A 57,671-nucleotide genomic window follows, 5' to 3' on the forward strand; every position below is an offset into this window, starting at 1 on the left:
AGCGGGTTGTTGCCCGCGGCCACAGCCACCGGGTCAGCGGCCATACCCGACACCGAACCCGCACCACTCGGCACGGCCTTGGCGTAGTCGGCACAACCCGGACCGACCAGGTCCGAGGCGGCAGCGGCGGCCTTCGCGGCCGTGGTGGTCATCGGGGCAGCGGTCGTGGTGGTCGCCGCGGACGAGCCTGCGGCGGTCTTGTCGCTGCTCCCGCAGGCCGCTGCCGTCAGCGCCAACGCGCCGATCGCGGCGATGACGACAGCGGTGCGAATCCTGTTCTGCATGACGGTTCGACTCCAGAGTGCTGGGAAGGATCAGTCGCGTGTGGACTGAGGGATGGCCTCGCTCAGTGCTTCGGGGGTGATTCGACCGGTCGGGTGGGGCGGATTGGCCCGCCACCCGATCGTGGCGCGTGGTCAGCCGAAGGTGAAGGAGAAGACCGATACTCCGCTGCCGACAGTGGCGGTGAGAGTGCCTGGCTGCACGGATGGTGTAGTGATGACCTCGTAGGAGCGGGGCGTGCCGGACACGGTGATGGCGCGGGGGCCGCTGGGCGTGTCGAGGGTGACGGTGCCGGTTCCGGCAAGCACGACGCGGACTTCTTTGGCGCGGTAGTTCAGTCGGACGCGTGCGTCGGTGCCGGTGGGGGTGGCGTTCTGGGTGTCGAGGGTCCAGGCGCCGTCGAGGGCGAAGGTGTTGTCGGGCTGCTGGGCGGGGAAGGCGAACGAGGTCTGGCCCGCGGTGTAGGGGCCTTCACCGGAGAAGTTGACCTGTTTGGTGGAGCCGAGGAAGGTCTCGCGGGTGATGTCGGCGGTGTCGGGTGTGGTGTCGGCGGTGTCGGTCGGCGCCGGCAGTGAGACGCCGGGGTCGTTGGCGCGCAACAGGTCTCGGATCATGCGCTCGGTGACGTCGTAGTCGCCCTCGCCGAACTTGATGTGCCGGACGGTGCCCGTGGCGTCGATGAGGTAGTGGGCGGGCCAGTAGCGGTTGCGGTAGTTGGTCCATGTGGACAGCGAGTTGTCCAGCGCCACGGGGTAGCGGATGCCGAACCCGGCGGTGGCGTCGATGACGTTGCGGGGTTCCTTCTCGAACGCGTACTCCGGGGAGTGCACGCCGATCACCCGCAGCCCGGCGGCGCGGTAGGCGTCGTCCCAGGCGGTCACGTGCGGGATCGAGCGTTGGCAGTTGATGCACGAGTACGCCCAGAAGTCGAGCAGCACGACCTTGCCCCGCAGATCGGTCAGGTTGACCGCCGCGCCCTCAGGTGTGTTGAGCCACTGCTGGATGCCGCGAATGTCCGGTGCCGTGCCGCAGCTCTGCAACTCGGTGGCGCCGACGGTGCACTTGGCCAGGTCCTTGTTCTGGTCGTTGGTCAGGCCGCCGAGGTCGAGCGCCTCACGGACGGGGGCGGACTCGTTCACCTGTTCCTGCAATCCGCCGGTGTAGTCCGGGATCGCCCGCTGCAACAACTGCGGGAGGTTGAACACCAACCCCACCGCCAACGCGATCATGACGATCCCGGCGGTGACCCGGATCCCCCGCTGGCGCTTGCGGAACGCGCGGACCCGCTCGGCGACCCGCCGCCCCGCCAGGGCGAACACCAACAACGGCAGCGCGGCACCGACGGCGAACGTCGCGGTGAGCACGACGGTGTCGATCCCGATCCGCCCGGTCGACCCGGCCACCGTGATCGCCGCCAGCACCGGACCCGCGCACGGCACGTACACCGCGCCCAACGCCAACCCCAGCGCGAACCCGCCCTTGGACGCGTCCGGGTTGCGCTGCGGGATCCAGCTGAACGGCTTCTCCAGCAGGTGCTCGAACCGCGGCACGATCAGTCCGACACCGATCAGCACCAACACCACCAGCCCGGCCCACCGCAACACGTCCTGCGGCAACCCCAGCACCGACAACAACAACGACCCGAACAGGGTGACGAGCGTGAAGCTCACCACCAGTCCCGCGATCACCAGATAGGGCCGCGCCTTCGACACCGGCCGCGCCGCCACCGCCACGCCACCACCGGACTCGCCTTCGGCCCTGGTGGACTGCGCGCCGGTGAAGAAGATCACCGGCAACACCGGCAGGATGCACGGCGAGATCCCGGTGACCAACCCCCCGACCAACCCGATCAACGCGAGCGTCAACACCGGCACCACCACCCTCACCCGGCCCGCGAACACGGACCACGACAGCGGATTCGCCACCCGACACCCGGTGGTTTGGTTGCCGCACAACGAGTTCACCCCAGGGCAAACGGCCGTCACGCCGACCAATCCGGACAGTGGCGAGGTGCGAATGCCCTATCGTCGCCGCACCGAAGCCTGTCCACGGTGTGTCATGTCGAGCCACCGGCCGAGCGCGCACCAACGGATGACGGCCTGCCGTTCCTGCACGGTGTCGATTCCGACTCGTTCGAGTGGTAGACGCGGACCGAGTTGGCATGTGAACAGAACTCAGGTCGAATGGCGGTGCCGGTGACAGATCGCCACGGTCGTGGTGTGGTTCGCCGAGGCGATGGAGGGTGCCCGGTGGATCCCATCGATGAACGCGGCCTGCGCGAGTTGTTGGTCGAGTCCGATGACCTGCAGTCCGACGCGATGCGCACGGCCACACGGGACCTCGACGACTACGTCGAGGCCGTGCTGGACACCCGGTCCGGGTCACGCGATCCGGGCGGGCAGTGGCCGGGCTGGGGCAAGGCCGGTGTGGTCGCCGGACTGGCAGGCGTGGGAACGCTGCTCGCGGCCTGGCCCGCGGCCGCCGACCCCGCCCAGGACGTCCAGGCGTTGCAGACCGCGGCGAGCCTGGAGAACCTGGCGGTCGCGACCTACAAGACCGCGCTGACGCTGCCGTTCATCGGTGGTGCGGACGCCAACGGTGTGGTGAAGGCGTTCGCCGAGAAGACGATGGCGCAGCACACCGAGCACGCGCAGGCGTTCAACGGCGCGGTGGCCAAGCTGGGCGGCAAGGCGCAGAACGACCCGAACGCCAAGTACGCGGCGGTCGTGAAGGAGACCGTGCCGACGATCAAGGGCGCCGGTGATGTCGTCGCCCTGGCGATCGCGCTGGAGGACGTGGCGGCGCAGACCTACACCAAGAACGTCAGCCAGGTCTCCACCGCCGAACTGCGGCAGCTCTTCGCCAGCGTCGCCGGGGTCGAGTCCCAGCACAAGGCCATCCTGCTCGCGGTCAAGGCCCTGCTCGACGGTGGCGCCCCGCAACTGATCGCCCTACCCCCGGATGCGGCGAAGCTCCCGGACGCCGCGGGCAGCGTCGGGTTCCCGGACGCGTTCTTCCCCACCGAGAAGGCATCGCCCGTCGAGGAAGGAGCGGTCAAGTGAGCACCGACAAGCGCCCCGAGATGCAGATCAGCGAACGCGAGCTGACCGCGATGACCCGCGACCTCGACGAGTTGCACGAGTCCACCTTCCCGGGTGTGCGCACGCTGCTCGACGAGTTCTCCGCCAACCTCGCGCACATCACCCGCGGCCTCCCGACCGGCCGCCGCGGCTTCCTGCTCGGCGTCGGCGGCGTCACCACGCTGGGCATGGCCGCGGCCTGCTCCAGCAACGACACCGGGTCATCCACCACCACCGCCGCACCCGCGAGCACCACCGCCGCAGCCACTTACGACGGCGACCTCAAGGTCGTCGCCCTGGCCGCGGCCCTGGAGAACCTCGCCGTCACCGCCTACACCGGCGCACTCGACGCAGCGGGCAAAGGCACCCTGGGTACCGTCCCACCCGCCATCGGCGTCTTCGTGCAAACCGCGATGAAGCAACACAAGGACCACGCGGCGGCCTGGAACGCGGTGCTGTCCAAGGCGGGCAAACCCACCATCAGCGACTCGCCGCTCACGATCACCGCCGACCAGGTCAAGGCCCTCGGCGCGGCCAAGTCCGTGCCCGACGTGGCGAAGCTGGCGCTGGACCTGGAGAACGCCGCCGCCCAGACCTACACCTTCGCCGCGGCCAACGTGACCGACACCGGCGGCATCATGACCGCCGCCACCATCCAACCGGTGGAAGCCATGCACGCCGCGATCCTCAACTTCGTCCTCGGCCAGTACCCCGTCCCGGACGCCTTCATCGGCATCGAGAAGGCCGTCAAGCCCGACGCACTCCTGCCGAAGTAGATGCGCGTTCCGTTCGTCGCCGTGGCTTTGGCGCTGGCGCTGACGGGGTGCGGCACCGACTCCACGCCCACCCCGTCAGCCCCCGCAGCCACCGGCGACGCCACCGTCGAGATCAAGGACTTCACCTTCGCCCCGCAGCAGCTCACCGTGACCGTCGGCGCCACGGTCACCTGGAAGTTCACCGACACCGCCAAGCACAACGTCAAGGCATCCGACAAGACGTTCGCCTCCACCGACCTCAGCGACGGCGCGACCTTCACCCACACCTTCGACAAACCGGGCGAGTTCCCCTACATCTGCTCGATCCACCAGTACATGACCGGCACCATCACGGTGCGGGCTTGAGGGTGAGCCAGGTGGCCAGGCCAGGCGGGATGACGAGCCAGCAGGACAGGAGCCGGTACACCAGGGTGATCGCCGCGGCGGTGGGGACGGTGACGCCGAGGAGGCCGAGACCGGCGATAAGGCTGACTTCGATCACGCCGATGCCACCGGGGCTCAGCGGGATCTGCCGGACCAACTGGATGCCGAGGTAGAGCAGGCCGAGTTCGACGAGGGACACGTCGACGTCGAAGGCCGCTGTGACGGTGATGAGGCAGAGCAGGTCGGCGGTCCAGTTCGCGGCGGCGTAGCCGAGTCCGGACAGCCAGGACCGGAGCGGGACCTCGCGCATACCCCGTAGTGCGGCCATGACCGCGGCGAGCGCGCGGTGCGTTCGTGTTGCGTCGGACTGGCTTTCGTCATCAGGTCGCCGGGCTGGCCTTTCGGTACGACTGCCGCGCACGGCCACACCGGCCGCTGTGCCGATGACCAGCAGCGCGGGCACTGTCGTGTACCAGGGTTGATCGAGCGTCCACCGGACCGCGAGCCCGCCGAGGTACATGCTCGCCAGGCCCAGCGCCGACACCACCCCGGACGCGACGGTGACGATGGCTGTGGTCGCCCGGCTCGCGCCGAACCGGCGGTACTGCTCGACGGCGAACAGCGCGGACACGACCGAACCCCCGGGCAGCGTCATCGACATCGCGGACCGGCTGTAGGTGATGGCCAGCATCGAACGGGTCGGCACGCGCACCCCGAACCCGGCGAGCAGCGCCTGCTGCTGCTTGGCGAACATCCACAGCGAGCCCACCTGCGCGCAGGCGGCCACCAGTACCAACGGGAGGTCGACCGCGGTGAACGCGTCCACCAGGCTCGACCACGACGGCAGGCTCCGCACGGCGAACCACCCCGCGACGACCAGGGCGAGGACCACGAGGACCGACCGCGCGGTGTGGAGAGTGCGCGGGGTGTCGCGGTCGTGGTGCCCCGGTCGGGCGGCGGGGATCGACAACACCCCGGGGACGCGGCTCGACGCGGAAGGCGGTACGAGGGCGGGCGTTGTCATGGCCGAACGATCGCCGGTCAGCCTGTGCGTGCCATGGATGATTCCTGTGCGTCTGCTGTGGGCGTGGCCCACTCCAGGTGTCGCCTGCCACTCGGACCACCGCCACGGACACTTCTCCGGGGAGGTGAAGGCGAATGTGCGGTGACGACTACCGCACAGGAGAGAAGTTGGCGAACTGTCGATCGCGCACGCGATCTGCACCCGTTCCGTTTCGAGATATCAGAACCAAGTTGGTTTGGCACCGATACGTTCGCACGCTTGCACGGCGATGGGGAACGACGTGAACAGCGGCTCAAGCGGTCCTTCGCTGTAGTGCTGACTGATACGTTCGGCCTCGCCCATCATCTTCTGCCGACGGTCACATGGGCACGCACCCGCAGAGATGCTCAGCAGTCAGGCGTTCGCCGGCCACTGATCGGGCTCGAGCAGGAGCACCAACTCTCCGGGCGGGCGGTTGGAGAACAGATTCGCGTGTTCGAACACCGTGACGACAAACGCGTCAGCAGTCTTGTACGCGCGATGCGTTAGTCGAGGTCGGTGAAGAACTGCCGGACGTCGTGGTTGGCGATCAGTCTGGCCAGGGCCAGGGGTGTCTGGCCTGCGGTGTTGGGCAGGGTCGGGTCTGCTCCGTTGGCGCGGAGCAGGGTGATCATGTCGCCGCGGCCTTGGGAGGTGAAGACGGCGGTGAACAGGGGGGTGTTGCCGTGGGTGTTCCGCGGGTCGACGGGGGCTCCGGCGCGGAGGAGGATCTCGGCCACGGCGAGGTTGCCGAACTGGGCGGCCAGGTGCAGTGGGGTGAATCCGTTGTGGTCCGCGCTCCCCGGGTCCGCGCCGGACTTGACCAGGGCCGCGGCCTCGGCGGCGGTTCCGGACATGGCGACGTGGTGCAGGCGGGTTCGGGTGGGGCCTGTGGTCATCGGGTCAGCTCGCTGGTGGGGAGTCGGGGTCGGGGCGGAGCAGGCAGAACTCGTTGCCCTCCGGGTCGCGGAGGACCCGCCAGCCATCGCCTGGGTAGATGTCGTCGGCCGGGGTCGCGCCCAGGAGGATGGCTCGTTCCGCGTCGCGACTGTAGTCGGTGGTGCGCAGGTCCAGGTGGAGGCGGTTCTTGGTGGACTTGGCCTCGGGGACGGGGGCGAAGTCCAGTTGTGGGCCGCCGGGGAGGGTGAGGGTGATGACGCCTTCCTCGTCGGGGGTGGAGAGGTCGCCGGTGAGGAGGGCTTGCCAGAAGGTGCTGAGGTGGGCTGGGTTCGCGCAGTCCACTGTGATCGCCGCTAGGTGCATGTCCACGGATCATGCCTGCGGAGGGGTTGGCCGGTGCCGCCACCCCCAGATGACGGCACCGGCCGGGTTCAGTGGGGCAGCCTGGGTAGCTCTACCGAGGACCACACCTGGTCGATGGCCTTGGCGAAGGCCACCACGTCGTCCTCGGTGTGCCGGGACGTCGGGGTGACGCGGAGGCGTTCGGTGCCCGCGGGGACCGTGGGGGCGTTCACCGGCTGGACGTAGATCTGGTGGTCGCGCAGCAGCCGGGCGCTGACCTCCTTGTTCTTGTGCGGGTCGCCGACCAGGACCGGGAGGATGTGGCTGTCCCGGGAGAGCACGGGGATGCGCAGCTCGGCGAGGGTCTCGCGGAGCTGGCGGCAGCGGGCGTGCAGGACGTCGCGCTGGTCGGCGTTGGCGCGCAGGTGCCGCACGCTGGCCAGGGCACCGGCGACGACCGGCGCGGGCGACGAGGTGCTGAACACGAACGGCACCGCGAACGACCGGACCGTGTCGACGATCTCCGCAGGTCCCACGAGGTAACCGCCCGCGCCGCCGTAGCCCTTACCGAAGCCGCCGTGGAATATCGTGATCCGGTCGGCCACACCGAGCTCCTCGGCGTAACCGGAGCCGGTAGCGCCGTAGCTTCCCGCGGCGTGTACCTCGTCCACATAGGTCAACGCGCCGAACTCCTCGGCCAGCGCGATGATCTCCTCGATCGGCGCGAAGTCGCCCTCCATCGAGTACAGGGACTCGAACACGATGATCTTCGGGGCCGCCGGGTCCGCGGCGGCCAGCAGCTCGCGCAGGTCCTCGGTGTCGTTGTGCCGGAAGATCCGCTTGGCCGCGCCCGAGCTCCGCACGCCGCGGATGATCGACGCGTGGTTCAGCTCGTCGGAGAAGTAGATCAACCCGGGCAGCCGGGCCCCGAGTGCGCTGAGCGCCGAGTCGTTGGCGTTGAACCCGGTGCTGAACAGCAGCGCCTTCGGCTTGCCGTAGAGGTCAGCGAGTTCGGCTTCTAGCTGCTGGTGGTAGATGCTGTTACCGGAGATGCTGCGCGCGCCGCCCGTGCCCAGGCCAACGCGCTCGGCAGCCTCGACTACCGCCGATAAGACAACCGGGTGGTGGCTCATCGACAGGTAGTCGTTGGAGCACCACACAACCAGGTCGCGTGGACCGTCCTCGCCGTGTGCGATGGCTCCCGGTGCGAGGTCCGCGCGCCGCTCCAGGTTCAGGTACTCGCGGTAGCGCCCCTGCGCCCGTACGACTTCCAGGTCGTCCGCGAGCTTGCCCAAGATGTCCATGACAGTCCTCCCCGCCTCACACCGCTTCCGACAACGAACTCCCGGCGGCCGCCGCCAACCGCAACGACGGCGTCACCCGGTAGCGGGTCGGGTGGATGACCGCGGCGATGTTGTCCAGCACCCGGCACAGCCACTCCGGCCCGACGGCGTCCCCCCACTCCAACAGGCCGCGCGGGTAGTTCACCCCGGTCCGCACGGCTACCTCGACATCGGCGGCGGCGCACACGCCCTCGGCGACGACCTCGACCGCCTGGTTGACCAGCATGCCGACGGTCCGCGCCACGACCAGCCCCGGCGAGTCGGCGAACACGCTGACCCGCTTGCTGAACGCGGCCACCAGCTCCCGCGCCTGCGCGAGCCCGGCCGTCCGCGCCCTGGGTCCGACGGCGATCACGGTGTGCTCGGTGGCGGCGAAGTCCAGGGCCAGGTCGAACACCACGACCGGCGCGTCCAGGTCCCGTTCCAGCACGGCCGCGGTACGACCATCGGTCAACGCCAGCACGACCCCGCTGGGGAGGGCCAAGAGTCCAGGTCCGTCCTCACGCGTGACGGTCCAGCCTGCGGCCTCCAACAATCCGACGACAGGTTCGGCCGGTCCGAGGTCACCGCGCACAGTCACCTGCCCTGGCGTGGATACCACCTCGGTACCGACAACAGGCTTGTCGTCGGGGTAGCGATAGAACCCTTGCCCGGTCTTACGGCCGAGCAACCCGGATTCGACTAGAGCCTGTTGCGCCGCCGAAGGGCTGTAGCGCGGGTCGAATCCCATGGCGTTCCAGATCTGCCGGGTGACCTCGAGGTTGACGTCCTGCCCGATCAGGTCCGTCAGCTCCAGCGGCCCCATCCGGAACCCACCGCCACCGGTGATCGCCGCGTCGACGACCCTCGGGTCGGCGTTGGTCTCGTCCACGATCCGCAGCGCCTCGCTGTAGAACGGGCGCGCGACACGGTTGACGATGAACCCGGGTGTCGGGCGGGACAAGACCGGTTGCCTGCCCCAAGAGCGCATGACGTCCAGGGCCGTGTCCGTGGTCGACGGAGCCGTCCGTGCGCTTGGCACTACCTCCACCAATGGCAGCAACGGCGCCGGGTTGAAGAAGTGCAGACCGAGGAAACGGCCAGGGTGGGTCAACCTGGCGGAGAGGGCGTTGACCGACAACGACGAGGTGTTGGTCGCCAGGATCGCGTCTTCCCGCAGCACCTGCTCCAGGGCGGCGAACACCTCGGTCTTGACGTCGAAGTCCTCGGCGATCGACTCGATCACCAGGTCGGCGTCGGCGAGCGCGGCCAGGTCGGTGGTCACCTCCAGTGCGGTGACGGCGTCCCGGTAGACCGACTCGGCCAGCTTCCCCTTCTGGACCAGGCGTTCCAGCCTGCCGCGGACGATGTCGCCCGAGCGGTCGAGCCGGTCGGCGGAGCGGTTGTGCCACAGCACCCGGTGTCCGGCGGCGAGCGCGAGTTGGGCGATCCCCTGCCCCATCGCGCCCGCGCCGAGCACCGCGACGGTGCCGGTCCGCGAGCCGGTGGCCCGCTCGGACAGGTCGACGAACTCCCCGGTGGTCGTCATGGTTCTCCGTGTTAGCTGAAACGGCGAAAAGAAGGGCACCTCGTCCATCTGAGCGAACGCAATCGTAAGGAGACCGGGAGTTGACCGTCAACTAGACTGGGCACGGATCTCACGAACGTTCATCACAGCGAACGTCCACGACAGCGAACGGAGGTGCGCCGATGCCCCCGTCGACCCTCGCGGACAAGATCGACCACCTGTTCAAGACCATCCGCCCCGGGGGCCGCGAGTACAGCTACGACGAGGTCGCCCGCGGGTGCGCCGAGGTCGCGGGCGGGACGTTCTCCAAGACCTACGTCTGGCAGTTGCGGACCGGCCAGCGGGACAACCCGACCAAGCGGCACCTGGAGGCGATCGCGGCCTTCTTCCAGGTCCCGGTCAGCTACTTCTTCGAGGACGAGACCACCGAGCGGGTCGACTCGCAGCTCGCGCTGGCCGCCGCCATGCGCGACGCCGACGTCCGCGACATCGCCCTGCGCGCCAGCCACCTCGACCCGGACGCGCGGCGCTCGATCGTGCGGATCATGCAAGAGGTCAGCAGGCTGCAGCGGGCGCGCTCGACCGACAGCGCTACCGCGCGGGATGACGCCGACGACGGCGAGTGAGAGATCCACCACGCTCCGGCGTCGGAGTTCACATCGTGGGCCAGGGTTGCGCCACCGCCTGCCGTCAGCCGAGATGGACGGGGAACGGCAGCGGGTGGGTCAAGGGGATCGGGGAAGGGACTGTTCATGCCCGTCGTGCTCTATCTGCTCGCCGTGGGGACGTTCGCCATCGGGACGGACGCCTTCATCTTCGCCGGGCTGTTGCCGGAGGTCAGCGCGGACCTGGGGATCACCGTGGAGACCGCGGGGCAGTTGGTGACCGTGTTCTCGTTCGCGTACGCGGTGCTGGCGCCGATCAGCGCGAGCATCACCTCGTCGTGGCCGCGCAAACGGATCATCACCCTCGCCCTGCTGACCTTCATCGCGGGCAACGTGGTGTCGGCGCTGTCCGGGTCGTTCGAGGTCATGGTGCTCGGCCGGATCATCGCGGCGGCCGGGGCGTCGTCGTTCACCCCGCACGCGGTGGCGATCGCCTCGGAGAACGCGCCGGAGGGCCGTCGCGGCACGGCGTTGTCCATCGTGGTGGGCGGGTTGACCGTGGCGACCGCGCTCGGTGTGCCGATCGGGACGTTCGTCGGGTCGAGCTTCGGCTGGCGGGCGACGTTGTGGCTGGTCGTGGGGTTGGGCACGTTCGCCTTGCTCGCACCGCTCCTGCTCGGGGCGGTCAAGGACCCGCCGCCGCACACTCTTCGCGAACGGCTCGCACCACTACGAAGCGGGATTGTGGCGCTGGTGCTGACCACCACGTTCCTGGCGTTGGTGTCAGAGCACCTCGTCTACACCTACATCAGCGCGGTCTTCGACGAGGCGACCGGCGGTAGCGGTAAGACGCTGTCGTTGCTGCTGCTCATCTTCGGTATCGGGGCCGTGATCGGCAACGCCATCGCAGGCCCCGCCGTCGACCGATGGGGCAACAAGTCCGTGCTGCTCATCGCCCTCGGGGTGATGGCCGCGGACCTGCTGCTGCTTCCGCTCACCACACACACGTTCCCGGTCGCCGTGGTCGCGGTGTTGGTGTGGGGCATCGCGTCGTGGATGTACCTGGTGCCGCAGCAGCATCGGCTGTTGGAGCTGTCCACCGCCTCTGGGCCGTTCACGGTGTCGCTCAACTCTTCGGCGCTGTACCTCGGTATCGCGGTCGGCGGCGGGCTGGGCGGGGCGACTCTCGCCTTCGTTGGCCCTGTCTGGCTTGGTGTGGTCGGTGGGATCATAGGTGTGTTCGCAGTGGCATCAGGGTGGTTGTCCTACCGCGTCGAGCGAACGCCTGACACCGTCTCAGCGTGAGCATGCTTGTCGTCAAGACGGTGGTCTTCTCGTCGTGCGCGGTGTTGTGCTTCACCGCCCTCGGTTACCGGGTGATCGCCTCTTGGCGCAACCGCCGCGACCCAGCCGTGGTAGCGCTCATCGTGGCGCTGCTGGCCGAAGGCATCGGCTGGGTCTTGGCGGTCCCCCAGATCGCTGCCGCGTTCGACGACAGCACCGGTGTGCCCAACCTCGCCGTGCTGCTGATGCACGTGCTCGCGGTCGGGTTGTTCACGCCGAGCATGCTGGTACTGCTCGTGTACTGGTCGCACCCTCCCGAGCAGGCATGGCCGCGCGCACGCCGACGCATCGCTTACGCGGTGGTGGTGTCCGCCGCTCTTATCGCCCTCTGGGTGTATGCCGCTGTCGAGCAGCACTCGGAGACCTACCTGCCGGAGAACTACACCCGCCCCGCGGTGGCCATCTACACACTGGTCTACGTCATCACGTTCGGCGCGGGTCTCATCGAGATCTTCCGGATGTGTGTGTCCTGCGCCCGCCGCACCGAGGAACCCTGGCTACGCCGAGGATTGCGTCTTACCGCACTCGGCGCGTTGTGCTACCTGAGCATGTGCGTCAACCGGGTCACGGGCATAGTGCTGGCCTATCTGGGACTCGACCCGTTGCGCTGGGAATGGCTTACCCCGGTCGGCTGCGGTAGCGCCATCTTGTTCATCGCTCTCGGACTGACGATCCCGTCGTGGGGGCCACGGCTCGCGGTGTGGGTGCGCTCCTACCGGACATACCGCACGCTCTACCCGCTATGGTTGGCAATCTACCAAGCCGTGCCGCACATCGCCTTGGAACCACCGCGTTCCGCCGCGCACGACCTCGTGCAGACGACCGAGTTGAGCCACCGGCTCTACCGCAGGGTCATCGAGATCCGCGACGGGTTGCTGGTACTGCGATCCCGGCTCACCAGCGACGTGCTCGCCCAAGCGGCGGCGACTGCGAGGACCGCGGGCCGGGACCCGGAGGCCGTGGTCGCCGCGAGCCAGATCCGCGCCGCGCTCGGCGCACCGGTCGGCGGCGAGGACCTCGTGTTCTTCAGCCCGCCCATCGACAGTCTGCCCAGTGAGATCGCCTGGTTGGTCCGCGTCAGCGAGTGCTTCGTCCGTTACCCTTGGCGAGGTGGACCGGCCGCGCCACCACCCCGGCCGACCGAACTCGCGGGAGATGCGACGTGGGAATCCCGGTCCTCGACTGGCTCCGCCTGAGGCGGTCCGGACCGGCGACGGTCAAGCGCCTGCGCCGCGAGTGCGCGGACCGCCTCGCCGCCTTCGACATCCCCGCCGACGGCGACATCCACCGCTTCTGCGCCCAGGTCGCCGCCCGGCTCGGCCGCGACATCGACCTGATCCCCATGGCACTGCGCAGCACCGACCCCACCGGCGTCTGGTTGTCCACCAGGGCCGGGGATTACATCGTATACGAGTCGCAAACCAGTACGCCGCACCAGGAACACATCATCGCCCACGAACTCGGCCACCTGCTGTGCGGCCACATCGGCGACAACCTCGACGGCACGGCCCTGGACCTGCTGTTCCCCGACATCGACCCCACGGTGCTGCTGGCGCGCCAGAACTACTCGGCCGTCGAGGAGCGCGAGGCGGAGGTGATGGCCGGGGTGATCCTGGCCCACCTGGCCCGCGCCCGCCGCACCACCAGGACCGCGCCCGAGGACATCGCCCGGGTGCACCGGTCGCTCGGTCAGGTCTACTCGACGCCCGAGTAGTCCGTTGTGGACACTCCAGTCGACGGCCTCGCGGACCGGGTGCCGATTGTAAGCACTGCTCTCGCGGCCACTCCGACAGACCGGACCACGCCGGCCCCCGCGAACCCGGACCAAGACCCACCCGCCGCGTGCCGACACCACTCGACAGTGATCACCGGGCCGGACGCCGCGCGCACCCTCCACCCCGGATGGTCGCGGGATGTCAACCCCTTACCGTCCCATGAGAACAGAGCGGGCCTACACCACTTTCTCGCGGGCGTATAGCCGCGAAGCGCACCAATGCGTTAACACCAGTCCGCGAATTCAATAGTGAACAGGTCTCGGCGCGCGCGGGCCATTGCGCGGACCGGGTGGCCCGACTGGCTCTTTTGGAGTAACCGACGCTAGCCCGGGGTCCTTCAATCTGGGATTGGTTTCACCAGACCGTCACCCGTTCGGCGGTTTGCGTGGTCCGACCGGTCGTCGCTAGCGTCTCGGAAAGGCAGAATGCTTATCAATCGGGGGCCTTTATGGGAGACCATTTATCCGGTCTCGTGGACAGTCGCGCCAAAGGCACCGCGCTGACGTTCAATGGGGCCGACGTGTCCTATCGGGAGCTGCGGGCACTGGTGGGCGACGCCGCCCGGGTGCTGGGGCGGCTGCCCGCGGGGCGGCCGGTCGGGTTGCGGGTGCGCAAGTCCCCCGAGTCGGTGGCGCTGGTGCTGGCCTGTTGGGCCGAACGCCGCCCGTTCCTGCTGCCGCCGCACGACCTCGGGGTCGACGCCAGTGCGGCGCTCTACCGGCAGGCGGGTTGTGGGCACGTGCTGCACGCCGACCTGACCACCGTGGACACCGGTGAGCCCGCCGACGAGGTGCCCGACCTCGACGGCGTCGGGCCGCTGCTGACCACCTCCGGGTCCACCGGACTGCCCAAGGTCGTGCCGCTGCCCGACGCCGGGATCGACCGGTTCACCGACTGGGCCGCCAGCGCGTTCGGCATCACCGCGGGCAGCGTGGTGTTCAGCTACGCGCCGCTGAACTTCGACCTGTGCCTGCTCGACATCTGGACCACGCTGCGCCACGGCGGCCACGTGCTGCTCGCCGACCAGGAACGCGCCCTCGACGCCCGCTACCTGCTGCGCGCCTTCACCCACGCCGAGGTCGACGTCGTCCAGGCGGTCCCGCTGTTCTACCGGCGGCTGCTGGAGGTCGCCGACCGCCCGTTCCCGGGCGTGCGGGAGGTCGTGCACACCGGCGACGCGATCCCGCCCGAACTGCTGGCCCGCCTGCCCGAGTTCTTCCCCAACGCCCGGCTGCGGAATGTGTACGGCTGCACCGAGACCAACGACAGCCTCATCCACGACTCGGACCCGACCAGCTCCGACCCGGTGCCGATCGGCAGACCCATCGACGGCGTCGAGGCCAGGGTGGACGGCGGCGAGTTGCTGGTGCGCACCCCGTTCCAGGCGGGCCGCTACCTCGACACCGCGATCACCGACCGGTGGGTCGAGGTCGACGGCGAGACCTGGCTGCGCACCGGTGACCTCGTGCGCCGCGACGCCGACGGCGTGTTCCACCTCGACGGCCGCGCCGACCACCAGGTCAAGGTGCGCGGCGTTCGGACCAACCTGCGCCAAGTGGAGCAAGCGCTCCAGTCGCACGGCGAGGTCGCCGACGTCGTGGTGCTCGCGGTGCCCGACGACGAGGCCGGGTACCGGCTGCACGCGGTGATCCGCGCCGTCGACGGCACCCGGCCCAACAGCCTCACCCTGCGCTCGCACTGCGCGCGGCTGCTGCCCCGCACCGCTGTCCCGTCCTCGGTGGAGCTCACCGCGGACGAGTTCCCCCGCACCTCCACCGGCAAGGTCGACCGCAAGAAGCTGCTGGCCGAACGGGTCTAGCACGGAAGGGATCTGGAGCGGATGTCCCGCATCGATGAGATCACCCGGTACGTCGTCGCCGAGTTCGCCCCCGACATCCGGGCCGACGAACTCGACGCCGACTACGACCTGCTGGACAACGGCGTGGTCGACAGCCTCGGCCTGCTGCGGCTGATCGGCTGGCTCGGCGAGCGCTACGACCTGCCCGTCGACGACATCGACCTCGCGCCGGAGCAGTTCCGGTCGGTGCGCGCCGTCGACGCCTTCGTTGAGTCCGCACTCGTGAAAGGGCCAGCGTCATGATCGTCCGCAACCGCTCCGATGTCGCCTGCGTCGACTGGGGCAACGGGTTGAGCTACCGGTTCCTGTTGAGACCGGACAACATGGGCTTCTCCGTCGCGCACACCACCGTGCGGGCGGGGACCAAGTCCCGGTTGCAGTACCGCCAGCACCTGGAAGCGTGCTACTGCATCGCCGGGTTCGGTGAGGTGCAGACCCCCGACGGGGCCATCCACCGGCTGGAGCCCGGGGTGCTCTACGCGCTCGACCAGAACGACGCGCACTTCCTCATCGCCGGTCCCGACCAGGACCTGGAACTGGTGTCGATCTTCTCCCCCGCGCTGCGCGGCGACGAGCGGCACAACCTCGACGTCGACGGCTTCTCCCACTACGAGTGCGCCCCGTGATCGGTTGGACCGACGAGCAGCGCACCTTGCGCGCCGCGGCGGCCGAGTTGGGCGCCGCGGTGGGCAAGGACCACCTGGAACGGGACGCCACCGGCGAGTTCTCCCGGGACGGGTGGGCGCTGGTGCGCGAGTCCGGTCTGCTCGGCCTGCCCTTCGGCACCGAGTACGGCGGGCTCGGCGCGGACCTGCTGACCACGATGTACGTGCTGGAGGGCCTCGGCGAGGCGTGCCGGGACGGTGGGTTCCCGTTCTCGGTGACCACGCACGTGGTCAGCACCGGGGTCCCGTTGCACCGCTTCGGTTCCGACGAGCTCAAGGCCAGGTACCTGCCGGGGGTGTGCTCCGGCTCGGCCATCGGCGCGCACGCGATCAGCGAGCCGGACGCGGGCTCGGACATGATGGCCATGCGCACCACCGCGGTCCTCGACGGCGACGACTACGTGCTCACCGGGTCGAAGTCGTTCGTCAGCAACGGTCCCATCGCCGACACCTACCTGGTGTACGCCCGCACCGGCAAGGCGGGCGCGCCGGACGCCATCACCACGTTCCTGGTGGAGCGCGACTCCCCCGGCCTGCACGTGGGGCAGCCGATGGGCAAGATGGGCCTCAAGACCTCGCCGTTGAGCGAGCTGTTCCTCGACGGCGTCCGGGTACCCGCCGCACGGGTGGTCGGCCGGGTGGGCGCCGGGTTCCTGGTGCTCGACCACGTGATGAAGTGGGAGATCCTGCTCTCCTTCGTGGTCAACCTGGGCGAGATGGAGCACCGGCTGCGCGAGAGCGTGCGCTACGCCAGGACCCGCAAGCAGTTCGGCGCGCCGATCGGGTCCAACCAGTCGGTGTCGAACAAGCTCGTCGACATGCGGATCGGGGTGGAGACCTCCCGCAAGTGGCTCTACGACACCGCCGAGAAGCTGGTGGCGCGCAAGAACGTCACCACGGACATCGCGATCACCAAGCTGGTGGTCAGCGAGGCCAACCTGGCCTCGGCGCTGGCCGCGGTGCAGGTGTTCGGCGGGTACGGGTACATGACCGAGTACGGGGTCGAGAAGGACGTGCGCAACGCCGTGGCCGGGACGATCTACTCGGGCACCACGGAGATCCAGCGCCAGCGCGTCGCCGCGATGATGGGACTGGGATGAGTTCACACGAGACGGTCGACCTGAAAGCACTGACGGCCGAGACCGAGTTCCTCGACTACAACTCCGACACCGTGCGGGAGTTCGTCGCCAAGGCGCTGCCCGGCGAGGGGGAAGCGGGCGAGGGGCTCAGCGACACCGAGAAGGCCGTGCGGCTCTACTACGCCGTGCGCGACGGTATCAACTACGAGGTCTACGGCAGCCGGATGACGCGCGGGGAGTTCACCGCGAGCGCGATCATCAAGCACAAACGGGGTTTCTGCGTGCACAAGTCCATTGTGTACGCGGCAGCCGTGCGCGCCGTCGGCGTGCCGAGCCGGATCGTCTACGGCGACGTGCGCAACCACCTGTCCTCCGAGCGGCTGCGCGAGCTCGTCGGCGGGGACGTGTTCTGCTTCCACAGCCTCACCTCCGTGCACCTGGACGGTCGGTGGGTGAAGGCCACCCCGGTGTTCAACAAGCTGCTGTGCAAGCTCTACAAGATCGCGCCGCTCGAGTTCGACGGCACGACCGACAGCCTGTACCACCCGTACGACGAGAACGGCCGCAGGCACATGGAGTTCCTGCGGATGCGCGGCGAGTTCGACGACTTCCCGTACGAGACCGTGGTGGACGGCATCCGCGCCGCGCACCCGAAGCTGTTCCGATCCGACGACGAGCTGGCCGAGGGTTCCCTCACCGGCGAGGCCAGCTAGGAGCGCCAGAGCATGGACAACATCAAGTACGAGCTGACCGAGTCCGACATCCCGCACACCTGGTACAACCCGGCCTACGACGTCGGCGGGATCGCGCCGATCCTGGACGCGGCCACCCGCGAACCGGTCAGCCGCGAGGCGTTGGCGCGCTCGATGCCGCCCGCGCTGGTCGAGCAGGAGCTGAGCCTGGAGCCGGAGTTCGAGATCCCCGAGCCGGTCCGGCAGCTCTACGCGCAGTGGCGGTCCACCCCGCTGTTCCGGGCGCGCCGGCTGGAGAAGGCGCTCGACACCCCCGCGCGGATCTACTACAAGTTCGAGGGCGTGGCGCCGACGGGCAGCTTCAAACCGAACACCGCGTTGGCGCAGGCGCACTACAACAAGCTGGCGGGCAAGACCGGGCTGGTCGGCGAGACCGGCGCGGGCCAGTGGGGCAGCGCGGTCGCGCTCGCGGGCGCGCTGTTCGACATGAAGACCAAGGTGTTCATGGTGCGGGTCAGCTTCGAGCAGAAGCCCTACCGCCGCACGCTGATGGAGACCTACGGCTCGGTCTGCACCGCGTCGCCGAGCACCGAGACCGAGTCCGGGCTCGCCGTGCTGGCCGAGCGGCCGGACCACCCGGGCAGCCTGGGCGTGGCCAAGTCCGAGGCGCTGCAGTTCGCCTTCGCCAACCCGGAGTACGGCTACACCCGGGGCAGCGGCCTGAACCACGTGTGCGCGCACCAGAGCGTCATCGGGCAGGAGGCGGTCAAGCAGTTCGAACTGGCCGACGACTACCCGGACATCGTCGTCGGCGCGGCAGGTGGCGGCAGCAACCTGGCGGGCCTGGCGTTCCCGTTCCTGCGCAAGAAGCTCGCGGGTGGGCGCGACATCCGGCTGATCGCCGTCGAGCCCGCCGCGTGCCCGACGCTGACCCGCGGCCGCATCGCCTACGACCACGCCGACTCGGCCGGGCTGACCCCGCTGTTCCGGATGCACACCCTCGGGCACAAGTTCATCCCGCCCGCGGTGCACGCGGGCGGTCTGCGCGCGCACAACATCGCCCAGGTGGTGAGCCGGGCGGTGGAAGACGGTCTTATGGAAGCGGTCGCGGTCCGACAGAATGACTGCTTCGAGGCGGGCGTGCTGTTCGCGCGGGCCGAGGGCATCGTGCCCGCCCCGGAGTCGACCCACGCCATCCGCGGCGCGGTCAACGAGGCGCTGCGCTGCAAGGAGGAGGGCGTTGGCAAGACGATCCTGCTCGGCCTGTCCGGGCACGGCGACTTCGACCTGGTCGCCTACCAGAAGTACCTGGCGGGCACCCTGTCCGACGACGCCCTCAGCGACCAGGCACTGCAAGATGGCCTCGACAGCATCCCCTCACCCGTTCTCGTCTGACACCCGTTAGGGACACCGCACGCTCATGAGTCGAGTCAACGTCGCCCTGTTCATCCTGTTGGCCTTCATCTGGGGCAGCAGCTACACGTTCATCAAGATCGCCGTCGACGGCCTGACCCCGGCGCAGCTGGTGCTGGGGCGGGTCGTGCTCGGCGCGGTCGTGCTGTTCGCGGTGCTGACCGCCACCAAGGGCAAGCTGCCACGGAACGCGGCGGTGTGGGGCCACACCGTCGTCACGGCGTTGCTCGGCATGGTCGTGCCGTTCCTGCTGCTGGCCTGGGGTGAGCAGCGCACCAGCGCGGCGATGGCTGGCGTGCTCATCGCCGCGACGCCGCTGCTCACCCTGGCCGCGGTGACCACGGCGCTGCCTGCCGAGAAGGTCACCTGGCGCAAGGGGGTCGGCTTCGCGGTCGGCTTCGTCGGCGTGGTGCTGGTCATCGGGCCGTGGTCGACCTCGGCCGGGTCGCTCGCGGGCCAGCTCGCGGTGCTGGGCGCGGCGCTGTGCTACGCGCTGCAGACGGTGTACGTGAAGAAGATGCTCGCCTCGAAGGGCGTGCCGCCACTGGTGTCGGCGACCACGCAGGTCATCACCGCGACGGTGCTGCAGGCGATCGTGACCCCGTTCTTCCCGTGGAAGTCCCCGCACTTCTCCGCCGGTGTGGTCATCAGCATCCTGCTGCTGGGCATCGTCGGCACCGGTCTGGCGTACCTGATCTACTTCCGGCTGATCGGCGACCTCGGCGCGGCCAACGCCTCGGCGGTGAACTACCTGGTCCCGATCACCGCGGTCCTGGTCAGCCTGATCACCCTGGGCGAGTCCATCAGCTGGAACATGGTCGTGGGCACGCTGATCGTGCTGGCGGCGCTGGCGTTCGCCGAGAACCGGGTGGCCGCGCTCACCCCGGCCAGGACCTGACGTGCGGTCCGACCGGTGGGGGTGGCGCGCGGCCATCGGGGTCCTGGTGATCGACAAGGACCCGGTGGCGGAGTCGGAGTTCTGGTCGATGGCGCCCCCCGGGGTGTCGATCGTGGCCGCGCGGTTCGAGTCGCCGCGCAAGCCGGGGACCTCGGACTACGGCGACGACCCGGCGGAGCTGGTGGCGTCCTCCCCTGACGTCGCCCGGGGGCTGGAGTTCTTCGGCGGCATGCGGTTGGACGCCATCTGCGTGTGCTTCACGACGTCCAGCCTGTTCGGCGGGCCCGCGTTCGACGTGTCGTTCGCGGCGCGGGCCAGTGCCGCCGCGAACGGGATCCCGGTGGTGACCGCTGCCCAGTCGTCGGCCGCCGCCTTGGCCGCCGTGGGCGTCTCGCGGCCGTACGTGGTGGTCCCGCCCTGGTTCAAGGACGAGATCGTCGAGGTCGGGCAGTCGTACTTCACCGAGGCGGGTCATCCCCCGGTCGACATCCAGCGCTTCCGCCTCGGTCGCGGCTGGGACACCCTCAAGCCCTGGGAGACCTGGGACGCGGGCGCCCAGTGGGAGGTCCGGCCCGCTGACGTCTACCGCCAGGTCCGGTCCGACTTCCCGTCGACCGCCGACGGTGTGCTGCTGGCGGGCAACGGCTTCCGCTGCGCCGACGCGGTGTCCGCCCTGGAGGCCGACCTCGGCGTGCCGGTGATCACCTCCAACCAGGCTTGCCTGTGGCACAGCCTCCGCACGGCGGGCACCTCGCCCCGGGACGTCACCGGCTACGGGCGACTGTTCGCGGCGTAGCAACCAGCCGGACAACTCCACGCTGTAGTTCGACGAAGAGCCGCGACCTCCGGGTCGCGGCTCTTTTGTCATCGCGCCGCAGTACACCGGATGTCCGTTGTTCGCCAACGCCCGAATGCGATACACACAACGCGGCCTCTTTCGCGACCACTATTCATGCTTGCGGACCCCTAAGCGGGTCAAGAGGTCGAGTAAGGGTGCTCCCCTACCGCGTGCCAATGGGCAACCGGGTCGCGCGGGCGGCACGAAGTTCCTTCACCCCGGACGGTCGCCCGCACCGCCGCGACTGTCCACCCAGAACCGTACTACCTACCAAAGACGCTGGTACCACAGTGTTTCCGCATCGGAAGTCCGCGTTGCCCGCCGGGGCGCAGTGCTCCCTTCGGCCCAATTTGTCCACAATGGGTGCACTGACCGATGTGGTCTGTGGTTGACTCGCCATCGCACGGATCGGGACTCAACGGACATCCCGCTCAACGTCGAGCGGGCGGCCAACCGGGTCGGCGGACACGCCGATCCCCGCCGGGACAACGGATTCCTCGGGAATCCCGTCGTTCCCGGATCAGCTACCTGAACCACACCGCGCTGTCATTCCCCCAGTGACCGAAACCCCCGCGAGCACTCACTCGGTGGGGGCGCGCCGCCGCGCGCCCGGCAACCGGACCCCACAACCTCGGAGAGGTGGACCTCGCCTTGTACGACGTCATCATCGTCGGCGCCCGGTGCGCGGGCGCGCCCGCGGCCATGCTGCTCGCCAAGCACGGGCACCGCGTGCTGGTGGTGGACCGCGCGTCCTTCCCCAGCGACACCGTCTCGACGCACTACATCCACCAGGCGGGCCTGGGCAGGTTGCAGGAGTGGGGGCTGCTCGACGAGGTCGTCGCGGCCGGGACGCCCGCCATCCGGCTGATGAACTACCGGCACGGCGACATCGCGCTGACCGGGTTCGCCGACCCCATCGAGGGCATCGACGCGGTGTACTGCCCGCGCCGGACCGTCCTCGACGAGATCCTGGTCAACGCCGCGCGCCGGGTCGGCGCCGAGGTGGTGGAGCAGTTCACCGTGACCGACCTGGTCTTCGGCGAGTCCGGCGAGGTGCTCGGCATCCGCGGCCGCGAGGGCGACGGGCCGGTGCGCGAACTGCGGGCCCGCCTGGTGATCGGCGCCGACGGGGCGCACTCCCAGGTGGCCAAGCGGGTCTCGGCCGAGCTCTACAACGTGCGCCCGGCCGCCGGGTTCATCTACTACTCGTACTTCGCGGGCATCGACGACTGGGGCCTGCACCACCGGACCGGCAAGAACCACAGCTGGTTCGGCTCCTGGCCGACCAACGACGGCCTGACCATGGTCGCCACCATCTGCTCGCGCGACCAGCTCAAGGACTTCCGCCAGGACCCGGAGACCGCGTTCCAGGCGGTGATCGACGACGTCGCGCCCGCCATGGGCACCCAGTTCCGCGACGCAGCGCGCCGGGCGGAGCCGCTGCGGCCGATGCGCTACCCGGACAACTACTACCGCCGCGCGCACGGCCCCGGCTGGGCGCTGGTCGGCGACGCCGGGTACCACAAGGACCCGATCACCGGGTGGGGCATCACCGACGCGTTCCTGCACGCCGAACTGCTGGCGGACAAGGCGCACGAGGGCCTCTCCGGCGAGCGGGCGATGGCCGACGCGCTCGACGAGTACAGCAAGGTCCGCGACGAGATGAGCGCGGGCGTCTACGACTTCACCACCCTGATGGCCGAGATGGAGCTGCCGCCGTTCTTCGACGCGGTGCTCAGCGCGATCGGCACCTCGCAGCACTGGACGACCAAGATGCTCGGCCTCATCGCGGGCGGCGTGGAGGACCACGAGATCTTCTCCCCCGACGCCCTGGAGCGCATCTACGAGGACGCGGGTGTCCCTGAGGCGCAACGGATCTACGACCCCTCCTGACACCCCCCTCAAGCCGCGAGGAGCGCAGCGCCATGGCAGAGAGCATGTTCGACCTCATCAGCGAGCAGGACGAGGACCGCCCGTACTTCGCCACCGGCGGGCGCGGCCGCACGCACGCGTTCTACACCGGCGACGAGCAGTTCCGCCTGGAGATGGAGCAGGTGTACGGCAAGCGGTGGCTGCCGGTGGACCACGTGTCCCGGTTCCAGGAGAAGGGGTCCTACGCGACCCTCAACATCGGCAGCGGCTCGATCCTGCTCATCAACGGGGACAACGGGATCCAGGCGTACCACAACTACTGCCGCCACCGCGGCTACAAGCTGGTCGAGGAGCCCGCTGGCAAGCGGCAGAGCATCGTCTGCATCTACCACTGCTGGGTCTACGACCGCAACGGCAAGCTGAAGAGCCTCAACGGGACCTACTTCGACCACTTCTTCGACAAGGAGAAGAACGGGCTGCTCCCGGTGCGCACGCAGGTCCGCTTCGGCGTGGTGTTCGTGGCGTTCTCCGACGAGGCCGGTGACCTCGACGAGGTGCTCGGCGAGTTCGGCACCTTCGCCGCCGCCTACGACCTGGAGTCGCTGGTCTGCGCGCAGGCCAAGGACTACCCGGTGGCGTCCAACTGGAAGCTGGTGGCGCACAACGTCAACGAGAGCCTGCACTTCCCCACCGCGCACAAGGACCTGCACAAGATCACCGACTTCGACGACGCGGGCACCTACGAGCTGCGCGGCGACATCGTCGGCGCCTGGCAGGTCATCCGGTCGAAGTACAACTCGGTGTCGATGACCGGGCTCAGCGACCGGACACCGATGCCGAACGTGCCGCCCGGCGACCTGAAGAAGATCAACTGGATCACCATCCTGCCGAACCTGCTCTTCGGGTTCACCGCCGACTACGTGATGATGCAGTGGGTCTGGCCGGAGAGCCCCGGCACCTGCACGGTCCGGCACTTCTGGTTGTTCCACCCGACCGAGGTCGCCAAGCCGGACTTCTCCCACGAGGCCGTGTTCGCGCTGTGGGACAAGGCGAACTACGAGGACTGGGAGCTGTGCGAGCGCACGCACCGCGGCCTGTCCAACCCGATGTGGTCGCCGGGGCAGCTCTCGCTCGACGAGGAGGTCGTCTCCCAGATCGACGCCTGGGTCGCGGCGCTGACCGCGGGCGCCCCCGAGGCGGCCCGGCCATGAGCGACTGCGTCGTCCTCGGCGGTACCCGGGTCGCGCTGCGCGTCACCGCCCGGCTGGTCGAGGCCGGGGTCCAGGTGCGCGCGGTGCTGACAGCCGACCCGATCCTCGCGGCCTGGGCGCGCGAGCGGGACATCCCGGTGCTCGCCCCCGACGCCGACCTGGTGGGGCTGTCGGTGGACTACCTGTTCAGCGTCGTGAACTTCCGGCTGCTCTCGGCCGAGGAGCTGGCGCTGCCCAGGGTGGCGGCGATCAACTTCCACGACGGCCCGCTGCCCCGCTACAGCGGCAGTTCCGTCGCGGCGTGGGCGATCTACGAGGGCGCGCCCCGGCACGCGGCGACCTGGCACGCGATGGTGCCCGCCGTGGACGCGGGCCCGGTGCTGGCCGAGCGCTGGTTCCCGGTGCGGGAGCACTCCACGGCGCTGTCGCTGACCTACGAGGCGGCCGAGGTCGGGATCTCCCTGTTCGACGAGCTGGTGGGGCACGTGGTGGCGGGGACGCTGCCCGAGCCGGTCGACACCGGTGACCGGGAGCGGCGGTTCTACCGGCGGGCCGACCGGGTGCCCGGTCTGATCCACGCGGGCACCGACGCCGTCGAGGCCGAGCGGATCAGCAAGGCGATGGACTTCGGCTCGTTCCCCAACCCGCTCGGGGTCCCGGCCGTGGTGACCCCGCTCGGCGCGGTGTTCACCCAGCAGGTGCGGCGGATCCCGCGCGCCGAGGAGACGGTCGGGCTGGTCGCCTCGCCGTCGACCGATTCGGCACTGAAGCTGACCGCGCCCACCGCCGACCTGGTGATCAGCGACCTGACCGCGGTGGACGGCACCGCACTGACCGGCCGGGCCGCGGCGCAGCGGCTGGGGATCACCGCCGGTGCCCCGGTCCCGGCCGCCACCCCTGAGCTGCTCGCGGCCATCACCGGCGCGCTGGCCCCGTTGCGCCGACACGAGCCGTGGTGGCGCGAGCGGCTGTCCGCCCTGCGCCCCGCGCCGGTGCCCGCCAAGGACTTCTCCGCCGCGACCGCGCACTACCACCGCTGCGAGCTGGCCTACGCGCCCGCGGACCAGGACGAGGCCCGCGCGTTCGCCGGGGCGTTCCTCGCCGTGCTGGCCGAGCACATGAGCACGCCGCGGTTCGACTTCTCGTGGACGACCTCGACCCTGCTGGCCCGCTCGGAGCGGGCACTCGGACTGGCCTCGCCCCGGGTCCCCGTCGGCTTCGACGCCGAGGCACCCGAGGAGCTGACCGACCGGTTCGACGAGGCGTCCGAGCGGCTCGGGTACGCCACCGACCTGGAGCTGCGGCTCGGCCTGCTCCGCCGCACGCACGGCGCCGACGGCCCCACCTTCACCCGCATCGTGGTGCTCGAGCGCGAGGACGGCGAGGAGGCGTCGGTCGACGCCGACACCGAGTTCGCGCTGCTGCTGCGCACCGGTCTGCCGCCCACGGTGTTCGTGCGGGAGACCGCGATGGCCGAGGACGAGGTGTTCGACCTGGTCGACCGGGTCGAGGACCTCGCGCTGGGCGCCCTGGTGCACGGCGCCGGTTCGCCCATGGCCGAGGTCGTCGAGCTCCCCGAGCCTGCCCCGGCCGTTGTCGAGGTCGCAGCGGTTGACGCTGTGCCGGTCGAGGTCGTCCCAGCGACGCCGCCGACGGTGCTGGACCTGATCGCGGCCGCCGCTGCCGACCGTCCGGACGCGGTCGCCGTGCGGACCACGCGCGGCGAGCTGACCTACGCGCGGCTGGTGTCCTGGTCGGACTCGATCGCCACCCGGCTGCACGACGAGGGCATCGACGGCGACAGCGTCGTGGGTGTGCTGACCGAACGTGGCCTGGAGCTGCTGCCCGCCATGCTGGGCGTGCTCAAGGTCGGCGCGGCGTTGCTGCCCCTGGACCCGTCGTACCCGGCCGAGCGGCTGGCGACCTACACCCGGGTCGCCGAGTGCGACCTGGTGCTGACCGACGTCTGGTCCCGGGAAGTGGGCGAGCCGTTCGGCGGCGCCCCGATCGGCGATGACGACGGTTCGGCACTGGCGATCCCGCCCGCCCTCGACGGCGACGACCTGGCCTACGTGCTGTTCACCAGCGGTTCCACCGGTGAGCCCAAGGGCGTGGAGATCCAGCACTCGGCGCTGGCGAACTTCCTGCTCGGCATGGCCGAGCGGCTCGGGATCACCGCGGCCGACCGCGTCCTGGCGCACACCACGACCGCGTTCGACATCTCCCTGCTGGAGTTGCTGCTCCCGCTCACGACTGGCGCGACCGTGGTGCTCGCCGGGCGCTCCGAGGCGCGTGAGCCAGCCAAGCTCGTCGAGCTGATCTCCGAGGTCACCGTCGCGCAGGCCACACCGAGCCTGTGGCGGCTGCTGCTCGACCTCGACTGGACCCCGCCCACCGGTCTCACCGTCTGCTCCGGCGGCGAAGCCCTGCCTGCCGCACTGGCCAGGCGCCTGGGCACCGGCGCGGCGCTGTGGAACCTGTACGGGCCGACCGAGGCCACGATCTGGGTGACCGCGCACCGCGTCGAGAACCCGGGCTCGTTCATCCCGCTCGGCGCCCCGCTGCCCGGTGTCGGGTTGCACGTCCTCGACCACGACGGGGTCCCGTGCGTGGAAGGCGAGCTGCACCTGTCGGGCGCTCAGCTGGCGCGCGGCTACCGCAACCGCCCCGAGCGCACAGCCGAGGCGTTCGTGACGCGCGGCGGGCGGCGGCTCTACCGCACCGGTGACCTGGTCCGCGCGCACGACAAAGGCGCGCTGGAATGGCTCGGTCGGGTCGACGGCCAGGTGAAGGTACGCGGCAACAGGGTCGAGACCGGTGAGGTCGAGGCCGTGCTGGCCGAGGTGCCTGGCGTGGGGGCGGCCGCCGTGGTCGCGGTGCCGTTCGAGGGCGTCGGCGAGCCGAGGCTGACGGCGTACCTGGTCGGGGCCCGGGTCCCGGGCAAGGTCGAGCTGGACGCGTTCGTCGCGGCCCGGCTGCCCGAGTACATGGTGCCGGGGTCGTACGTGGTGCTCGACGCGCTCCCGTTGACCGACAACGGGAAGGTGGCGCGCAAGCAGCTGCCCGCGCCCACCCGCGACACCGTGCTGCGGACCGAGTCCGTTGTGGCTGCGACCGCGCCGGAACCGGTCGCGGCGAAGGTACCCGAGCCCGCACCTGCCGAGTCCACTGTGGATGTCGTGCTCGTGGTGGCCGAGGTGTTCGCCCAGGTGTTGGGGCACCGCGCGTTCGGGGTGGACGACAACTTCTTCGACCTGGGCGGTGACTCGGCGTCGGCACCGCTGGCGGCCATCGAACTCGGCAAGCGGCTGGGTGTCGAGATCACCCCGCCCGCGCTGTTCGCCACCGGGACGCCCATCAAGCTGGCCCGTCTATTGGGCGGCCAACAGCCCGTCGCGGTCGAGCCGACGCCGGAACCGGTTGTGCCGCAGGTACCCGAGCCCGTTGTAGTGGAAGCCGCGGTTCGGAAACCCGTGGCGGCGGTGGTCCGGGAGGTCGGGCCGCGCGACGGCGACCTGGCGATCATCGGGATGGCCTGCCGGTTCCCCGGTGCCGCCACACCGGACGAGTTCTGGTCGAACCTGGCCGCCGGGCTGACCTCGGTGGGCGACGCGCCCGCCGGGCACCGCGGCTGGAGTCACCTGTGGACCGCCGAGGACGAGGTGCCGACCGGCTGGCTGGAGCGGGTCGAGTGGTTCGACCCGGCCCGGTTCGGCCTGTCGACCCGCGAAGCGCGCAGGCTGGACCCGGCGCAGCGGCTGCTGCTGAGCGTCACCGCCGAGGCGCTGGAGGGCGCGGGCCACGACGCCGCTTCGCTGGGCGCGGGCACCGGGGTGTTCGTCGGCACGATCTCCAGCGACTTCCCCGAGTTGGTGGCGGGCAGCATCGGCGCGGCCGACCCGCACGTCGCCACCGGGACCGCGCTGTCGATGCTGGCCAACCGCCTCTCGCACGTGTTCGGCTGGTCCGGCGCGAGCATCGCGGTGGACACGGCCTGCTCGTCCGCCCTGGTCGCGCTGCACCAGGCGGCGCTGCACCTGCGGGCTGGCGAGATCGACGCGGCCGTGGTCGGCGCGGCGAACCTCGTGCTGACCCCCACCAAGACCCGGTCGTTCGCCCGCAACGGCATGCTCTCCCCCACCGGCCAGTGCCGGGCCTTCGACGAGGCGGCGGACGGGTACGTGCGCGGTGAGGGCGCCGGTGTGGTGGTGCTCAAGCGGCTCGCCGACGCGCTGGCCGCCAACGACCCGGTGCTGGCGGTGGTCCGCTCGACCGCCGTGAACCACGTCGGTGGCGGCGGATTCCTCACTGCGCCGAGCGCGACCGCGCAGGAGGCCGTGATCCGGCGGGCGCACTCCGCCGCCGGGATCGACGTCTCGGAGATCGGCTACATCGAGGCGCACGGCACCGGCACCCGGCTCGGCGACCAGATCGAGCTGGAGGCGCTGCGCTCGGCGTTGACCGGGGCGGCACCGGGTTCGGTGCCGGTCGGGTCGGTGAAGACCAACATCGGGCACCTGGAGCCCGCGGCCGGTCTGGCGGGCCTGATCAAGGCCGTGCTGGCGGTGCAGGCGGGCCAGGTGCCGCCATCAGCGAACCTGACCGCGCCGACCTCGGCGTTCCGGTTCGAGGACTCGCCGCTGTACGTGCCGGACCGGGTCGTGCCGTTGACCGGGCCCGGCGTGGCCGGGGTGAGCAGCTTCGGGTTCGGCGGCGGCAACGCCCACGCCGTGCTCGCCGCCGCACCGCCGCAGCCGGTCGCCGACTCCCCCGGGCCGCACCTGCTGGTGCTGTCCGCCGCGTCGGCCCCCGCGCTGCGGACCCTGGCCGACCGGCTCGTGCGGCTGCTGCGCGCCCCGTACTGCCCGCCGCTGGCCGCCTTGGCCGCCGCGAGCCGGGAACGCGCGCCGCTGGCCCACCGACTGGCGTGCGTCATCGACTCCGCCGAGCAGCTCGACGACAAGCTGATGCTGTTCCTGGCCGACGTGCCCGGTGCCCGACTGCACATGGGCGTCGTCGAGGCGGACAGGCGCCCGGCTCTCTCGGAGCCGACCGGCGAGCGGTCGTCGCTGGAGCAGGCGGCGCGCGGGTTCGTGGCCGGTAGTGACCTGCCGGTGCGCCCGCGCGGTTCGGCGGTGCGGTTCCCCACCGCGCCGCACGACGAGCAGCACCTGTGGTTGCTGCCGCGCGTCACCGAGCAGGCCGTCGAGCAGTCCCGGCAGTGGTCGGACCTGTCCGAGGCGGACGAGCACATCGTCCTCGGGGTGCCGACCCTCCCGGGGGCCGCGTACCCGGGCAAGGTCGCGGACCTGGTGCGACGACAGCGGTTCGGGCTGAGCGACTTCACCGTGCGCGGCGTGGTCCGCTCCCCCGGCTCGCTGGCAGGCCGGATCGACGGTGACGTGATCACCTTCCGCGACGCAGGCGGAGCGGTGGTCAGCCAGGGCAAGATCGGGGAACCGACCGCGACCGCACCCGTGTTCCCGGCAGACCCTGCGAGCCCGGTCGACCTCACGCAGCTCTACCAGGACTTCCGCGCGGCGGGCCTCGACTACGGTCCCGGATACCGCTGCCTCACCGAGCTTTCAGCGGGGTCCGGGTTCGCGACCGGGACCGTCCAGGTCGACGCCACGCGCGGGCCGGTGGACGCCCGGCTGCTCGATGGCGCCTTCCAGGTCGCGCTCGCGGCCTGCGGGGCGCAGGGCCTGCACGTGCCGTTCGCCGTGCGGCACCTGTCGGTGCTCGGCCCGGTTCCGGCCAGGGCTCGGGTCCGGGCGGTGCGGGACCGCGAGACGGCACCGGGGTCCGGTGTGCTGACCGCGAGCCTGGTCGTGTTCGACGGGACCACACCGGTCCTGATCGCCCGCGGTATCACGTGGAAGCGCGTCGCGGCACCGGAACCCACCGCGCCGTCGGTGTCCACCGCACCTGCACTGCTCACTGCGCCTTCACTGCCCACCGCACCTGCATTGCCCACTGCGCCGCAACCGTCCACTGTGTCCCTATCGCCACCTCCCACACCGCCGCGTCCGCCGAGTCCGGTGGTGCGCGTGGGCGGGGCACTGGCCGCGACGGTGACCCAGTGGGTCGCCGACGCGCTGGAGACCGATGTGACGGCGATCGAGGTGGACCAGCCGTTGCAGGAGCAGGGCCTGGACTCGATGGTCGCGGTGTCGCTGGCGCAGGACCTGCGCGACCGGCTCGCCGTGGACATCCCGGTCACCCTGGTGCTGGAGGTCGGCACGGTCGACGCGCTGGTCGCGGAACTGCGCGACGCCTACGGGGTCACCGACCTGCCCGCGCTGAGCGGGGTCGGCCCGGACCCTTCGGTGGCGGAGGTCGCCCTGCCCCCGACCTCCGCCGTTGACCGCACCCAGGGCATTCCCGCGCAGCTTCCCACCTCGGCAACACCCGACACCGCTGCCACCACAACCGACATCGCCATCATCGGCCTCGACGGCGTGTTCCCCGGCGCGGCCGATCCCGAGCAGCTGTGGCGGGTGCTGACCGGCGGCGAGGACTGCCTCACCGAGGTGCCCCGTTCCCGGTGGGACCTGGACGCCTACTACGCCGAGGACTCCGGCCCCGGCACGGTGTACCTGCGCCGGGCGGGGTTCGTCGACGAGCTCACCGGGTTCGACGCGGGCTTCTTCCGGATCGCCCCGGCCGAGGCCCGGTGGATCGACCCGCAGCAACGGCACCTGCTGCACGTGGTGTGGCGGGCGCTGGAGGACGCGGGTGCGGCGGGTCGGGTCGCCGGTCGCCAGGTCGGGGTGTTCGTGGGCGCCAGCTACCAGCACTACCGCGACCAGGTCGTAGGTGACGTCCTGCAGACCGCGGCGGGCCTGGGCAACCACAACGCCATCCTGGCCAACCGGGTCAGCCACTTCCTCGACCTCACCGGCCCCAGCATGACCATCGACACGCTGTGCTCGTCGTCGCTGGTGGCCCTGCACACCGCCGTGCGCAGCATCCACGACGGCGAGTGCGAACAGGCCGTGGTCGCGGGCGTCCACTTGGCACTGTCCCCGCAGTACTTCCAGCTGGGGTCCAGGTTGCGGTCGTTCTCCCGCACCGGTGCCTCCCGGGCGTTCGACGCTGACGCGGACGGGTTCGTCCCCGGCGAGGGTGTCGTCGCGGTGGTGCTCAAGCCGCTCGCGGCCGCCTTGCGCGACGGCGACCGGGTGCGTGGCGTCATCAAGGGCACGGCGGTCAACCACGGTGGACGTTCCAGTGGGCTGACCGTGCCGAACAGCACCGCCCAGCACAACGTCATCGCCGCCGCACTGACCAAGGCCGGGATCGACCCGGCCACCATCGGGCTGCTGGAGGCACACGGCACCGGCACCAGCCTCGGCGATCCGATCGAGGTCGAGGGCCTGACCAGGGCGTGGCGCAAGCACACCGACCGCACCCAGTACTGCGCGATCGGCTCGCTGAAGTCCAACCTCGGTCACCTCGAACCGGCCGCGGGCCTCGCCGGGTTGGTGAAGGCCGTGCTGGCCATGGAGCACGGCAAGATCCCGCCCACCCGGCACGTCACCCGGCCCAACGACCACATCCACTTCGAGAACACACCCTTCTACCTGGCCGACCGGCTGCACGACTGGCCCGAGGGCGGCCCGCGGCGCGCGGCGGTCTCCGCGTTCGGCATGGGCGGGGTCAACGCCCACGTCGTGCTGGAGCAGGCGCCGCCGCGCCCGGCCCGCGAGGAGTCCACTCAGGACAGCACGCTGGTCAGGGTCAGCGGCGCGACCGAGAACGCGGTCCGCCTGCTGGCGGGCCGCTACGCCGAGCACCTGGACCACCACCCGGGTGCGGCACTGGTCGACTTCGCCACGACCGCCAACGCGGGTCGGGCCGAGCACCGGTACCGGGCGGCCGTGCTGGCCACCGACCGAGCCGACCTGGCCGCGCAGTTGCGGGCTGTCGGTGGCGGTGACCGGCCGGTGGTCAAGTCGGGCGCCAGGACTCCGCTGGCGTTCCTGTTCACCGGCCAGGGCTCGCAGTACCCGGGCATGGCACGCGGGCTCTACGACGCCGAGCCGGTGTTCCGGGCCGCGCTGGACGAGTGCGCCGAACTGGCGGCTCCGCTGCTGGGCAGGGACTTGCGTGCCCTGGTACACGGGACCGACGAAGCCGAGTTGACCAGGACAGAGCACGCCCAGGTCGCGATCGTGGCGGTGCAGGCAGCGCTGGTGCGGTTGCTCGCCACCTGGGGCATCACGCCCGACGTCGTGGCCGGGCACAGCGTCGGTGAACTGGCCGCGGCGCACGCGGCGGGCGCGCTCGCCCTGTCGGATCTCATCGAACTGGCTGTTCGCCGTGGCGCGGTGATGGCCGCGCAGCAGGCCGGTGGCGCGATGGCCGTGATCCACGCCGACGCGGCCGTCGTCCAGGCGGAGTTGGCAGGCCACCCCGAGGTGGAGTTGGCGGCGTTGAACTCACCGACCAACACCACCGTGTCCGGTCCGCGCCCTGCGTTGGAGCGCTACCTCAAGACCACCGCGCACCGGCACACCCCGCTCACGGTGAGCCACGCGTTCCACTCGGCGGCGATGGCCGGGGCGGTGCCGGTCTTCGCCGACGCGGTGCGGGCCACCCGGTTCACCGAGGCGTCGGTGCCGGTCGTGTCCACGCGCACCGGCACCTGGCACACGCCGGAGTCGTTGCGCGACCCGGAGAGCTGGGCGGCGGCCATCCGCGAGCCGGTCCGGTTCTCCGCCGCGGTGACCGCCCTGCACGACGCGGGCGCCACGGTGTTCGTCGAGATCGGACCGGAGCAGGTGCTGCTGCCGATGGCGCGGGCGGTGCTGCCCGAGGGTGTCGGCCGCTTCCTGCCGACGCTGCGCAAGCGGGTGCCGAACCAGACGACGCTGCTGGCGGCCGTCGCCGAGCTGTACCGGGACGAGGGCGCGGCCGTCGACTGGGCCGCCGTGCACGCGGGCAAGGGCGGGCGGACCTCCGGGATCCCGGTGTACCCGTTCGAGCTGAGCCCGCTGGCGGCCCCGCCCGTGCAGGAGAGCATCGCGCCCGCGCACCCGTTGTTCGACAACCACTACGAGCGTTCGAGCGAGGACCAGTGACGCGCACGGGCCAGACCGCGGAGACGTACGAGAAGTCCTTCCCCGGCCACGAACCGCTCATCGCCCAGCACCGCTTCGGCGGCACCGGGTTGCTGCCCGCCGCGGTGCAACTGGAGATGGCCGTGCTGGCGGTGGCCAAGCGCGCGGCGTTCACCCCGGTCGAGCTGACAGGGGTCGCCTTCCGCCGCCCGGTGGCCGTCGCCGACGCGGGCCGGGCGGACCTGCGGCTGGAGGTGGTGTCCGGGGCGGTCACCACCTTCGAGTTGCTGACCGCCGAACGGGCCGTCGTGTCGGCCGGCTCCGGTCGGGTGCTGCCCGCGCCCGAGTCCGTTCCGGTGTGGACGGTTGCGTGCCCGACTTCTGTTGACCCGGCAGCGATCTACTCGGGTTGGTCGGCGGCCGGGCTCGCGTACGGGCCGCTGTTCCGCACGGTGGCTAGGCTCGCGACCGGGGACGGCACGGCTGAGGCGGTGCTGCGGACCGAGCGGAGCACCGCGCCGTGGTACGCGCACCCGTTGCTGGTCGACGGCGTGTTCCAGGTGGCAGGCCGCGCGATCCAGGGCACGGACCCGGCTCCGGTGCTGCCCATCGGGTTCGAGCGGTTGGCGCTGCACGGCCGGCTGTCCGGGGCGGTCACCGAGGTGACGGTGCGGGTGCGGCGCACGGCGGTCGACAGCGCGTACTCGGTGGCCGACGCGCTGCTCCTTGCCCCGTCGGGTCAGGTGCTGGCCGAGTTCACCGGTATCCGGATGCGAGCCGTGCCCAAGCGGGAGAACCCGCTGATCACGCGGATCCTGTGGGAGTCGACCGATGCCGCGCCTGCCCGTGCGGCGGCGACGGGGACGTGGGTGGTGTCCGGTAGTGCCGCGGTCGCCGCCGCGTTGCGGGCGGAGGGTGCGACGGTCGTCGGGTCGCTCGACGAGGCCACCGACAAGGTCGACGGTCTTGTGCTGGTGCTCGGGGACGAGCTGCGCGACGCGGTGCACGGCACGGTCGATGTGATCAAGGCGTTGGGCGCCCGGCAGCGGCAGGGCCGGGTGTTCGTCGTGACCGAGGACGGCCAGCCGGTGCTCGACGGTGATCGGCCTGTTCCGGCCAGGGCGGCGGCGTGGGGATTGGTGCGCACCGCGGCCATCGAGTACCCGGGGTTGCGGCCGCGGCTGGTCGACCTGGACGCGGCGTCCGCTGGGCGCCTGGTCGACGAGCTCGGCGACGGGCCGGTGGAGATCGCCTATCGAGCTGGTGTCCGGTACGCGCCGCGGCGGGTCATCGCGCCGCTGACCACCGACCGGCCGGGTGTGCGCGCCGGGGGCCGTTACCTGTTGCTGGGCGGGCACGGCGGTCTCGGAATCGTTGTCGCTGAGCGGTTGGCCGCGGCTGGGGCCTCTGTGGTGGCCCTGGTGAGCCGGTCTGGGGAGGCTGATGCCGCGGCGCTCGGGGCCGTTGAGGCGCACGGGTGTCGGGTTGTGTCGTACGCGGCGGACGTGTCCGTGCCGGGGTCGTTGACCGAGATCGTGGCCGCGTTCCAGCGCGACCACGGCAGCCTCCACGGAGTCGTGCACGCCGCGGGAACGTTGTCGGACAAGCTGATCCGTTCGTCCACCGCGGACGACGTGGACCGTGTGCTGCGGCCCAAGGTGGCTGGCACGACGGCTTTGGCGGCTGCGGTGGCAGGGCTGGAACTGGACTTCGTGGCGCTGTTCGCGTCCGTGTCCGGCACGTTCGGCAACCTCGGCCAGGCCGGGTACGCCGCCGCGAACGCCTACCTCGACGCGGTCGCGCACACGCAGGGATCGCCGTGGGTCGCGATCGACTGGGGGCTGTGGGGCGAGACGGGCATGGGGGTGGCCGTCGCCGAGCAGTTGCGTGCTCGCGGTGTGCGGCCGCTGGGCACGCGGGAAGCCCTGGACGCGCTGCTGGACACCCTGCGCACCGACCTCCGCCAGGTCGTCATCGCCCACTCGGACATCGCTCGCTCTGCTACTCCCGAACCGGACCGCGCCAGTACTGCCGAGCCCGCGTCACCGCGGCAGGAGTCGGCGGGCGGGGTGTTGGCCGCGTTGCGGGAGTTCGTCGCGGAGCGGCTGGGTCTGGCCGAGGTCGACCCGGCGGCGCAGTTGACCGACCACGGCATGAGCTCGATCATGAGCGTCGACCTGGCCGAGGAATTGAGCAGGCGCTGGGGCACGGCCGTCCCGGCCACCCTGTTCCTGGAGTACCCGGATCTCACCGAGGTCGCCAAGGCCCTGGTCGAGCGGCACGGCGTCACCGCACCCAGGCAGGCTCCCGAGACCACCGCGCAGGCCGCACCGCAAGAGGCGCAGGCTTCCGCGCGGGTCACGCCGCGTCCGCAGCCGGCCGACCGCGGTGCGATCGCGGTCGTGGCCGTGTCAGCGGACCTTCCTGGCGGGCGCACCCTCGACGAGTTCTGGACCATGCTGCGCGCCGGTGACCACGCGTTCACGGAGGTCCCGGCGCCGCGCTGGTCGATCGACGAGCACCACCAGCCGCGCTCGCCGGAGATGACCGGGTCCTATTGCCGGATCGGCGCGTTCGTGTCCGATGTGGACAGGTTGGAGCCGGGGTTCTTCGGGATCTCGGTCCGCGAGGCCGAGGAGCTCGACCCGCAGCAGAAGCTGTTGCTGGAGCACTCCTGGTCGGTGCTCGACGAGGCGGGTATGGCCGGACGGCGCGACATCGGCGTGTTCGTCGGCGCTACGTACACCCATTTCCGCGACGCGCGTGGTCTCGACGAGATCGGTCCGCACACCGCGCTGGGGTCGATGAACGCGCTGCTGGCCAACCGGGTGTCGTTCGCGCTCGATCTCACCGGGCCGTCGCAGACGGTGGACACGTTGTGTTCGTCGTCGCTGGTCGCGATCCAGCAGGCGGTGACCAGCCTGCGCGCCGGTCAGTGCGGCGCGGCCGTTGTCGCGGCCTGCCACGTGGGCCTGACGCCTTGGTACTACCGCAGTCTCAGCCAACTCGGCGCCCTGTCGACCGAGCGCCCGCGACCGTTCGACGACCGCGCCAACGGGTTCGTGCCCGGTGAGGGCGCGATCGCGGTGCTGCTCAAGCGATTGGACGACGCCGAGCGCGACGGCGACCACGTCTGGGGTGTCATCCGTGGCGCGGCGGTGAACCACGGCGGCCGGGGTAGTGGGCTGTCGGTACCGCGCGGGGCGGCCCAAGCGGATGTGGTGCGTGCCGCTCTCGCCGACGCGGGCCGTGCGCCCGCCGACGTCTCGCTGATCGAGGCGCACGGCACGGCGACCCGGCTCGGCGACCCGATCGAGGTGGCCGCGCTGACCGAGGTGTTCGCCGGGAACGAGCGGCCGATCGCGGTGGGGGCGGTGAAGGCGAACATCGGCCACTTGGAGCCGGCCGCGGGCCTGGCCGGGCTGGTGAAGGTACTGCTGTGCTTGGCACACAAGGAGATCCCACCCCTGGCCGGGTTCGAGAACCCCGGCGCCCACGTGGATCTCTCCGCTGGCGTGCTCGCCCTGCCGACCGAGGTGACGCCGTGGTCCGGTCCACGGGTGGCGGGGATCAGCGCGTTCGGCATGGGCGGCACCAACGCGCACATCGTCGTGGAGGAACACGTTCCCTCGCGGCAACCCGGGCGCAGCACCGGCGAACAGGTGGTGCCGGTCTCCGCGCACACCCCGCAGGCGCTGGCCCGACGCGCCGAGGCGCTGGCCAGGTTCCTGTCCTCCGGCACGGTGGACGCGGGCTCGGTGGCGTTCTCGGCGGCGGTCGGGCGCGCGCACCTGGCGCACCGGATCGCCGTCCTCGGCCACTCCCCCGCCGAACTGGCCGAGGGCTTGCGGAAGGCAGCCACCTCACCCGGCTCGGTCTGGCGCGGGACGACCGCCGTGACCACCCCCGATTCCACGCCCGCCGACCTGGCACTCCGGTTCGCAGCGGGCACCGAGGTCGACTGGCAGTCGCTGCACCCGCACACTCCGGAGCGGGTCGTCCTGCCGGAGTACCCATTCCGCCCTGAGGAAGCCGCAGCGTCGGTGGATCTTGCCGAGTTGCTCGCGGCGCACCGGGTTTTCGGGGCGGAGACCGTTCCAGGCGCGCTGGTGCTGGAACTCGGGTTCGCTCGCGCGGACGCGTTGGCGGACGTGCGGTTGATCGCATTGGGAACGGGCGATGGCGCGGTCACCACGGAGGAGTCCGGCGGAGCATTGGAGTTCTCGTTCGGTGGGCGGACCATCGCGCGCGCCGAGACCTCCTCCCCCAGCGACGCGCCCGCTGCTGTCTCGGTTGATGAGCTGCGCGGGCGGTGCCCTCGGACGTTGGCCGCTGAGGGTTTGTACGCGTGGTTCTCGGCCAAGGCGATGGACCTGGCTTCGCCGCTGACGCCGATCACCGAGATCCGGTTCGGCGCACAGGACGCGTTGGTGCGCTTGGACACGTGGGGCCTTGGAGTGGCAGCGCTGGATGGCGCGTTGCAGACCATGGCCGTGTTGACGCTGGCCGATCCGACCGCCGACCACGGCACCTACCTGCCGGTGTCCCTGGGTCGGGCCACGCGGTGGGCCGACCCCGCGTCGGCCACCTTCGCCCACGTGCGGCTCTCGCCCACCACCGGCGTCGCACGGCGGGGCACGATCACCCTGCTCGACGAGCACGGGCGTGTCCTCGTGTCGCTGGAGGACGTGGTCTACCGGCCCGTCGCCGCGCCCCGGACGGGCGCGCTGGCTGTGGTGCTGGACGTGGTGCGGGGAGTGCTGCACGACCCGTCGGTCACGGAGACGACCGGGCTGGTGTCGGCGGGGATGGACTCGATGCTCGCCGCGATGGTCACCGTCGAGTTGGAGCGCAAGGCCGGGGTGTCGCTGACCCCGGTGGACGTGCTCGACGCCCGCGACTGCCGGGCCCTGGCCACGACCGTGGCAGCTCTCGCCCCGGCGACGGCCGAATGGGACCATCAGCCCGCTGGCTCACCGGCCGAGAACGTGCGGGTCGGGGATGCCACGGGCGCCGACCCGCGTGCCGCCGACCCGCGTGCCGCAGCCGTGCGCGCCGAAGATGTGCGGGCCGAGGACGTGGCGGTGATCGGCCTCTCCTGCGCGGTGCCCGGGGCCGTGGGCCCGGAGGAGCTGTGGGACCTGCTGTCGGGCGGCCGCGACGAGGTCAACCCGGCGCCGCGTGAGCGGTGGGTGGGCGCGGAGGCGGCGCTCGGCGGGTTCCTCGGTGTCGCCGACGAGTTCGACGCCGGGCTGTTCGGGTTCTTCCCCAAGCAGGCCGAGGCGCTCGACCCGCAGGCGCGGTGGCTGCTGCGCGGGGTCTGGGAGGCGTGGGAGTCGGCCGGGATCGCGCCGCTGTCGGCACCGCGCTCGACCGGCGTGTTCGTGGGCGCCAGCTACCAGCACTACAAGGACCACAACATCGACCCGGAGTTGGACGCGCACGCCGGGTTGGGCAACCACAACGCGTTCCTGGCCAACCGGGTCAGCCACTTCCTGGACCTCACCGGCCCCAGCATGACCATCGACACGCTGTGCTCGTCGTCGCTGGTGGCCCTGCACACCGCCGTGCGCAGCCTGCACGACGGCGAGTGCGAACAGGCCGTGGTCGCGGGGGTGCGGTTGGCTCTGTCGCCGCTGCACTACACCGCGATGGGCAACCTGCGGGCGCTCTCGCCGACCGGCGCGTCCCGGGCGTTCGACGCCGACGCGGACGGGTTCGTCCCCGGCGAGGGTGTGGTCACGGTGCTGCTCAAGCCGCTGGCCGCGGCCCTGCGCGACGGTGACCCGGTCCGGGCGGTGATCAAGGGGACCGCCGTCAACCACGGTGGGCGCACCAGCGGGTTCACCGTGCCCAACAGCACCGCCCAGCACGACGTCATCGCCACCGCGCTGGCCAGGTCCGGGGTCGACCCCGCGTCGATCGGGCTGCTGGAGGCGCACGGCACCGGCACCAGCCTGGGCGACCCGATCGAGGTCGAGGGCCTCACCAAGGCGTGGCGCGCGCACACGGACCGCACGCAGTTCTGCGCGATCGGCTCGCTCAAGTCCAATGTCGGCCACCTCGAACCCGCCGCGGGCCTGGCGGGGTTGGTGAAGGCGGTGCTGGCGATGGAACACGGCAAGATCCCGCCGACGCTGCACGTGACCCGGCCCAACGACCACATCCGGTTCGAGGGCAGCCCGTTCTACGTCGCCGACCAGCTCCGCGACTGGCCGCGGGGCACCCGGCGAGCAGCGGTCTCCGCGTTCGGCATGGGCGGGGTCAACGCCCACGTGGTGCTGGAGGAAGCACCGGCCCGAAGCCACGTTGAGTCCACTGTGGAGGAGTACGCGGTCCGGGTGAGCGGGGCGACCGAGGAGGCCGTGCGGGAACTCGCGTCCCGGTATGCCGCCCGGTTCGAGCGCGCCACGGCGACGGAGTTGGCCGACCTGTGCCACACCGCCAACACCGGGCGCTCGGTGCTGGAGTTCGGGATCGTCGTGCGCGGCCGGTCGGTGGGTGAACTGGTGTCGGCGCTGCGGGCCGTTCACGTGGTCGGGCGGGCCGAGGCCGAGGTCCCCGCCGTGCCGGGCAGGCGGGTCTCGGACTTGCCGACGTACCCGTTCGCGCGGGATCGGTTCTGGCACCACCACCGCGCGCCCGCACCGCCTGTCGCTCTGCGCACTCGGTGGATCCCGGAACCCGCTGTACCTGGGCTGACTCCCTCGGTGCGGGTGCTGGGTGCCGACACGGAACTGGGCGATCGGGTGCGTGGGCTTGCTGGAGCCAGGGACACGGCGGCGGATGTCGTCGTGGTGATCGACGGTGCGACCGGGCTTGAGGACTTCTGGAACCGGTTGCGCGAGGTGGCGACGCTGCCCGCGGGCACGGTGGTGGCGTGGGTGGAGCACGGTGCGGCGGCGGTGCACGGTCCCGGTGACCCGGAGGCGGCTGCTCGGCTGCATGCCCTGCGCGCCACGGCCGCCGAGAGTGGAGTGGCCGCGATCACCATCGACCTCGACCCGCGTGACCCCGTTGACGCCCGGGCGGCGCAGGTGGTCGGTGAACTCTGCGCGCCAGGCGCGGTCGTCGCCCACCGGCGTGGCGTGCGGTTCGTCTCGGTGTCGGAGCCAGCCGGACCTGGTCCGGCGGTTGACCTGACCGGTGACGGGTTCGTCCTGGTGACCGGTGGGCTGGGCGCCGTGGGGCGGTTGCTGGTCGAGCGCCTGGTCGACTCGGGTGCGCGGCGGATCGGCATCCTGGGCCGCTCAGCCGGGACGGCCCCGGTGCTTGCCGCCGACGTCGAGTACCGGCGCTGCGATGTGTCCGATGAGGACGCTCTTGCCGCCGAGGTCTCTTACTTCGAGCGGAAGTGGGGCAGGCTGCGCGGTGTCGTGCACGCCTCCGGTGGGGTCAACCCGATCGGTTTGGTGCGCCGCCGCGACTGGGCGACTGCGGCCGCGGTGACCGCGCCGAAGATCGAAGGCACCCTCGCCGTCCTCCAGGTGGCCACCCAGCGGAACGCCGACTTCGTCGTCCTGGTCTCCTCCCTGGCAGGAGCACGGCCAGACGCTGCCCGCGGCGTCGTCGACTACGCCCTGGCCAACGCCTACCAGCTAGCCACCGCCGACTCAACCCAACACCCTGGCCCTGTGGTGACCGCCCACGCCTGGCCCAACTGGACCGGCACCGGCATGGCCGCGGACCCCACCTTCGCCGCCCAACACTCCCTCACCCCCACCGACGCCCTGGACCTCTTCACCACCCACCTCACCACCGGCGGCACCCTGATCTTCCCCGGCGGCCCGGCGGAGATCGCGGCCATCGAGCCTGCCGCAGCCAAACCTGTGGAGCAGGCAGTGATCGCGGCGTCGGTGGACGCGGGACGGGACGACCTGGTCGAGGTCGTTGGGGACGTGTTCCGCGACGTGCTCGGCACGCATCCCGGTGGGCGGGTGTTGGCGGAGTTGGGGCTCGACTCGATCACCATCGCGGAGATCACGGGGGCGTTGGAGAGGCGGGTTGGGTGGACTGTTGATCCGGGGGCGTTGTTGCGCTCCCGGACCGTCGCCGAGTTGGCGAGGGAGATCGGCCCCGAGCCGGGCGAGTCGGATTCGGGAGCGGTGATCACCGCGGTGCCGGTGGTCGCGAAGGGGACGCAGACCGCTCTGGGGTCGCTGTTGCGCGGCCTTGTCGCCAGCGAGGCCGCCACGGCCATGACGGGAGAATCGCGATGAGCGACCAGCGGATCGCGGTGATCGGGATGGCCGTGCGGCTGCCCGGCGCGGAGGACACGACCGAGCTGAGTGGACTGTTGCGCGGCGACACCGTCGAGGTCGGTTCGGTGCCGCCCGCGAGGTGGGCCAGGGACCGCTACACCGGCGCGCACGACAGGGGCGCGTTCCTGCCCGACCCGTTCGCCTTCGACAGCGCCGCGTTCGGGCTGGCCGAGGCGGACGCGGTGCTGTTGGACCCCCAGCAGCGGGTGATGTTGGAGGTCGGGGCCTCGGCGCTGGAGGACGCGGGCTATCTCGGCACCCGGCGCAGGTTGGCGGCCGGGGTCTACGTCGGTGCCAGGATGAACTCGTACGGGTTCGACCACGGCCGTGACTCCACTGTGGACCCAGTGCCTGCCGCGCTGTGGGGCCGGTCGCAGAACTTCACCGCGGCGTGGTTGTCGGACCGGCTCGACCTGTCCGGCCCCAGCCTCGTCGTGGACACCGCGTGCTCGTCCTCGCTGACCGCGGTGTGGTTGGCGGGCCAGAGCCTGCTCGCCGGGTCGTGCGAGCTGGCCGTGGTCGGGGCCGTGGACCTGCTGATCGACCCGCTCACCTACGTGCTGCTCTCCCGCACCGGCGCCCTGTCGCCCACCGGTCTGTGCCAGACGTTCGACGAGCGGGCCGACGGGTACGTGCCCGGCGAGGGCGCGGCGGCGCTGGTGCTCAAGCCGCTGGCGGCCGCGCTCGCCGACGGTGACCGGGTGCTGGCGGCGATCAGCGGCTGGGGCGCGAACAACGACGGTGCCACCATGGGCGTCACCACCCCGAACCTGGAGGCCCAGGTCGAGCTGCTCCGGTCGGTCTACTCCACTGTGGACCCGTCGACGGTGCAGTACCTGGAGGCGCACGGCACCGGGACCGCGATCGGCGACCCCATCGAGGTGCGGGCGCTCACCGAGGTGTTCGGCGGTCACGGCGTGGCCACCGGCTCGGTCGCGCTCGGGTCGCTGAAGCGGCGGATCGGGCACCTGCACTCGGCGGCCGGACTCGCGGGACTGGCGAAGCTGGTCACCTGCCTCACCGAGCGCCGACTCCCCGCCACCGCCGTCGAGGCACCCAACCCCCGCCTGCGACTGGCCACCAGCCCGTTCCACCTGCCCACCGAGCACACGCCGTGGCCCGACGTTCCGGTGCGGCGCGCGGCGATCAGCGGATTCGGCTTCGGCGGGACCAACGTGCACGTCGTGGTCGAGGGCGTGGACCACGACCCGGCGCCGAACACCCGGCCCGCCGAGGTGCTCCCGATCTCCGCGCACACCCCGGAAGGACTGCGGGAACTGGCCGCGCAGTGGACCGGGTTCCTCCAGGCCACCGACCTGGCCGACGTCTGCGCGACCGCCCGACTGGCACGCCCACGCCGCGCCGCGTCCATCGCGGTGTCCGGTGTGGACGCTGGTGACCTCGTCGCCGCACTGCGATCCTGGCTGCTGGGCAAGGCCACCGCGGATGGCCCCATCGTGGTGCGCAAACCCGACGCGCGGACTCCACCACCCTGGTTGATCGCCCTGGACCGGTCAGTACCGGCGGTGACCGAGCTTCTGGACAGGTTCGAGGCAGCCGTAGGACTCCAGCTCGACGAGTTCACCGGTGCCCTTGTCCCGGTCAGCGCCATGGTCGCCCAGGTGGCCGCCCTGCGCGCGACCGGCGTCCCCGAGCAAGCACTCGACGTGCCGAGCGACTGGGTGTCGGTCGTGGCCGCTTGCTACGGCCAGGCGGACCTGGAACAGGCACTGGCCGAGGCCCTCGCGGGATCCAACGGCCAAGCGTCCACATCAGACGGTTTTGATCTCGGCGCCCGCCTGGACGAGGTCACCGACAGCACAGGTGTGGCAGCCGTTCTCGCCGCGGCAGCCGCCCACGCGCACAACACCGGACACGTAGTCGACTGGGCCGCGTTCCAGGGTGACGCGCCCTGGCACAAGCAGGCGTTACCCGCGGCCCAGGCCACCGGCCGCTCCCTGAACCTCGACGAACCGCGGCGCTCGGCCGACCCCGGCGGCCCGCTCACCGTCGAGCCCACGGCGACCGGGTACACCTTCTCGCGGGTCTTCGGCCCCGCGGAGACGCCCATCGCGCAGCACTCCGTGTACCGCACGGCGATGCTGCCCGGCGTCGGCTGGTTCGACTTCCTGCGCCAGGGCGTCGAAGCGGCGGGCGGCCGGTTCCACGGCGTCGACGACCTGCTGTTCTCCCGGCCGCTCATCCCCGACGAGCCGCAGCGCGTGATCTGCCAGGTGGGGCCCGGCGGCACGTTCACCGTCCTGGACGAGAACGGCGCCACCTTCGTCACCGGTGTGCTGGCCGATGCCCCCGCGCCCACGCCGATCGACGTCCCGGTGCGGGCGCTGCTCGACCAGTGCGGCACGCTGCACTCCGGATCGGGCGTCTACCGCTGGCTGCGGCGCATCGGCTACACCCACGGCCGCTACTACCGCAACATCTCGTGGGTCGCGGGCATCCCCGGCGGCACACTGGCCCGCGTCGAGGGCGGCAGGCAGCGCGCCCTCAACCCGGCCGACGTCGCCCTGTTCCCCGGCCTGCTCGACAGCGTGACCATCGCCGCCATCGACCCGGACAACCCGGTGTTCGGCTCCGACGACGCGTCGGCGTTCATCCCGTTGTCGGTGCGACGCACCCGGTGGCACGGCCCGTTGGCGGACGCCGCCTACGTGCGCACCGAGGTCGCGTTCTGGAACCACGAAGCGTGCCGGGTCACCCAGTTCGTCACCGACGAGGACGGCCGGGTGCTGTTGGAGTTCGGCGACATCTCGTCCAAGCGCGTTCCCCTGCGCGCGTTCCGCGACGAGCTCCCCGAACCGACCACTGTGGACGAACCGGTCCGGCAGGCACCGACTCTCGCCGTGGAGCGCAAGGTCGCCACCGCCCCGCGGGACCCGCTGTCGTGGTTCCTCGCCGAATCGGGCCTCGACGACGCGCACGCCGACACCGAGTTCCTCGCCGCGGGCTTCGACTCGGTCGGCCTGGTCGAACTCAGCGACCGGCTTTCCCGCGACCACGGGCTTTCCCTGTACCCCACGGTGTTCTTCGAGTACCCCACCCCGCGCGGCTTCGCCGAGTTCCTGCTGTCTGAGTCGTTCACCGTCCCCCAGCCCGAACCAGCACCCACCACTCGGCCTGCCGCAGTCACCCGGCCCGCCACGGTCACTGAGCCTGCCGATGAGGCCGAGCCGCCCCAGGCCAGGGACATCGCCGTGGTGGGCGCGGCCATCCGGGTGCCCACCGCCGACGGCCTGGACGAGTTCTGGGACCTGCTCGCGGCCGGTCGCGACACCGTCGGCCCGGTGCCGACGGCGCGGCGCGGGTCACGACCCGGGGGACACGCGTCGTTCCTCGACCAGGTCGACCTGTTCGACCCGGCCCCGTTCCGCATCTCCGCGCGGGAAGCCCCGCTGATCGACCCGCAGGCCCGGCTGGTCTACGAGACCATCTGGACCGCGCTGGAGCACGGCGGGCGGATGGGCCCGAGGGCCAGGTCCAGCCGCACCGGCCTGTGGATCGGCTACAGCCACGACCACTACCACGAGGAGCGGGCCAGGCACGGGGTCGCCGCCGGGCGCGGGTTGGGCCTGGAGGCGATGATCCCCAACCGGCTGTCGTACCTGATGGACTGGCACGGCCCCAGCACCCTGGTGAACACGCTGTGCTCGTCGACCCTGGTCGCGCTGCACACCGCGGCGCAGCACCTGCGGTCCGGCGACATCGACACCGCCGTCGTGGCCGGGGTGCACGCCGCGATCAGCCCGGAGTACTTCGAGTCGATGCGGGAACTGGCCGCCCTGTCGCCGCGGGCGCGGTGCCGGACGTTCGACGCGTCCGCCGACGGGTTCGCCCCAGGTGAGGGTGCCGTGGCGGTGGTGCTGCGCAGGCACACCGACGCCGTCGCGGCTGGCGATCACGTGCTCGGCCTGGTCAAGGGCATCGCGGTCAACCACGGCGGGCGCACCACCCGGTACTCCGCGCCGAGTCCCCGCGCACAACGCGAGGTGATCACCGCCGCGCTGGCCGACGCCGGGGCTACCCCCGACAGCATCGGCCTGCTGGAGGCCCACGGCACCGGAACCGGTCTCGGCGACCCGATCGAGGTCGAGGGCGCGACCGCGGCGTGGCGAGCGCACACCGACCGGGCGCAGTTCTGCGCGCTCGGGTCGCTCAAGTCCAACATCGGCCACCTGGAACCCGCCGCCGGACTGGCGGGCGTGGTGAAGGTGCTGCTGGCCATGCGCACCGGCATCGTCCCGCCGACCCTGCACGTGACCAGGCCCAACGACCACATCCGGTTCGAGGGCACGCCGTTCTACGTCGCCGACCGGGCGCACGCGTGGCACCGCGGGTCGCAGCCGCGGCGGGGCGCGGTGTCGGCGTTCGGGATGGGCGGGGTCAACGCCCACGTCGTCCTGGAAGAGGCGCCAGCCGTCGCGTTGGAGTCGGAAGCCGAGCGCACCAGCCACATCGTGCGGGTCAGTGGTGCCTCGGAGCAGTCGGTCCGAGACCTCGCCGCCCGCTACGCCGAGCACCTGGGCCCGGACACGGCCCTGGTCGACTTCGCGCACACCGCGAACACCGGCCGCGCCGAGCACCGGTTCCGAGTGGCCGTGCGGGGCGCCGACGCCGGGGAGCTGGCAGCAGCGCTCGGCGAGGTCGCCTCCGGCGCGACGCCGCTCGCCCGGCTCACCACCTCGACTCCCCCGGTCGCGTTCCTGTTCACCGGCCAGGGCTCGCAATACCCGGGCATGGGCCAAGAGCTCTACGCCGCCGAGCCCGCCTTCCGCGAAGGCATCGACGAGTGCGCGGAGCTGCTGCGCCCGCACCTGGCCACTCCCCTGCTCGACCTGCTGCACGGCGCGGCGAGCGACCAGCTGACCGACACCGCCCACGCGCAGGTCGGGATCGTCTCGACCCAGGTCGCCCTGCTGCGGCTGCTCGCGGCGTGGGGCATCCGGCCCGACCTGGTCGCCGGGCACAGCGTCGGCGAGCTGACCGCCGTGCACGCCGCGGGCGCGATCAGCCTGCCGGACCTCATGCGCCTGACCGCCCAGCGCGGCCAGCTCATGCAGGCCCAGCCCAGCTCCGGTGGCATGCTCGTCGTGCACGCCGACCCGAACGCGGTGCACGACGCGCTGGCAGGCCACCCCGAGGTGGAGGTCGCCGCCTACAACTCCCCCGACAACACGACCGTCGCCGGACCGCACGCGGCGCTGGCGGCGTTCCGGGCGGCCTGCCCGCACCGCACGACCGCGCTCACCGTCAGCCACGCGTTCCACTCCGCGGCGATGGCCGGGGCGCTGGCCGCGTTCGCCGACGCGGTGGCGGGCACCGAGATCACCGAGCCGACGATCCCGGTGGTGTCCACGCTGCGCGGCGACTGGCACACCGCGGCCACCGTCGCCGACCCCGGCACCTGGGCGCGGGCGCTGACCTCCCCGGTGCGGTGGAGCGACGCGGTCGGCAGGCTGCACACCGCGGGCGCGCGCACCTACTGGGAGATCGGTCCCGCGCCGGTGCTGGTGAGCCTGGCCAGGGCGAACCTGCCCGGCGTCGACAACCGCTACGAGCACGTGCTGCGCCGCGGCCACGACCCGGCGGCACGCCTGCACACCGCGCTCGTCGACCGGTACGGCAGCGGCGCGGCCGTCGACTGGACCGCCACCACGCCCGGCCGGGTGGTGCCCGCGCCGACCTACGCGTTCGACCGGGCCGCGCACTGGATCCCGACCGGGGAGCCGTCGGTGCCCGATTCGTCCGCCGCGTCCGACCAATACGATCCGCCCCATTCGATCAACGGTGTACCCGCGATGGGGAGGAACGGCCATGGCTAGCCAGGAGTACGGGTTGAAGCGGCACTTCAACGAGGACGCCGCGGTGCTGATCGGCACGAAGGTCCGCGCGGTGCGCCCGGACTTCGACGTCGACGGCTACGCGCGGGAGGTCGCCGCCCGCATCCCCGGCAAGGAGCTCAAGGACCGGGTGCTGGTGCTCGCCGAGGGCCTGCGCGACCGGCTGCCCGCCGACTACCCGGCGGCGGTCGAGGTGCTGGCGGCGATCCTCGGCGCGGAACTGGCCGAGGGCGAGGGCATGTTCAACGAGTCCTGGTTCCTGATGCCGGTGGCCCGCTTCGTCGAGGAGTACGGGCACGAGCACCCCGAGGTGTCGCTGCGCGCCCTGGAGGAGATCACCCGCAGGCACACCGCCGAGTACGCGGTTCGCCCGTACATCGACAAGCACTACGACCTGGCCATGGCCACTCTCGCGGACTGGGCGCTGTCGCCGAGCCACAACGTGCGGCGCGCGGCCAGCGAGGGCTGCCGGTCCCGCCTGCCGTGGGCGAAGACGCTGACCCGGTTCGTCAAGGACCCTCGACCGGTGCTGGCGATCCTGGAGCCGCTGCGGTCGGACTCGTCGGAGTACGTGCGCAAGTCGGTCGCCAACAACCTCAACGACATCACCAAGGACGACCGGGAACTGGCACTGGCCACCGCGGCCCGCTGGCTGGCCGAGAGCCAGACCCCGGAGACGGCGTGGATCGTCAAGCACGGCCTGCGCACCCTGGTCAAGAAGGGCGACCAGGACGCGCTGCGGCTGCTCGGGGCCACCGGCGGCGAGCACATCGAGATCCCCGCGGTGCGCATCGCGCCCACCGCGATCCGGCTCGGCGAGGCGGTGACCATCCGGGTCGACCTGGTCAACGGCGACTCCACCCCGCACTCGGTCACCGTCGACTACGTCGTGCACCACGTGCGGCTCGGCGGCAAGGCCATCCCCAAGGTGTTCAAGCTCGCCACCGTCGACCTGGGCGCCGGTGAGCGCAAGACGCTGGAGAAGGTGCACAAGGTGCGCGAGATCCAGACCCGCCGCTACTACCCCGGCGACCACCTCGTCGACATCCAGGTCAACGGAACCGTCCTCGCCAGCGACAGATTCGAGTTGAGGCTGTGACCAGCACCCGAGCCGCCGACCCGGTCACCACCGCCGGGGTGACCCTGACCCCCGCCGACGTGGTGGTCGCCCACCACCGCGTCGGCGGGACGCCCGTCCTGCCCGCCGCCGCCCAGATCGATCTGCTGCTCACCGCCGCCGACGCGCGGCGCGCCGACCAGGCGTGGCGGTTGGACCAGGTGACGTTCTCGGCGCCGCTGCGTGTGGTGGACCCGATCGAGCTGCTGATCACCGAGGCGGACGGCGCGACCGCGCTGCTGGCCGGGTCGACCCGGCACTGCCAGGCGTCGGTGGTCGGGCGCCCGCTGCCGCCACCGACCTATGTGGACACCGCGGAGCTGCGGGCGAGCTGCCCCGAGGGGGTCGCGCTCGGTGAGCTCGCGGCGTGGCGGGCGTCGAGCGGGATCGAGTACGGGCCGACGTACCAGGCTGTCCGGTCCCTACACCGGGGCGCGGCGAAGGTGCTGGCGGTGGTCAGCTCCGGCTACGACGTGACCGGGTTCGTGCCGCCCGCGGTGCTCGACAGTGCGTTCCAGTGCCTGGGTCTGCTCGACGGGGGTGCCGCGGGGGCGTGCCTTCCGTGGGTGGTCGGCCGGGTCTCGGCTCGGCGCCCCGTTCGCGGGACCGTGCTGGTGCTGGTGGAGCGCGTTGGCGAGCCGCGGCCGGGGCTGGTGCGCGGTCGGGCGACGGTGTGCAGCCTGCAGGGTGAGGTGTTGGTCGAGCTCGACCGGATCACGCTCAAGGGACCGTCCCGGTCACGCGGACTGATCACGGCCACGCGGTGGGACTCGGTTGCTCCGACGCGGGTCGAGGGTTCGCCGGTGGTGGTGACGCCTGCTGGCGCAGGTGAAGCCGCGGTGCGGGAACTGTTCGCCCAGGTGCGCGAACTGGTGACCCGGCGGCCGGTGCCGGACCTGGTGTTCCTGACACGGCGCGGCCAAGACGTGCTCGGCGGCGAGGACGTCGACCCGGTGCACGCAGCCGCATGGGGTCTGGTGCGGACACTGCGCCTGGAGCACCCGCGTACGCGGATCCGGTTGGTGGACGCCGACGAGCCCGTTGACGAGGTCTTGTTCGAGGAACCGGAACTCGCGCTGCGCGACGGGAAGTGGTTCGCGCCTGGCCAGGAGTCGACGCCGGTGCGGGCGCCGCGCCGGTCGTACGCGGGTGGGCGGTTCCTGATCACCGGCGGCATGGGCGCGCTGGGGTTGCACGTGGCCGAGACGCTGGCCGCCGCCGGGGCCGCGCAGGTGACCCTGGTCGGGCGGACCGTGCCGACCTCGGGTCCGGCGCACGAACGGCTGACGCGCCTGGCCTCGCGGTGCGACGTGCGGACCATCGGGGCCGACCTGCGCGACCTGCCCGACCTCGGTGAGTTCGACGGGATCGTGCACGCCGCCGGGGTACTGCGCGACGGACTGGCCCGGACGCAGACCGACGAGCGGATCGCCGAGGTGCTGGCACCCAAGATCGGCGGCGTCCACGCGCTCGGCCGGGCACGCGGGTTCGTGGCGCTGTTCTCGTCGATCTCCGCGGTCCACGGGAACCTCGGGCAGAGCACCTACGGGGCCGCGAACGCCTACCTCGACGGGTACGCGGCGGCCCGCCGTTCTCGCGGAGAGCCCTGGTACAGCCTCAACTGGGGGCTGTGGGCCGCCGGGATGGGCGAGCACGTCGCCGAGGGCGCGGCCAGGCGTGGCATCCCCGCGCTCACCGCCGAGGACGGGATCGCGTTGCTGCACGACGCCCTGGCGCTACCGCCGGGCAACTACACGCTCGCCGCCACCGAACCCGGGAAAGAGACGATGACCACCACACCCCTCGCTGGCCCCGCCGACGGCCTGTGGCCCCCGCTCTCGGCCATCCTGTGCCGCACCCTGCACGTCGACGCGGTCGTCCCGGACGACGACCTGCTCGAACTCGGCCTGGACTCGATGATGGCGGTCGAGGTCACGGCCGCACTCGCCGCCGAGGGGCTCGAGGTCGACCCCGCGGTCCTGTTCGACCACACCAACGTCGGCGCCCTGCTGGCCCACCTGAGCACCTCGTCAGCCACCCCGCCGACCCTGGCCGCACCCAACCCTGCGCCCGTGCACGTCACCGCCACGTTCCCGACAGCGGCACCGGCCTTCCCACCCTCGGCCGAGTCCCCGGTCCCGGCCGCGCCCAGCCCGGCGCCCGTGCACGTCACCACGACGTTCCCGGTCGCCGCCCCACCCGCGACGTTCCCGCACTCGGGTGCCCCAGCCGGTCCGGCCCCAGTCGAGGTTCCGACCATTGCCGCGCCCGTGCCTGTCTCCGCCGCGTTCCCGACCGCGGCATCGGCCGCCGCGCAGGAGGCGGTGTTCGTGCCCGACTGGGACCGCTTCCGCGACACCTCGGCCGCCGCCCCCGAGCAGGCGCCCCAGCTGGTCCGGCCCGCGATCGCCGTTCCGGCGCCTCGCGACCACCGCGTCGAGGCGACCCCGCCACGGCTCACGTCGACGCCACGCAGGACGCTGCCGACGCGGCTCTCCGATTCCGCGGGTGGGTCGTTCCTGGACCGGCGGATCGACGCGCTCTCGGTCGACGACCGGGCCATCGTGGCCAGGGGTGACTACTTCTACGAGCCGGTCATCGAGGCGACCGAGGGTTCCCGCATCCGCGTGGAAGGCAAGTGGCTGCTGAACTTCGCCTCTTACAGCTACCTCGGCCTGATCCGCCACGACTACATCGATCAGGCCGCCGAACGCGCGGTGCGTGACCACGGCACCGGGGCGCACGGCGTCCGGCTGCTGGCGGGAACCCTGCACCTGCACCGGGAACTGGAGTTGACCATCGCGCGGTTCCTCGGCACCGAGGACGCGATCATCTACACCAGTGGCTACATGGCGAACGTGGCCACGGTCAGCGCCCTGGTCGGCCCCGGCGACCACGTCATCGGCGACGTCTACAACCACGCCAGCATCCTCGACGGCTACCGCCTCTCCGGCGCGACGGTCACCCCGTACGCGCACAACGACATGGCCGACCTGGAGCGGGCGCTGCGCCGCGCGGGCGACGCGGGCAAGCTCGTGGTCACCGACGCGGTGTTCAGCATGGACGGCGACGTGGCCGACATCCCCGCGATCACCGAGCTGTGCCGCCGCCACGACGCCGCGCTGATGGTCGACGAGGCGCACTCGATCGGTGTGCTCGGCGCGACCGGGCGCGGCGTGGTCGAGCACTTCGGCCTCGACCGCGCGGACGTGCCGATCCGGATGGGCACCCTGTCCAAGACCGTTCCCAGCACCGGCGGGTATGTCGCTGGCTCGGCGGACCTGGTGTTCGCGCTGAAGAACAACGCCCGCGGCTGGATGTTCTCCGCCGCCGGGACCCCGCCGCAGGTCGCCGCCGCGAAGGCCGCCTTCGAGGTCATCGGGTCCGCGCCGGAGCTGGTCTCGACGCTGCGCGCGCGGACCGACCGCTACCGCGACGCCCTGCACGCGCTGGGTTTCGACACGATGGGCAGCACCACGCCGGTCGTCCCGGTGCGCTGCCGCGACGCCGCGCAGGCGCAGGAGATGGCCCGGTTGTCCCAGCGCGGCGGGGTGTTCACCCAGCCGATCGTCTACCCGACCGTGCCCAAGGCACTGCCCAGGCTGCGCACGATCGTCACCCTGAGCCACACCGAGGCCGAGCTGGACCAGGCGGTGGCCGTGCTGGCCGACGCCGGTCGCGCCGTCGGCCTCATCTGACCGCAGCCGAGAGCTGACCCGCACCAGAGCAGGAGACGGACATGAGCGAGATCGACACCAGGGCGTTCTTCAGCGCGGTCCTCAAGGCGATCGCCTGCACCCGCAACAACAACGCCGACCAGTCCGGGTACGCCGCCGGTGTGCTGGAGCCCGCCGCGGCCATCCGCGCGTTCGAGAAGGACCTCGGCGACAAGCCGCTGACCCGGCCGGACGCCGAGCGGGTGCTGGCCTGGCTGGACTCGGTGTTCCGCACCAAGCTCACCCCCGCCGAGGAGCGCGAGCACTACCTCGGCCGGATCGCCGAGCTGTCCGGGCTGAGCCTGGTCCGCACCGGTGCCTGACCGGCCCGGCTGGTACAGCCACGAGCTGTGCCACTGGCACGACCCCGGCCCCGGGTCCGGCTACGTGCCGGTGGGGCCGGGGGTGGAACCGTTGCGCCAGTTCGCCGTCGACCCCGACCTGCGCCGCGCGGAGGGCCTGGTGCGGGCCAGCGGTGTGCTGGACCTGTTCACGCAGGTCACGCCGACGCCCGCGACCGACGACGACCTGCTGCTGGTGCACACCCAGGCGCACATCGACCGGGTGGAGGCGACCTCCGCGCTGGGCGCGGGCGACGCCGGGGTGTACGCGCACGTCAACCACCACAGCGCGCGGGCGGCGCGGCTGGCGGTGGGGGCGTGTGTGCAGGCGACCGAGGCCGTGCTGGCGGGTCGGTTCAGCCGCGCGTACTGCGTGGTCCGGCCGCCTGGGCACCACGCCGAGCCGGACCGGGCGATGGCGTTGTGCCTGTACAACAACCTGGCCGTCGCGGCGCGGGCCGCCCGCCGCGCCGGGGTCGAGCGGGTGCTGGTGCTCGACTGGGATGTCCACCACGGCAACGGGATCCAGCGGGCGTTCTACGACTCCCCCGACGTGCTCTACGTGTCGATCCACCAGGACGGGCTGTTCCCGCCCGCGTCCGGGTCGGTGCGCGAGACGGGCGCAGGCGACGGGGTGGGGACGACGCTGAACATCCCGTTGCCGCCGGGGTCGGGGCACGAGGCGTATCTGGCCGCGGTGCGGCGGGTCGTCGAGCCCGCGGTGCGCGCGTTCCAGCCGGACTTGTTGCTGGTGGCGGCTGGGGTGGACGCGGGTGGGCACGACCCGATGGGGCGGATGATGTGCACCAGCCGCACCCTGCACGCGATGACCGCGCACCTGTGCGCGCTGGCCGACGAGCTGACCGGCGGCCGGATCGTGTTCGCGCACGAGGGCGGCTACTCCGCTTGGTACCAGCCGACCCTGGTGCTGGCGACCGCGGCGGCCATCGCGGGGCTGCCCGCCCCGGAGGATCCGTTCCTGCACTCCCTCGAACACCTGCCGGGGCAGCGCGCGCTGCCGCACCAGACCCGCGTCCTGGACCACCTGCGTGCCCACCACCCGCTGCTGGCGGCGTCATGACGTGGCTGGTGGAGCTGCGCGGAACGACCGACCGCCGCCCGACGGCTCGGGTGATCGCGTTGGCGCACGCGGGCGGGTGGCCGACCGCGTTCCGACCGTGGCGGGACCTGCTGCCACCAGAGGTGCAGCTGCTCGTCGCGCAACTTCCCGGGCGGGCCACCAGGTCCGGTGAACCCACGCGGGACCGGGTCGAACCGCTCGCGCAGGAGCTGGCCCGGGCGGTGGCGGAGCTGGATCCGTTGCCGTTCGCGGTGGTGGGGCACAGCTTCGGCAGCGTCCTGGGCTACGAGATGACCAAGCTGCTGGAGGCCCGCGGCCGCGCGCCCCGGTTGCTCGTGGTGTCCGGCAGGCAGGCGCCCTGCCTGCCCAGCGAGCCGCCGTTCCTGCACGAGGGCAGCGACGCGGACCTGTTGGCGCACCTGGACCTCATCGGCGGCATCCCCGCGGGTCTGCTGGAGCGCGCCGACTTCGTCCAGGCCACCCTGCGCGCCATCCGCGCGGACCTGGCCGCGTTGGAGACCTACCGCCGACCGGTGTCCGGCACCGGTGTCGACGTGCTCGCGGTGGGTGCCTCCGACGATCCGGTGGTGAACGCCGCACGGCTGCACCTGTGGTCGCTGGAGACGGTGGGGGCGTTCGCTTCGCGGCTGTTCACCGGCGGGCACTTCTTCCTTTACCGGCCCGACACCGCGGCACTCGTCGCGGCCGAGGTGGCTGCGGCCCTCGATGTCGGATCACGTAGTTTTGCCCGAAATGTCGCACTGGTGCGGCACACTCCGGTCGCACCACCCCGGGGCCGGCTCGCGGTCCCGGTCACCACCGCAGGAAGGGACCTCACGTGAACTCCTCCGCACCCGCCCGAGCGGGGACCCGGCAGTGGCTGGGGTTGGCGGTGCTCGCGCTGCCGACGTTGCTCGTCGCGATGGACGTCAGCGTGCTCCACCTCGCCGTCCCGCAGATCAGCTCGGGTCTGGGCGCCAGTGCCCAGGAGATGCTGTGGATCGTCGACATCTACGGCTTCATGATCGCCGGGTTCCTGGTCACCATGGGCACCCTCGGCGACCGGATCGGCAGGCGCAAGATCCTGCTGTTCGGCGCCGCCGCCTTCGCCGCGGCCTCGGTGCTCGCCGCGTACGCGGACGACCCGGTGACGCTCATCGCCGCCAGGGCCCTGCTGGGCATCACCGGCGCGACCCTCATGCCGTCCACGCTGTCGCTGATCGTCAACATGTTCGGCGACGAGCGCCAGCGCGGTCTCGCGATCGCGGTGTGGGTGACGATGTTCTCCGTCGGCACCGCGCTCGGCCCGGTCATCGGCGGCCTGATCCTGCAGGCGTTCTGGTGGGGCGCGGTGTTCCTCATCGCCGTCCCGATCATGGTCCTGCTGCTCGCCGTCGGCCCGGTGCTGCTGCCGGAGTACCGCGACCCCGACGGCGGCAAGCTCGACCTGGTCAGCGTGGCGCTGTCGCTGGTCGCCATCCTGCCGATCATCCTGGGCCTCAAGGAACTGGCCACCGACGGCTCCCCCGCCCTGGCCGCCGCGGCCATCGTGGTCGGCGCGGCGTTCGGGTACCTGTTCGTGCGCAGGCAGCGCACCTCGCCCAACCCGCTGGTCGACGTCCGGCTGTTCAGCCGCCGCGCGTTCACCGTCGCGGCGTCGGCGTTGCTGCTGACCATGTTCGTCGCGGGCGGCACGTACTTGTTCATCACCCAGTTCCTGCAGTTGGTCGCCGGTCGGTCGCCGCTCACCGCGGGCCTGTGGCTGCTCCCCGCCGCGTTCACGCTGATCATCACGTCCATGTCGGCCCCCGGGTTGGCGGGTCGGTTCGGTCCCGCGCCGGTCGTCGCCGCGGGTCTCGCGGTCTCCGGCGTCGGCCACCTGTTGCTGCTCCTGGTGACCCCGAGCCAGGACGTCGGCCTGCTGGTCACGGCCTTCGCGATCCTCTACGCGGGCGGCGGTCCCGTGGTCGCCCTGGGCACCGACCTGATCGTGGGCTCCGCGCCCCCGCAGATGGCGGGCTCCGCCTCGGCGGTGTCGGAGACCAGCACCGAACTCGGCATGGCCCTGGGCGTCGCCGCCCTCGGCAGCCTCGGCACCGGCCTCTACCGCGCCCAGGTCACCGTCCCGCCCGGCACCCCACCCGCCACCGCCGAGGCCATCCAGGACAGCCTCGCCAACGGCGTCGCCGCCACGACCTCGCTCCCGCCGTCCACCGCCGACACCCTGCTCGCCTCCGCCCGCGAGGCATTCACCTCCGGGCTGGCGGGGATCGCGCTCACCAGCGCCATCCTGTCCTTCGCCCTCGCGGGGCTCGTGCTGTGGGGCATCCGACCCAGCGAGGAGGTCGCGGAGGAGGCGAGCGCCACGCCGGTTCCCGAAGCCGCCTGACCCGCTGTGCCTGCCTGGGGAATCCCCCTCCCCGGGCAGGCACGGGAAACGGGGACTCCGGAGATCAGCTCAAGGTCCCCGCATCGGCCTGCGGTGGTGTCGGATGCCGCCACCTACGCCGTGCTCAACTGGTCGGGTGCTCGCGGACCTTGAGCCGCAACGCTTTCCTGGCGGCTCGCACCGAGATGCCGGGGCGCTCGCTGAGCAGTGTGCTGATCTCGACCTTGCGCAGGTGGGCGGCCTTCAGCGAGGCGAACAACCGGTCGGGGATCGCGGGCACGGAGTCCATGACGACCTGGTACCTCAGCGACAGCTTGGCCTGTTCCTCCGGCGCAGGCGGTGTCCGGAGTTCCGCCTTCAGTTCCGACAGTCGGCGCACGGCGTCCTCGTGGCGTCGTTTGCCCGCCTTCCAGTCGACCGTCAGATCAACCAGGGTCACGGCGAAGGTGAGCACCGCGAACCAGCCGAGCCAGGTGGACCGCTGCGCCACGACCGGCCCGACCCGCACCACCGCCTCCCCAGCGGCGAAGGCAAACGCGGTCGCCACCGTCGAGGCGACCAACAACCCGCACGTCATGACGAGCGAGCGCCGCGCGTACCTGTCGCGCAGGATCGAGTGCGCGGTGATCATCTGATCGACCACCTGCCGCCGCCTCCGCCGCTCGGCGATCCCACCCCGATCCGGCGGCGAACCGGTCACGAGCCCCAACCACTCGGTCGACGAGCCACCCAGTCCATGCCGCCCCACAAGATCGCCGACGTAGTCACCAGAGTGATCGCCGGGAACGGCCGATCCGCGACAGGTATGACCCAGCTCACCTTCCAGTACACCAGGACCGGGTCAGCTGTGAAGCCAAGTGCCACGTTGGCGCGTAGCAGTCGGTCACCGCCTCGGCGATGACGACGAAGGCGAACTCGCCGATCTCCGGATCTGTTCCATCGGTGGCCTGCGCGCCCTGGTCTTGCTCGGCGAAGCGCCCGGATCAAGTCGGGCTGCGTCGGGCCAACAGTTCCCGTACGTGAGCAGCCGACTTCCCCGCGACTGAGCTCAGCCGCACGGCGATGTCGGCGGCACTGCGGTCGATCCGTGTCGAGTGCACACCTTCGGCGAGACCCACGAACTCGGTCCACGCGTCAACGGCGCCGTCGACGTCTTCGCGGCGGAATCGGATGTTGCCGAGGTCGGCCAAGACCATGGCGCGGGTGCGGCGGCGGTCGAGGCCGAGCGAGAGCGCGTGCTCGATGTGTTGCTCGGCGGCGAGCGTGTCGCCCATGCGGGCATGGACCACTGCCGCCTCGTGGGCCCATCGGCCTGGACTGTAGTGACCGGCCCAGCTGGTGCCCGGTGAATTGGCGGCGCGGTTCATGGCACTCTCGGCCACTGCCAGTCGAGTGCGAGCGGTCGCGAAGTCGCTGTCGGCTGCCGCCGCGCGCGCGTGAGTCGTGGCGTAGTAGGCCCGCGCTTTCGGCTCGCCCAGATGACGTCCAGTGTGGTCGGCGGCATCGGCGAAACGGAGCGCCATGCCCTTGTAGCCGAGGTCAAGAGCTTGGTCGGCGAGCCCCCGAAGTGACGTGGCGGCAACTTCAGGGGCGCCTGCCTCGTTCGCCAAACGGTAGCTGTGGAGGTAGTACCGCTGAGCTATGCCGGTCTCGCCCGCGTCACGCGCCATCCACCCCGCAAGGTGCACCAACTCGGCGGTCGCGGTGACCAACTCCCGCCCGACGGCCTCGCTGTAGGTCCCGTCCAACCACCGCCCGACGTCATCAACGAGGTAGCGCACCACCAGATGGCGCGCGTGCGCACCCCCCAATTCCGACGCGGTGTCCCCCAGAGCCGTGGTCATCGTGCGGATCGCCGCGACCTCCCCGGCACCGACCCGAACGCCCCCCGCGCGAGCCACACGGCGCGTGATCGCGTCCGGGTCACTGGGAGCGAACGCCGCGGCCGCGACAGTCACCGC

General features: G+C 71.4%; 34 protein-coding genes and 1 pseudogene (1 of these 35 running past the window's edge). 26 read left to right on the forward strand and 9 right to left on the reverse strand.

Features of this window, described 5'->3' with window-relative positions; translation table 11 throughout:
• Both CLV68_RS35700 and CLV68_RS19885 read right to left on the reverse strand, forming a co-directional pair.
• Positions 1-284, reverse strand: a pseudogene (locus CLV68_RS35700) (fasciclin domain-containing protein); the annotation flags it as partial.
• A gap of 132 nt (positions 285-416) precedes the next feature.
• Complete coding sequence (locus CLV68_RS19885) at positions 417-2,207, reverse strand: cytochrome c biogenesis protein DipZ (protein WP_246010010.1); 1,791 nt, start codon at positions 2,205-2,207, stop codon at positions 417-419.
• 324 nt (positions 2,208-2,531) lie between these two features.
• Here CLV68_RS19885 and CLV68_RS19890 point away from each other — a divergent pair, with 324 nt between their 5' ends.
• From CLV68_RS19890 to CLV68_RS19900, 3 genes are read left to right on the forward strand one after another with little or no spacing between them, the layout of a single operon-like run.
• Entirely contained in the window at positions 2,532-3,344 is an 813-nt protein-coding gene (locus tag CLV68_RS19890) for a ferritin-like domain-containing protein (RefSeq protein ID WP_211346685.1), read from the forward strand.
• Positions 3,341-4,138 (forward strand): ferritin-like domain-containing protein, encoded by a 798-nt coding sequence (locus CLV68_RS19895; protein WP_211346686.1) that lies wholly within the window; start codon positions 3,341-3,343, stop codon positions 4,136-4,138. The genes CLV68_RS19890 and CLV68_RS19895 overlap by 4 nt, the downstream gene beginning before the upstream one ends.
• Positions 4,139-4,483: a cupredoxin domain-containing protein gene (locus CLV68_RS19900; protein ID WP_121392430.1), complete on the forward strand. Its 345-nt coding sequence runs from the start codon at positions 4,139-4,141 to the stop codon at positions 4,481-4,483.
• On the opposite strand, the gene CLV68_RS19905 is transcribed toward CLV68_RS19900, so the two are convergent.
• From CLV68_RS19905 to CLV68_RS19925, 5 genes are all read right to left on the reverse strand, one after another.
• Positions 4,467-5,525: a lysylphosphatidylglycerol synthase transmembrane domain-containing protein gene (locus CLV68_RS19905; protein WP_121392431.1), complete on the reverse strand. Its 1,059-nt coding sequence runs from the start codon at positions 5,523-5,525 to the stop codon at positions 4,467-4,469. The genes CLV68_RS19900 and CLV68_RS19905 overlap by 17 nt on opposite strands.
• Positions 5,526-6,049: 524 nt before the next feature.
• Positions 6,050-6,442: an ankyrin repeat domain-containing protein gene (locus CLV68_RS19910; RefSeq protein ID WP_121392432.1), complete on the reverse strand. Its 393-nt coding sequence runs from the start codon at positions 6,440-6,442 to the stop codon at positions 6,050-6,052.
• A 4-nt stretch (positions 6,443-6,446) separates the two neighbouring features.
• Positions 6,447-6,806, reverse strand: coding sequence for a VOC family protein (locus tag CLV68_RS19915; protein ID WP_121392887.1), 360 nt, complete (start codon positions 6,804-6,806; stop codon positions 6,447-6,449).
• Between the two features lie 68 nt (positions 6,807-6,874).
• Positions 6,875-8,089, reverse strand: a complete 1,215-nt coding sequence (gene hemA, locus CLV68_RS19920; protein WP_121392433.1) for a 5-aminolevulinate synthase — start codon at positions 8,087-8,089, stop codon at positions 6,875-6,877.
• Positions 8,090-8,105: 16 nt separating this feature from the next.
• Complete coding sequence (locus CLV68_RS19925; protein ID WP_121392434.1) at positions 8,106-9,656, reverse strand: 3-hydroxyacyl-CoA dehydrogenase; 1,551 nt, start codon at positions 9,654-9,656, stop codon at positions 8,106-8,108.
• A gap of 161 nt (positions 9,657-9,817) precedes the next feature.
• Between CLV68_RS19925 and CLV68_RS19930 the strand changes: the two genes are divergently transcribed.
• The 23 genes from CLV68_RS19930 to CLV68_RS20040 all read left to right on the forward strand — a co-directional run bounded on the left by CLV68_RS19930 (position 9,818) and on the right by CLV68_RS20040 (position 55,710).
• Positions 9,818-10,261, forward strand: coding sequence for a helix-turn-helix transcriptional regulator (locus CLV68_RS19930; RefSeq protein WP_121392435.1), 444 nt, complete (start codon positions 9,818-9,820; stop codon positions 10,259-10,261).
• A 126-nt stretch (positions 10,262-10,387) separates the two neighbouring features.
• Positions 10,388-11,545 (forward strand): MFS transporter, encoded by a 1,158-nt coding sequence (locus tag CLV68_RS19935; RefSeq protein WP_121392436.1) that lies wholly within the window; start codon positions 10,388-10,390, stop codon positions 11,543-11,545.
• A gap of 2 nt (positions 11,546-11,547) precedes the next feature.
• On the forward strand, positions 11,548-12,780 hold the full coding sequence (locus CLV68_RS19940) for an MAB_1171c family putative transporter (protein WP_121392437.1): 1,233 nt from the start codon (positions 11,548-11,550) through the stop codon (positions 12,778-12,780).
• On the forward strand, positions 12,747-13,298 hold the full coding sequence (locus CLV68_RS19945) for an ImmA/IrrE family metallo-endopeptidase (protein WP_121392438.1): 552 nt from the start codon (positions 12,747-12,749) through the stop codon (positions 13,296-13,298). Before CLV68_RS19940 ends, CLV68_RS19945 begins: the two co-directional genes overlap by 34 nt.
• A gap of 581 nt (positions 13,299-13,879) precedes the next feature.
• Entirely contained in the window at positions 13,880-15,178 is a 1,299-nt protein-coding gene (locus CLV68_RS19950; RefSeq protein WP_121392888.1) for an AMP-binding protein, read from the forward strand.
• A gap of 21 nt (positions 15,179-15,199) precedes the next feature.
• Entirely contained in the window at positions 15,200-15,460 is a 261-nt protein-coding gene (locus CLV68_RS19955; protein ID WP_121392439.1) for a phosphopantetheine-binding protein, read from the forward strand.
• Positions 15,457-15,843, forward strand: a complete 387-nt coding sequence (locus CLV68_RS19960; RefSeq protein ID WP_121392440.1) for an ectoine synthase — start codon at positions 15,457-15,459, stop codon at positions 15,841-15,843. The genes CLV68_RS19955 and CLV68_RS19960 overlap by 4 nt, the downstream gene beginning before the upstream one ends.
• Positions 15,840-16,982, forward strand: coding sequence for an acyl-CoA dehydrogenase family protein (locus tag CLV68_RS19965; RefSeq protein WP_121392889.1), 1,143 nt, complete (start codon positions 15,840-15,842; stop codon positions 16,980-16,982). Before CLV68_RS19960 ends, CLV68_RS19965 begins: the two co-directional genes overlap by 4 nt.
• Positions 16,979-17,674, forward strand: coding sequence for a transglutaminase-like domain-containing protein (locus tag CLV68_RS19970; protein WP_121392441.1), 696 nt, complete (start codon positions 16,979-16,981; stop codon positions 17,672-17,674). Before CLV68_RS19965 ends, CLV68_RS19970 begins: the two co-directional genes overlap by 4 nt.
• Positions 17,675-17,686: 12 nt before the next feature.
• A complete protein-coding gene (locus CLV68_RS19975; protein WP_121392442.1) occupies positions 17,687-19,048 on the forward strand; it encodes a TrpB-like pyridoxal phosphate-dependent enzyme in 1,362 nt (453 codons plus the stop codon).
• Between the two features lie 25 nt (positions 19,049-19,073).
• A complete protein-coding gene (locus tag CLV68_RS19980; RefSeq protein WP_121392443.1) occupies positions 19,074-19,964 on the forward strand; it encodes a DMT family transporter in 891 nt (296 codons plus the stop codon).
• A gap of 1 nt (position 19,965) precedes the next feature.
• A complete protein-coding gene (locus CLV68_RS19985) occupies positions 19,966-20,760 on the forward strand; it encodes a maleate cis-trans isomerase family protein (RefSeq protein WP_121392444.1) in 795 nt (264 codons plus the stop codon).
• Between the two features lie 681 nt (positions 20,761-21,441).
• On the forward strand, positions 21,442-22,695 hold the full coding sequence (locus CLV68_RS19990) for an NAD(P)/FAD-dependent oxidoreductase (protein ID WP_246010011.1): 1,254 nt from the start codon (positions 21,442-21,444) through the stop codon (positions 22,693-22,695).
• Between the two features lie 32 nt (positions 22,696-22,727).
• On the forward strand, positions 22,728-23,885 hold the full coding sequence (locus CLV68_RS19995) for an aromatic ring-hydroxylating oxygenase subunit alpha (RefSeq protein ID WP_211346688.1): 1,158 nt from the start codon (positions 22,728-22,730) through the stop codon (positions 23,883-23,885).
• Positions 23,882-32,971, forward strand: a complete 9,090-nt coding sequence (locus tag CLV68_RS20000) for a polyketide synthase (protein WP_121392445.1) — start codon at positions 23,882-23,884, stop codon at positions 32,969-32,971. Before CLV68_RS19995 ends, CLV68_RS20000 begins: the two co-directional genes overlap by 4 nt.
• Positions 32,968-41,169: an SDR family NAD(P)-dependent oxidoreductase gene (locus CLV68_RS20005; RefSeq protein WP_121392446.1), complete on the forward strand. Its 8,202-nt coding sequence runs from the start codon at positions 32,968-32,970 to the stop codon at positions 41,167-41,169. Before CLV68_RS20000 ends, CLV68_RS20005 begins: the two co-directional genes overlap by 4 nt.
• The gene (locus tag CLV68_RS20010) at positions 41,166-47,048 is read left to right on the forward strand and encodes a type I polyketide synthase (RefSeq protein WP_211346689.1); all 5,883 of its coding nucleotides are present in this window, start codon (positions 41,166-41,168) and stop codon (positions 47,046-47,048) included. Before CLV68_RS20005 ends, CLV68_RS20010 begins: the two co-directional genes overlap by 4 nt.
• Positions 47,041-48,165 (forward strand): DNA alkylation repair protein, encoded by a 1,125-nt coding sequence (locus CLV68_RS20015; RefSeq protein WP_121392448.1) that lies wholly within the window; start codon positions 47,041-47,043, stop codon positions 48,163-48,165. The genes CLV68_RS20010 and CLV68_RS20015 overlap by 8 nt, the downstream gene beginning before the upstream one ends.
• Complete coding sequence (locus CLV68_RS20020) at positions 48,162-51,881, forward strand: aminotransferase class I/II-fold pyridoxal phosphate-dependent enzyme (protein WP_211346690.1); 3,720 nt, start codon at positions 48,162-48,164, stop codon at positions 51,879-51,881. Before CLV68_RS20015 ends, CLV68_RS20020 begins: the two co-directional genes overlap by 4 nt.
• Positions 51,882-51,922: 41 nt before the next feature.
• Complete coding sequence (locus CLV68_RS20025) at positions 51,923-52,222, forward strand: hypothetical protein (protein ID WP_121392449.1); 300 nt, start codon at positions 51,923-51,925, stop codon at positions 52,220-52,222.
• Positions 52,215-53,321: a class II histone deacetylase gene (locus tag CLV68_RS20030; RefSeq protein ID WP_121392450.1), complete on the forward strand. Its 1,107-nt coding sequence runs from the start codon at positions 52,215-52,217 to the stop codon at positions 53,319-53,321. Before CLV68_RS20025 ends, CLV68_RS20030 begins: the two co-directional genes overlap by 8 nt.
• Complete coding sequence (locus CLV68_RS20035; RefSeq protein WP_121392451.1) at positions 53,318-54,163, forward strand: thioesterase II family protein; 846 nt, start codon at positions 53,318-53,320, stop codon at positions 54,161-54,163. Before CLV68_RS20030 ends, CLV68_RS20035 begins: the two co-directional genes overlap by 4 nt.
• Complete coding sequence (locus CLV68_RS20040; protein WP_246010012.1) at positions 54,160-55,710, forward strand: MFS transporter; 1,551 nt, start codon at positions 54,160-54,162, stop codon at positions 55,708-55,710. The genes CLV68_RS20035 and CLV68_RS20040 overlap by 4 nt, the downstream gene beginning before the upstream one ends.
• A 124-nt stretch (positions 55,711-55,834) precedes the next feature.
• On the opposite strand, the gene CLV68_RS20045 is transcribed toward CLV68_RS20040, so the two are convergent.
• Both CLV68_RS20045 and CLV68_RS36080 read right to left on the reverse strand, forming a co-directional pair.
• The gene (locus CLV68_RS20045; protein WP_147460075.1) at positions 55,835-56,353 is read right to left on the reverse strand and encodes a hypothetical protein; all 519 of its coding nucleotides are present in this window, start codon (positions 56,351-56,353) and stop codon (positions 55,835-55,837) included.
• Positions 56,354-56,693: 340 nt separating this feature from the next.
• Positions 56,694-57,671 carry the 3' portion of a helix-turn-helix domain-containing protein gene (locus CLV68_RS36080; RefSeq protein ID WP_121392453.1) on the reverse strand. It continues 447 nt past the right edge of the window, so 978 of the gene's 1,425 nt are visible here — the last part of the coding sequence; its start codon lies off the right edge, out of view — the gene reads right to left on this strand; its stop codon occupies positions 56,694-56,696.

Source organism: Actinokineospora cianjurensis (assembly GCF_003663795.1).
GTDB lineage: Bacteria > Actinomycetota > Actinomycetes > Mycobacteriales > Pseudonocardiaceae > Actinokineospora > Actinokineospora terrae.

What these genes read in the sequence shown, in the direction of transcription:
- CLV68_RS19900 (WP_121392430.1), top strand. Translation starts at nt 4,139, where the DNA reads ATGCGCGTTCCGTTCGTCGCCGTGGCTTTGGCGCTGGCGCTGACGGGG.
- CLV68_RS19905 (WP_121392431.1), bottom strand. Translation starts at nt 5,525, where the DNA reads ATGACAACGCCCGCCCTCGTACCGCCTTCCGCGTCGAGCCGCGTCCCC.
- CLV68_RS19910 (WP_121392432.1), bottom strand. Translation starts at nt 6,442, where the DNA reads ATGACCACAGGCCCCACCCGAACCCGCCTGCACCACGTCGCCATGTCC.
- CLV68_RS19915 (WP_121392887.1), bottom strand. Translation starts at nt 6,806, where the DNA reads ATGCACCTAGCGGCGATCACAGTGGACTGCGCGAACCCAGCCCACCTC.
- hemA (WP_121392433.1), bottom strand. Translation starts at nt 8,089, where the DNA reads ATGGACATCTTGGGCAAGCTCGCGGACGACCTGGAAGTCGTACGGGCG.
- CLV68_RS19925 (WP_121392434.1), bottom strand. Translation starts at nt 9,656, where the DNA reads ATGACGACCACCGGGGAGTTCGTCGACCTGTCCGAGCGGGCCACCGGC.
- CLV68_RS19930 (WP_121392435.1), top strand. Translation starts at nt 9,818, where the DNA reads ATGCCCCCGTCGACCCTCGCGGACAAGATCGACCACCTGTTCAAGACC.
- CLV68_RS19935 (WP_121392436.1), top strand. Translation starts at nt 10,388, where the DNA reads ATGCCCGTCGTGCTCTATCTGCTCGCCGTGGGGACGTTCGCCATCGGG.
- CLV68_RS19940 (WP_121392437.1), top strand. Translation starts at nt 11,548, where the DNA reads ATGCTTGTCGTCAAGACGGTGGTCTTCTCGTCGTGCGCGGTGTTGTGC.
- CLV68_RS19955 (WP_121392439.1), top strand. Translation starts at nt 15,200, where the DNA reads ATGTCCCGCATCGATGAGATCACCCGGTACGTCGTCGCCGAGTTCGCC.
- CLV68_RS19960 (WP_121392440.1), top strand. Translation starts at nt 15,457, where the DNA reads ATGATCGTCCGCAACCGCTCCGATGTCGCCTGCGTCGACTGGGGCAAC.
- CLV68_RS19970 (WP_121392441.1), top strand. Translation starts at nt 16,979, where the DNA reads ATGAGTTCACACGAGACGGTCGACCTGAAAGCACTGACGGCCGAGACC.
- CLV68_RS19975 (WP_121392442.1), top strand. Translation starts at nt 17,687, where the DNA reads ATGGACAACATCAAGTACGAGCTGACCGAGTCCGACATCCCGCACACC.
- CLV68_RS19980 (WP_121392443.1), top strand. Translation starts at nt 19,074, where the DNA reads ATGAGTCGAGTCAACGTCGCCCTGTTCATCCTGTTGGCCTTCATCTGG.
- CLV68_RS19995 (WP_211346688.1), top strand. Translation starts at nt 22,728, where the DNA reads ATGGCAGAGAGCATGTTCGACCTCATCAGCGAGCAGGACGAGGACCGC.
- CLV68_RS20000 (WP_121392445.1), top strand. Translation starts at nt 23,882, where the DNA reads ATGAGCGACTGCGTCGTCCTCGGCGGTACCCGGGTCGCGCTGCGCGTC.
- CLV68_RS20010 (WP_211346689.1), top strand. Translation starts at nt 41,166, where the DNA reads ATGAGCGACCAGCGGATCGCGGTGATCGGGATGGCCGTGCGGCTGCCC.
- CLV68_RS20015 (WP_121392448.1), top strand. Translation starts at nt 47,041, where the DNA reads ATGGCTAGCCAGGAGTACGGGTTGAAGCGGCACTTCAACGAGGACGCC.
- CLV68_RS20025 (WP_121392449.1), top strand. Translation starts at nt 51,923, where the DNA reads ATGAGCGAGATCGACACCAGGGCGTTCTTCAGCGCGGTCCTCAAGGCG.
- CLV68_RS20035 (WP_121392451.1), top strand. Translation starts at nt 53,318, where the DNA reads ATGACGTGGCTGGTGGAGCTGCGCGGAACGACCGACCGCCGCCCGACG.